We start from the raw sequence: 56,885 nt of genomic DNA, 5'->3' as shown, positions 1-56,885 counted from the left end.
CTGCCGCCGTTCCGTGCGGGCTACCATGCGTGGGCCGCGCACTACGACGTTGCCGACGTCCAGCAAAAAATACGCAAGCCCTCGCAGCTGATTGACGGCAAGGATGCGCCCATCTTTATCGTCGGGGAATGCTACTCAAACGATCAGGCTTGGGTGGAGGGCGCCTATTGCACGGCGGAATCGGTGCTCAACGATTTCTTCGACATCGAGCCGTTGATTGATGATTCGGAATACCCGTTCATCTGCCAGCCACGCTGATTGTTCGGCGCATACGGTCGCAGTTGAACGTGGCGCGGATCTCTACGGAGAGCTGGAGCCGGGAAAAGCGAGCGGGACGGGCGGTGACGCGCCCGCTCAAACGACCGCGCGGCCAGTCGAAAGACTGGTTGGCGCGCATCAATACTGAAATACCAGCCATTCCCTGCAGTTCTGCACGACCCTCTTTTTCAGACGTAGTCAATAAGGAGCGGCAATGCAATCTCTCAGACTGTGGCGGCATCTCGCGCCCGGCGGTTCAACCGTGGAGCGGCTTGCGCTTGGTGAGCCGGCCGCCGAAGACACTTCCATCAAGCATCTGCTCAAGCATGAGCTCTCGACGCGCGACTACGTCACCTATCTGCTGTCCATCGACGCGGAAATCGAGCATTGCCTGATGGTGCAGTATCTGTACGCCGGCTATTCGCTGGGCGGGCCGCAGGTGCCGGAGGCGTTTCGCGACACGGTCCGCAGTTGGCAGGAAACCATCCTCGGCATCGCCAAGGAGGAGATGGGCCACCTGATCACGGTGCAGAACGTGCTGCGCCTGATCGGCTCGCCCTTGCATTTCGAGCGTGACGATTACCCGTGGGATACACCGTTCTATCCGTTCCCTTTCATGCTCGAACCGCTGACGCTCGATTCGCTCGCGAAATACGTCTATACGGAGGCGCCGCTCGATTGGGACGGCGGCGAGCTGGGCAAGGATATCCGCCGGCGCGTCGGCGAGCAGGCATCCCAGCCTCATAAGGTCGCCGAGCTGTTTCATACGCTGATTCCGCTCGTCAGGGACCACCTGCCCGATGATGTCTTCCAGGCCGACACCTACCGCTGCCAGGCGGATTTCGCCGAATGGGGACGCGGGTATAAGGGCGGCCACAGGGGCAGCGGCGGCGGTCGCTCTCTAGGCGGAACGCCGGACGTGCTCGTGATGCCCGCCACCTCGCGCGACGACGCGGTGAACGCGCTGGATAAAATCTCCAAGCAAGGGGAGGCGCCCCACGGCAAGGATCCCTCGCATTTCGTGCGCTTCTTGCGGATCTATGTCGAGATGCTGGCGGTCCTCGAAGGCGAGCTGTGCGGCGCCGACATCTGGCTTGCCGCACGCCCCGACGACTTTCTCGAAGAAGCCTGGACGGAAGCCTATCCGGCAGCGGCGGCCGAGCTGCACGCGGCGAAGGTAGACGACACTTGGCGGCCTTCGCGGCCCGTCGCAGTCAATCCCTACGTGGCGCTCGACCCCGAACTCGAGCCGGAGCAGGGCGGCGCACCCGTGACGCCCATCACCGAGCCGGTGACCCAGCTGTGGGCGTCGCTGTTCAACCTGCGCTACCGCATGCTGCTGCAGTACCTGATCCACAGCTTCACGCTCTACGGCGGGCTCAATGCGGCCGGGCAGTTCACGCCGCGCGGCACGATCGTCAATGCGGCGTTCGGCGAGATGTACAACCTGCGCGCGCTCTCGGAGATCCTGATGCAGTCGCGCGTGTCGATGGAGCCGGACGCGTCGCTCGCGGGGCCGCCGTTCCAGATGCCCTATACGCTCGACAGCCCGTTCGGTGAGGCAAACCGCTGGCGCGGGCACCTCGATCTGCTCGAGGCCTCGGAGAACCTCGTGGCGGCCTTGCTGGCCATGACCGATGCCGCGCGCCATCCGTATTTGCTCAGTCTGCGCGAAGCCGACAGGAACCTGGCCGCCGTCGTCAGGCGCATCCTGTCCGGCGATGTCGACCTGGCGCTACTCTAGGAGCCGCACATGCCAATACTGGAACTCCGGATTTTGCCGCCCATCGCGGTCGGCAGGCTGGGCGCCGCGGCGACGCCGCTGGAAGCGTTCGACCTCGTCGTTGATCCCGACAACCCGCTCGACTTTCGACGCATCGTGCCGCGCACCACGCTGGAGGTGGATCCCGAAAGCGGCGAGATCGTGAAGGCCTATGTGCCCGACACGATTCGCTTCAAGGACGAGAACAAGAAGGTGCGGCCTGTTGCGCCTTTTCTCGAAGTGTTTGCGCGCACGAGCGAGGCGCCCGATACGCTGCAGCCGCTCACGCTGCAATTGCTCGCGGCGGAACAACTCGATCTCGACGCGCTGCATTGGGATATCCATCTGGGCAACATCAAGATCTACCGCCGCACCAACGACACGAACGACAAGATCCATGCGAACCTGACCGGCCTCAAGGATCACAAGCGGCACGCGATGCACGGCCATTGCGAGCACTTTCGCCCGGGGCGGCCTCTTCCGCTCGGCCACGTCCAGTTCATCAAGCCGACGGCGCAGTTCCCCGAGATCCGCCTGCGCTACACTCCTGCCGCCGGTCTCGTGTACGGGACGCGGCTGGTGCGCCGCACCTCGGACGACGAACGCGAAGACGAACTGAAGCCCGATCCCGTCATCGATCGCGACCATCTCCTGCTCTACGCCGAGACGCCGGGCAAGTGGCTCGGCTTCAGGGAGGCGGGCGGCCCCACGAAGGCGCATCCTGCGCCGACCAACCCCGCGCAGATTTTTGCCGGATACGCCGACAAGGATGGCAATCAAGTCAGTTGGGGCTATCTCGACGACGAATGCGATGGCCATGTGCAAGTCGTGCTGACGAGGAAGGACGGCTCCACGCTGCGCGCGCACGGCTATATCGGCGCCGGGCCGCCGGCCTATGCGCCCGATACCATGCCGGTGCGCGTGGTGTCTGACGAGATGGAGCAGATTCTTTACGGCATCCACGTCCCGGAAGAGAGCGTATCGATCGACGAAGCCACGCAGATCGTCCTGCGTGCGCTCGAGACGATCCGCCTCATGAACACCGCCGTCATGAACGGCAACCCGATCAACGGAAGGCTCAACGTCGCGAGCACGATGGTGCGGCAGAACACGGCCGACTTCGAGCGCTATTACGAGCCGATCGCCGCCGAATCGATCGTCGACAATCTCGCGCTGCGTGCGCTGCACGAGCGCGTGTTCAGCACGCTGGCGGCGGGTGGCGCGCCGTGGTTCGCCAAGCTGCTGCGCCAGCCCGAGGACATCGGCGACCTGACCGCCGAGGGCTTGCGCAAGATGCCGGCCCTGATGCGCGGGGCGGATGGCCGTAGCCTGACGCTCACGCGCCGCCACATCAACCTGGTGATCAAGGCGGCGCGAGACGCGATGTTCGGCCAACCTGATCCGGAGGGAGACAAGCATGTCGGCTAACGATCCGAACGTTCCGAAAGACCTCGAGCAGCCCGGCAACGGGGAGATCCGCGCGTCCAACCTGACCGCGCAGATTCACCATCGCGGCGTGGGCAACCCGGCCTCGGCGCTGCCGCGCACGGCGATTTCGAATTGCTTCCCGGGCCTGGAGTTCGATTTCCGCAATCTCTGGCGGCGCGCATTCGTGGGCATTACCCTGGTCGAGAACAACAACTACGTCGTCGATGCGGAGCCGGGCTACGAGCATCTCAAGACGCGCCGCCTGCTGAGCTTCGACGGCCACAAGGTCGGCACGATGGTCCTCACGAAAGGGCCGGTGCTGCCAGACGGGGATCCTGTCACGCTGGCGAGCAAGCCCAATCCCCATGCGGTGTCGTTCATGGAGTGGTCCAACTCCATCGCCCGCATCGTGCATTTGCAGGGCCAGTCGGTCGAATGCGAATTCACGGCTCACGAGAACGCCCTGGAAGAGGTGTACTACCACCAAGGCAAAACCGAGACCCTGAAGGCGACGCTCACGCTGAGGCGCTTTTTCGAGGGCGACACCGCCAGCTTCAACCTCGAGATGCTGAAGCCGGGCGAGCTGACGCAAGGCCTCTGCGCGCCCTGGCAGAACGACTATCGCGAATGCGCGTGCTACTACTGGGCCGCGTCGCGACCCGACTTCGTCAATGTCGAGCCGGGCGACGACGGGCTGGCGCGCGGCGACATGTGGCTCTCCAAGCGCCGCACGGGCACGTACGTGCCGGACAATCGCGTCGACACGCGGTTGTGGTCCTACGACGATCTGTTCCGGTCCTGGCAGGAGGATCTGCAGTTCGTGATCCGCGGCAAGGATGCCGATGAAACCTGACCCCGCCGTCGAGCCACTCGCGCCGCTTGCGTCGGCGATGGCGGCGCGCATCGTCGCGGCGTCGCGCCCGCGGCATCCCGGGATCCACGTGGTCGAGGATGCGGAGGGCGCGCAACTGTTGCTCGTGAACGGAAGCCGCCTGTTTCATGTGCCGCACGATCTGCATGACGTGTTTCAGGCGGCGCTCGAGGACGGGGATGCGCAGGCCGTCGCGTCGCTGGTCGCGAGCCGCGGGCTCGACATGCGCCCGGCGATCGACGACGAGCCTTTGACCGAGATGCCGGTGCACGCGTTGTCGCTTGCCGTCGCGCAGAAATGCAATCTGGGCTGCACTTATTGCTACGCCCAGCAAGGGGAATTTGGCGGCAAGGCGAAGAACATGCCGCTCGAAACCGCGCTTACGGCAGTCGACCTGCTGATCGAGCAGGCGAGCGAGGGCGGCAAGATCAATCTTGCATTCATGGGCGGTGAGCCGCTCGCCAATCGCGCGGTGCTGCGCGCGGCGACTGTCCACGCGCGGGAGCGCGCCGATGCCCGCGGAATCCGATGCCAATTTTCAGTGACGACGAACGGCAGTCTGCTGCAGGAAGACGACGGGGCATTCTTCGAAGAGCACGGCTTCGCTGTCACCGTCAGCCTCGACGGCCCCGCGCCCGTGCATGACCGCTTGCGTCCGTTCAAGGGCGGCATGGGCTCGTTCGATCACATCATCGAGCGCGTGACGCCGTTGCTTGCGCGCCAGCGGCGCATGCAGGTCTCGGCGCGCGTGACCGTCACGCCGTTCAATCTCGACTTGCCGAGCACGCTCGATACTTTCGTCGACATGGGGTTCCACAGCGTCGGTTTCTCGCCGCTGCTGCGCGCATCGAACGGCCGCGCGGAAATGGGCCCGGACGATATGGCGGACATGCTGCAAGGGATGATCGCCTGCGGGCTCGCGTTCGAGCAGAAGGTCATGCGCGGCGAGCGCTACCCGTTCTCGAACATGCAGAACGCGCTGCGCGAAATCCAGCGCGGCACGCATCGGCCGTATCCGTGCGGCGCAGGGGCGGGGTATTTCGGCGTCTCCGCCGATGGCGAGCTGTCGGCGTGTCACCGCTTCGTCGGCGACGAGGCCGGCGTCATGGGGCATCTCTCCACCGGCGTCGATCAGGCGCGCCAGACGATCTGGCTCGCCGAGCGTCACGTGCACAAGCAACAGCCCTGCAATGCATGCTGGGCGCGCTATCTTTGCGGCGGCGGGTGCCATCACGAGGTCCTCGAGCGCGGACGCAGTGCCTGCGATTACATCCGCGGCTGGCTGCACTATGCAATCGGCGCGCACGGCAGGCTCGCGCGCTATGCGCCGGCCTGGTTTGCCGGTTCGCCTGGTGCGTCGTCTAGTGGTGCGGGAAGAACGGCGTGAATCGCACGTTCGACATGCTCGTGACTGGCGCCGGTCCCGCTGGCCTGTGCGTGGCGCTTCGCTTGAACCATCTCGGGCATCGCGTGCTGCTCGTCGAGCGAAGCCCGCTATGGCCTCGTCCGCAGATCGGAGAAGCGCTGACGCCGGGTGTCAGAAACATCATCGGCTACCTCGACGCGGACGAGGTGCTCGATTCCGTTCCCATCCTCGCAGGCACGCCCACGAGCGTACGTTGGACGAGCGAATCGATCGAGACGGTGGCGCACGACGGCGCCGTCGTGGAGCGCGCCGCATTCGATGCGGCGCTGCTGCGCTTGGCCGTGGCGCGCGGCGTGGAAGTGCTGCGGCCGGCGAGCCTCGCGCAAGTCGACGGAGCGCCCGGGGCCTGGCGCGTGCAAATCGCTACGCCCGACGGGCTGCGGAACGTCGAGGCGCACGTGCTGCTCGATGCCCAGGGCCGGCAGAGCCGGCGCGAGCCGCAGCGCTTGCACGCGCCTCGGCTGTCCACGGTATGGGCCGAAGCCGCGATGGAAACACCGACTGCGCATGCCGATGCCGCCACGCGCGTGGAAGCGCTCGATGACGGATGGATGTGGGGCGCTGCGCTGCCGGGCGGCCGTTACCGCGTTATGTTCACGTTCGATCCCTCCGCGCGGGACGACGCGCTCGAACGCGAGCCGGAGTCTGTCTTGCGCAACGCCTGCACGCGAAGCGCGTTGTTCAAGGACATGGCAGGTTTGCCTTGGTGCGATTCGCCTCGCATGTGCGTATCGACACCCTACGTCGACGCGCTCTCCTGGCAGGACGGACGCATCAAGCTCGGCGACGCGGCCTTCGCGCTCGACCCGATCTCGTCGTCGGGCGTCGAGAAGGCGATGCGCTTCTCGCTCCAGGCCGCTATCGCGATCAACACGTGGTGCCGGGCAAGCGATGCCTCGGAGCGCGAACTGGCCCAGCGCTTTTACGAATCGCGCCTGATCGAAAGCGCGGCGCGTCACCTCGCATGGACCGCCGGGTACTACCGTCAGGCATGGTGCGCCGAATCGCCTTTCTGGCGCCTGCGCTCGACGCCCGCATTGACGACCGATACGGTTGCGACGTCCTCGCTCGGCGACGAAACCGCGGCGCGCGTAGACCTCATGACGCACGCGCTGCAAGACGAATTGGCGCACGTGCCGTCGAACCAGCCCCAGCCCAGTGAGCCCGCGCCTCCGCTGCCCTTGCACAGTCCGATCCGCTTTGCCCGCAATACCGGCATTGTCGTGGTGCCTTGCGCGACCGGCGACCGCGTCACCGCGCATCCTGCCTTGCAGCATCCGAGTCTTGATCGACCCGTCGCGTTCTGGAATGGCGTGGCGCTGTTTCCGCTCCTCGACATGCTGACGCGGGCAACGCATCCGCTCGAACTGATTGCGTTTCTCGGCAGATCGATGGAAGCGGCCAGGGCGCAACAGCTGCTCGAATGGCTGTGGAGCAAGCAAATGGTCGAGCCCGCTGTCTTCGGCGCGTGACGCCGATTGTAGTCGCCCGTGTTCGAGAGTGTCCGCGATTTTGACAATACTGTACAAACAGTATAGTGATTTTTTGCATGAATTGAATTCGGCTGCGGTCTGTCCGGGGGCAGATCCGCCTTGCGGCAAAGCGTTTCAATTCTGAAACGCATTCGGTTGATTTTGCCGTCATCACTTCCTGATTAACCTCGCCACATCTCCGCAAAGCATTGAAATGCCTAAGCAGGAACGATGCTTGCATGACAAGCGGTGTCGACGACGCGCGATCAAACCTACTAGACCAGTAGAGTGTGTTTCTCCTGCGGCTGAGTTTTCTCCGCCGCAACAACACGCAGTCGGACTCGCGCGTCCTTCCGGGACGTCGGCGCGTCCGAGTGGACGGCGGTACAGAATAAGTTGCAAGTGCAACCAGTCGGCGTCGGGGACCCAGAATCATGACATCCACGTTCACGCTGGTGCTACTCAACTGGGAAATCGTGATGAGCATGCCTGCAACCTTCACGTTCGCTTTGCGATACGGAGGCAACGCGACGTTCTACGCCCGGAGCGCTGGCTATCCAGCAGGTGCCGCTGTATATCTGCTCGCGGCGCATCTGTCGGATGCGCCTGCGTCGTTAGCTGACAGGTTCTATCGAGCAAACAAGGTTTTCGAACTAACCACTCTCGATGCGCACAAGGATCTGTCTTACGGTTATGCCATCGATCTCGGTGGGCATTTGCTCGCGTATCGGATCGACTCTGATACCGACGAGTGGGAAAGAATCTTCTCAGGGCACTATGCCTCATTCATCAATGGACATGCGCCCGCCGATGCTCTTCGCGACGGCACCCTTAAACTGATCAAGACGTCGAGCATGGAAGGTTGTCGCGAATGGGTCACTCGCGGGCAGCTCATTAAGCGTCATGCTGACGCTGTCACCGCACTGGCATCCCATCGCGAGCGATTTCCGGACTGCACGGAAAGCATTGCAAGCTATCAAAGCAAGGTCGCCGCGCTCGATCTTGCGCTGCAGCGATATTACGAAGAAGAGGGCTTCGAGTGAGTCCTTCGTTGGGCGCGTTGCACGCGTCCACTGCAGAACAAGGATCGAGATATCTAACGCCATCTGCATCCATGCCCCGTGCGAGTTGCAGCCAATCGTGAACGATTGACCGGGCGAGAGGAAGGAGGGCGGAACAATTTTCTTATGGTCTCGTGCGTCTGCTCAATCGACGCGACTGGTAACGCTTCCGAACTAGGGCATCTACCTACGGAGCGGCGCACCGGATTCAATACTAAACGGATACAATAAATCCACTAAACGAACATCGTGCTTTCGTGGGAAATAGTTGGGTTGCCGGACTTGCCTTCGAGCCTTCCAGACAGGCAGATGCAAGGTCTGCGTCGAACCACACAAGGGAGCGTACGAATGACGAGTTTCACGCCGGATCAACTGGTTGCGTCAAGCAAAGCCACAGCGGCCGCCATGTTTGCGCTTGCGAATCAGGCGTTCCACGGTTGCGGGCAAATGATCCAATTCAACCTGCAAGCGGCTCGACAGGCGCTTGCCGAAAACGGCTCGTATTGGTCGGAAACACTGTCATACATGGCTCCGGAGCAAGTCATCGCCCACCATACGAAGCTCATGGAGTCGAGCACGAAGCACGCGTTAATGTATGGCGGTCAGCTTGCCGCCAGTGCGTCGAACAGCCATGCGGAATGGTTGAAGATCGTCGGATCGCAAATCGAATTGCATTCCCGCAGCCTTCCGCGCTTCTGAACGTCTTGCGCGAGGCACACACCGGCCTGCACAAACGTTACGACGAGCACGCCGACTGCGTCGTTTCGGTCGCGGTCATGTACGTGCGTCGCGTTGTTGTTGGCACCACGGCGATGTGGCGCCATGCGTCGGCGCATGCATCCATACCCGAATGTTTCGATGCGAGGACCCTATGCTCACGATGCTCAGTCCGCACGAAATCACCACGTTGATGATGGTGGGGGACGCCCAGGACCAGATTGGATCCGACCGCGAAGAGCTTGTCACGTTATTGGAGCGCCAACTGATCGCCTTCGATCCTCTGGCGTCAGATGATCGGCATATTCAGGTGACGGCGAAAGGTCATGCCGTCCTGAAAGCGGTCTCGCGAATTCGCTAAGCGGAGCGGGCAATTCGGCAAGGCCTGTCTGGTCTATTCAAGCAGGCCGGTCAGCGAAATAGTCGCCCATAATTCCCAGCCTAGGTGGGAGTCGCCTGTCGCCCGGACTGGGCGCAATGACGGAGGCAACGATGGACGGATCATGGGTTGGGATTGTGGTCGGGACGTTCGTGCTGGCCCTCGCGGCGATCGCCGTCGCGAGCCATTATCGCCGTGAGCATCGTCGTGCTGAATTGCTCAGGAACCTGGATCACCACGACTGGTGTCGCTGGACACATGCTCATCGAGTCAGCTCACGCGCAGTGAAACGATGAGACGGTGTTTGCATACAAGCGGACTCAAGGTTGCTGTTCATCGGTGCCTCGACATGTTCGGATTGACGTTGCAGCCGGCTCATCCAATCCGGGTGTCCGATGGTGACGTTATTGGCCCGCGGACACATCTTCTGCGGTCACGTGCTCGCGACGGGCGATCCCTTTTGCAGCAGCTTGCCGAATGCCACCGGTTCAAGTGGATGGCCAAGCAGGAATCCCTGTACCTCGTCGCACATCAACGTTTTAAGCTGTTCCAGTTGCGATACGGTTTCGACACCCTCCGCGACCACATCCATTTTCAGCGTGTGCGCCAAGGCAATGATTGCTCGAACGATCGCGCTGCCTTCAGGGTTGTGCCTGTCGAGCTCATGGGTGAAGAAACGGTCGATCTTCAATTGCTTCGCACGAAACCGTTGCAGGTAGCTCAGGCTGGAATAACCGGTGCCGAAATCGTCGATCGCCACTTCAAAGCCGTTTTCCTGGAATTCGTGAATCATCGCAGTCGTGTGCGCGGCGTCCTGCATCGCCACAGTCTCGGTAATCTCGAACATGAGCTGCGCGGGTTTCACGCCCTCATTACTCAGGATTCCGAGAAAATTCGCAACCAGATCCGACTGGGCTAACTGTCGAGGCGACAGGTTGATGGCGACCTGGAGGGGCGGTAATCCGTCTGCTCGCCACCGCTTCAAGTGGCGGCACGTTTCTCGTACGACCCAGTAACCGATTTGCACGATCTGCGCCGTGCGTTCGGCGATGGGGATGAACTCCGCCGGCATCAATGTACCGAGTTCCGGATGGTTCAGCCGCAACAGCGCTTCGGCGCCGCTCAGCGCGCCGCTGCCACCGTGGAATTTTGGCTGGAAATGTAGCTCGAAGTAGCCGGCGACCAGGGCTTCGTGCAACGCGCGCTGGACTTGCAACTTGCGGTTGGCCGCCACGTTCATGTCGCCCTGGAAGAACCGGTATGTGCTGCGTCCGGCGCGCTTTGCCTCATACATCGCAACGTCGGCATGCTTGAGCAGTACTTCCACGGTCTCACCGTCACGTGGGTATAGCGCAATGCCGATACTCGGCGTGACTTGCAGCGGCTGAGCGTCGTTCCAAAGGCCCTCGCGCATCCGGTTCATCACGTTTTCCGCCGCACGCTCGACATCGGCGACGGACGAAACATTTTCCAGTAGAACCACGAATTCGTCGCCGCCCAGGCGCGCCACGGTGTCGCTGGCGCGCACGCATTGCTGTAATCGAAGCGCAAATGCCTTCAACACTTCATCGCCCGCGGTATGTCCAAGCGAATCGTTGATGGTCTTGAAACCGTCGAGATCCATGAACAGCACGGCAAACTCGGCTTGGGATTGACGGTCTGCGTGGATCGCAGACTCGATGCGCTCCATCAATGTGCGGCGGTTCGGGAGGTCGGTCAGTTCGTCGAATTGCGCCATGCGAACGATCTCACCGTTGAGCCGCGTGACAACACTCGCAAGAAATGACGTCCGTGCCCCCGAGCGGCTGAGCACGAGCGTCACGATCAAAATCGCCAGCGTGGAGAGCGTCACCGCCGTGGTGAGCAGGGGCGTCGCGATCTCGTGCGTCGCGCCGCAAATCGACCCCGGCAGGAACGTGGCGGCGGCATTCGCGGTGTAGTGCATGCCCGTTATCGCGATGCCCATGACGCAAGCGCCAGCGACTCTCTTGATGTTCAGCTGGCGTTGATTGGCGGCGTTGAGGGATTGCGAAATCCAGAGTGCGGCGCCGGAGGCGACAATTGCGATGCCAATCGATGCAGCAACCAGCACGGGGTCGTAGGTGATGGCCGGCTGCATTTTCATCGCAGCGTCCCCGGTGTAATGCATGCCGGCAATGCCCAGTCCCATCAGGATGGCGCTGGTGACGAGACGCCCAGGCGATAAAGACGCGCGCGAGACGATGTACAGGGCAAACCACGACACGACGATGGCGATAGCGAGCGAGGCACCCGTAATCGCGAAGTCGTAGCCGAGCGAAATGGGCAGCGCAAATGACAGGACGCCGATGAAGTGCATCGACCAGATACCGATACCCATTGCCATGCCGCCGCCGGCTATCCACGCCTGACGCCGCCGCTCATGGCTGAGCAGGGCAATTCGGCTGGAGAGGTCGAGTGCCGTATAGGCCGCGAGCGTTGCGACTACCAGAGACAATGCAGCAAGCCAAGGGTTATAGGTACCGTGCACAATGAATTTCCCCGTTTTCCGCTACCGATAACGTGCGTGTCAGTCGAGCCAGGACGTGGCTTCGGCGAGCATTATACGGACCGTGGATTGGCGTGATCCGATCGTGACGTGCGCCTTTCGATTGAGCGGGGGCGGGCTTTCGTCAGACGTTTTCGTCAAACACCATCGCCGCCTTTGGGGAAACGTGACGGTGGTTTCCTGACATCCCTTTGTGATCAACGCATTGCGGCCGATCCCCGGATTGCCGACGAGCCAGTGTCCGGAAACCAGGTCGACGTCTTCGCACACTGGGACCCGCAAGCCGCCCCGCTCGCAACTACGGCGAACTGACGCTGTCTACACGCATACCTCCACGCCGAGCGCCTACTATGGTGCCAAGATCAGCTGGGTGAACAACGGTTGGCAACTGAAGATGCGCGATGGCCGAACGATGTTCTTCGCAGAGTGCGCGGGATGCTCGAACTCTCGAATGGCCGCGCTTCGTGAGTTTGACGATCACCTGGGAAACAAGCTGACACTGACACGCGATGCCTACGGGAACCTGACGCTCATCAATAACCCGGATGGCCGTTTCATTAGCTTGACCTATGACAGTTCCAACCGGGTGACGCAGGCGCAGGACAGTATCGGCCAGACCGTCACTTACCAGTATGACTCGAACGGCCGTTTGGCGCAGGTCACCGATCCTGATGGGGGTATCGAGCACTACACGTATGACTCCGCGAACAACATGCTGACGGTTACGAGGCCAGGTGGTCAGGTGATGTTGACCAACCAGTACGACTCGCACAACCGGGTAGCGCAGCAGACACTTGCCGATGGGGGGATTTACCAGTTTGCCTACACGCTTGATGGCAGCGGGAATGTGACGCAAACCAGTATCACGGATCCGAACGGCAACGTGCGTCAGATCGTGTTCAACAGCAGTGGCTACTCGACTAGCGCGACTTGGGCAGTAGGTAAGCCGGAAGCGCAAACTTTTACCTACGGCCGAGGTGCTGGGACCAACTGGCTGACCTCCAACACGGATGCGCTGGGGCGCACCACGAGTTACACGTACGACACTGCGGGTAATCTCGCGACAGTAACCGCGCTATCGGGAACCTCGCAGGCAGTCACCGGCACCTATACCTACGAGTCGGTGTTTAACCGCCCGACCACCTATACGGACGGGCTTGGGCACACCACGACCTACCGGTACGACAGCTCGGGAAATCTCTCCGAAATCGACGATCCGCTGACCAACGCCACTCACTTTACCTACAACAGCCTTGGGCAGATGACCGGGAGCACTGATCCGCTAGGCCATGCGACAACGTTTAGCTATCAGTATGGGGATCTGGCAGGCATCACCGATCCACTCGGTCGCACGGTTACACGCTACACCGATGGCATCGGCCGGCTAATGTCGGTTTCCGACCCGCTGGGAAATCGCACCGTGTTTGACTATAACGGGCGGAGCCTGCCGACTCGCGCGACGGATGCGCGCGGTGGCATCACGAGCTTGGCCTATGACGCCAACGGCAATCTGACGACCTTCACGGACGCTCGAGGTGGAGTAACGAGCTTTGCCTACGACGCTAAGGAGCGGCGAGCGAGCCGCACTGATCCACTGCAGGCGGTTGAGACCTACGTCTACGACGGCAACGACAACCTCACGAAGTTCACTGATCGGAATGGCAAGATCGCGACGTTCAGTTACGACGGGCTCAACCGCGGTGTATCGGCTGCCTACGGGCAGACCAGTTCCGGAGGTAGCCTGACGGCGCCCGATGCGACGGTGGCCACTACCTACGATGCGGGCGACCGCGCTACCCAAATCACCGACAGCCAAGGCGGCACCATCACGCGCACCTATGATGGTCTTGATCGCCTCACGGCCGAGACCACATCGCAGGGTAGCGTCGCGTACGTGTACGATGCCGCGAGCCGGCGGACCAGTTTCCAGGTGTCGGGCCAGAATGTAGTCACGTATGGCTATGACAACGCGAATCGCCTCACAGGTATCACGCAGGGTAGTGCGCAGGTGGCGTTCACCTACGATGCCGCGAGCCGGCGCTCCACGTTGACTTTGCCCAATGGGATCGTTGCCACCTACAACTACGATACGGCAAACCAGTTGACCGGTATCTCCTATGCGAACGGCAGCACTAGCGTTGGCAACTTGACCTATGCGTATGACAACGCCGGCCGGCGTACGCAGATTGGCGGAACGCTCGCCAACATGAACCTGCCGGCAGCGCTCGCGAGTGCAACCTATGACGCGGATAACCGCTTGACCAACTGGTCCGGTAATACGCTGACCTATGACGCAAACGGTAGTCTCACCGGCGATTTGCCTCACGTACGGGTGGGATTCGCGCGGCCGACTCGCTTCGTTGGCTGGGACTGCAACCGCAAGCTTTGGCTATGACGCGATGGGGCGACGATCCGCGAAGACAGTGAATGGCACGGCCACGAATTTCCTCTACGACGGGCCTAACACGGTGCAGGAACTGGCGAGCGGCGCGCCTACCGCGAATCTCCTGACTGGGTTAGGGGTCGACGAGACCTACAGTCGGGCCGACGGGGTCGGCGTGCGCAGCTACCTCAGCGATGCGTTGGGTAGCACGATAGCGCTCACAGACGCCAGCGACACGATCAAGACGAGTTATAAGTATGAACCGTACGGCAATACATCTGTAACCGGCGAAGTCAGCACGAACGCCGCTCAATACACCGGTCGAGAGAACGACGGAACAGGCCTATATTTTTATCGAGCAAGGTACTATCACGCAGGATTCAGTCGATTCGTGACCGAGGATCCGATTGGGTTGTCGGGCGGGGAAAATCTCTACGCCTATGTATATGGTAACCCCATTAATTTGACAGATCCTAGTGGTCGTTTCGGGCTGTGGGGAGCTGGGATCGGTCTCGTTTCCGGAGCTGCGGCCGGTTATGCATCAGGTGGATGGCAGGGTGCAGTGGCAGGCGGAGCTGTTGGCGCTGTTGTAGGCGCTGTCGCTCCACAAGTGGCGGGCGCATTCGGTGGCATGGCTGGAGCTGGAGCCGCCGGAATGTTTGCTGCTGCCGGAAGCACCGCAGCCTTAGGTGCGGCGGGAACAGTAGCCGGAAATGCACTAGCTGGTAAGTGCCTCGCGGACGGACTAGCATACGGAACAACTCTTGGCGCGTTAGCTCCACTCATGAGTGGGGAGGCTGCAGTTGTCGGAGCAGGAGGTGAAGCGGCGGTCGGCGCAGGCATCGCAAATGGATTTTCTGCTCTAACAGGAATATTTGGCGCCATAGGAGCTGCCATGGCCCCCGGGGCCGAGCATGGATTCCGGAGATGAGGCTACCAAGATGTATGAGAATTCCCCGCCGAGTACGCCGGCCGTATTTAAAGCGAAGGGAGCAGCCCTAATGGCTGTGTGGCTGTGCGTGGTTGTTTGTATCTTCGATTTTTTTGGATCATTATTAATAATGCATGGGGCGGTATTAAGCGGCGTGATTTTTATCGCGTCTGCTTTTCTGTTTTTCGGGGCAACCGCCATTGCAATTATCAACAATTGGTCTGACGTAGAAATTGACAATAATGCGATATCGAGAAGAATTTTGGGTTCGACTTGGCAAAAAATCGACTGGGAGAATGTTGGATTAATCACCGCGTTTCCTGTATCCGGTGGCTACGGGTACTCCGCGAGGGCATTCAATATTTTTCCAAAAACTAGGCCGCGATTTAGGGTTTTGCCATCGGGAAAGATGGTTTTTAATGACAAACTAAACAACGCGGAAAAGATGATCGAATTGCTCAACTATTACGCTTCGATATATGGAATTAATATTAAAATCAGCAAGACGATAGGGGGAGAACTCGATTCAGCCACCCATTTGTAGAATGGGCACGGTGCTCGCACACGACCGCGCCGGCTATTACTGGAACAATTGGCGCGCCGAAACGCTCACGATCAGCCACCGATGAAGGGGGCAGCAGTTAATCGAACCCTTGGCGTAGGGATGCATGAACGTGGCAGCTGGAACGAAACGGGCGTTGGCCGCCAGCAGCCGCGGCCGTTGTGTCGTCCGATTTCGCCGCCGAGCCTATCGTCGCTTGCTCCCGCCAACTCTTGGTACTTGTGGCGCTGTGTTGCTTCCATCCAAACCAGGAGCCAAACCATGACCACAGTTCGAAAGCAACTCACCGACCACGGATAATCGTTCAACTCGCGCGAAATCTGGCGGTAAGAGCGAGGTATGTCGAGATGCTGCTGCGACATCTGAACTTAGGACCTACAGCAAAAACTTCGATCATACATATTATGTAAAATGGAATTAGTTTTGCCAATCCATGACATCAGTGGTGTCGAGGTTCACCGCTACCGTCTCGGAGCGTTCGATGACGAATACCATATTCTCCGGTGAAGGACGCGAATGATCGGTCACGCCAACGATAGACACGAAGCTTGGAAAGCGGAGTTCTTGCATCAGGAAAGCGCCTCAACGGTAGGTAGTTTCTGAGGCGTTAGTGGGCACGAGGCCGGGATAGCCGGATTGGAAAGCGTGGAGCGACTATCATACTGGCTACCTCGTTATACAGAACGAATCTAATGCTAAGTACTTTGTGGGCATCGATGAACAGCTCACACTCAACCTGTCTTCAGTGCCTTTCCCCCATCTATGCCCCGTTCCAACTCGATTCAATGCCTGCCGCGCGCATCCCGCCCTCGTCTGAACGCTTTTGACGACTGGCTCATGGCGCCGCCGTTACCCGCCAGGCTGGATGGATTCAGGCGCTTTGTTTGGGAGTTTTTCTTCTTTGGCCTGAAGGAAGCGCGTAGTTGTCTGTTCGCCGGTTTGTTCTTCCTGGCGGTGTTCGCCACGCCGCGCGCCGGGCTCTGGGGCGTGCCACGTTATGATGTACTACTAATCGCTGCGCTGCTTATTCAGGTGGCCATGGTTTGCACGCACCTGGAGACGCTGGACGAACTCAAGGTCATCTCGCTGTTTCATTGCGTGGGCTTTGCGCTGGAGGTGTTCAAAACCTCGGGCAGCATCCAGTCCTGGGCTTATCCCGACCCTGCCTACACAAAACTATGGGGCGTGCCCCTGTTCTCCGGCTTTATGTATGCCGCCGTGGGCAGCTACATCATCCAGGCCTGGAGGCTATTCGATCTGCACATACGTCATCATCCCCCGCACTGGATGGCGGCGCTGATCGCAGTGCTTATCTATGTCAATTTTTTTACCCACCACTATATTGGCGACTACCGCTGGTATCTGGCAGCCTGCGCTCTGGGCCTGTATGCTCGGACCACCGTGGTGTTTCGTCCACTGGATCGAAACTACCAGATGCCCTTGCTGCTGGCCTTCGTGCTCATTGGCGGTTTTATCTGGCTGGCCGAAAACATCAGCACCTTTGCGGGCGTATGGCGCTATCCGAACCAGATCGGAGCATGGTCGGCCGTGCACGTGGGAAAATGGAGTTCATGGTCCATGTTGGTCATCATGACCTTCACTATCGTGGCTAATCTCAAGCATATCAAGCAGCGCATCCACGTGCCGCGCTGAGGTAATCGTCAATGACCGATCCTGGTGGCGCAGGTCGCGGCGGCGGCGATGGGTGGCATTCCTTTCGACGATAGTGTTCACGCGTCCGCTGGTTGCGACATCTCAAATGTGCTCTATCGCTCACCGCCGGCCGGAAAACAACGGGCGAACCTGTTTTTTCGTCTTCCAGAATAACTAAATTCTTCCGATTATCGAGGGTCTATGGATTTTCTGGCGGCCATGCGGATATTCGTGCGGGTTGTCGAGCGTGGCAATTTATCGAGGGCCGCGAAAGATCTCGGCTTGGGCCAACCGACCGTTAGCGACCGCGTCGATCGGCTCGAACGGTTTCTCGGCGTCAAATTGCTGCTCCGGAACACGCGTGCGGTGTCGTGCACCGATGAAGGCGTTCTGTTCTATCAACGAAGCAAGATCGTGCTCGACGCGGCCGACGAGGCGCGGGCCGTCCTCACGCTCGGCAACAACCTCCTGCGTGGGCGCATTCGCATTGCCGCCCCACATGGGTTCGGCGAAGTCGTGCTGCCGGAAATCCTCGCCGTGATCCGCGAACATAATCCGCAGCTCTATATCGATCTCGTCCTGAATGACGAAATCACCGACCCCGTCACCGAGGGCGTCGATATTTCATTGCGGCTCGGCCAGATCAACGATGGCAATTTCGTCGCGCGTCGATTGGGTTACGTACGACGCGTACTGGTCGCGTCGCCGCTTTATATCGAAAAGCACGGGCTGCCAGAGGAACCGACCGACATCGTCGGGCACCCATTCATTCGCGTCACGGGGCGCTTCAACGACGGCCAGCTCCGCCTGATGAGTCCGTCGAAACCGGTGCGGCCGACGCCGATCAACGTCGTCATCAGCACCAGCCACTGGCGGCCGGTCTACGAGCTACTGCTGAACGGCGCGGGTATCGGCGTCCTTCAGGAACCCGTCTGCATCGACGCCCTGGAACCCGGCCGGCTCGTCAGGCTGCTGCCGGATTACACGGTACCGGGATTCGACCTGCATGCGCTGCTGCCGGTCACGCGGCCCGTCCCTTCGAAGACACAGGTCGTCATGAAGATCATCGAGGAGTATCTGCCAAAGGTGATGGCGCGGGCTGCGGACGGCGCGCTCGACATGTAGCGCGCAGCGCCAGCAAGCAGCGCGGCGCCGATGGCCCGGACAGGCCGCCCAAGCCGGCGAAGGTCACACCCGGGCGGCATCGCGACAGCGATGCGCGCACCGGGAGAAGACACATCAGTCGTAGGCGCGCGAGCCGACGGACACGATCGGCACGGACCACTTTCGGCCATACGCCAGCATCATCACGAAGCTGAGGACGAAACTCAGGCCGCCGACCATCAGCAGGCCGAGCTCGCCGAGCACGGGCAACAGGTTGGTGAGGAAGCCCGTCACGACCCAGGCGATCGCCATCACGGAGCCGGCGACGCCGAGCGCCCAGCCCTGGCGGTCCTCGGTCACCGCGTCCGAATACGCGGTGTACATGGTGGTATATGCAACCATGTCGAAGCAGCCGACCACCATGCCGAGCACCCAGAGCGTGTTTTCATGCGGAAACAGCGCCGACAGCACTTGCCCGATGCCCGCGATCAGCAGGCCCGTCTTCGCGATGTCGACCACGCCCCAGATTTTCAGCATCAGCCGCACGATCACCATCAGCCCGAACACGAAGGACATGCCGATCAGGCCGCTGAACAGGCCGAGCTGCGAGCTGGTGTAATGAAATTTCGTCTGCAGCACCAGCATGATCGTCTGCAGATACAGCCCGTAGCCGACCTGCATCAGGAAGAACACGATCGACAGGAACGCGATGCGGCGGTGCGCGCCGGCCTGGTAGATGATCCGCAGCGGCATCAGCAGGTCCACACGCGTGTTGCCGGTCGGCGCGACCGCGTTGCGATATGACCAGAACGTCCAGAGCCCGCAGACGACCGACAGCGCGGCGACCAGCAGGAACGGCGTGCCGTAGTTGAAGAACGGCGCGATCGTGCGATCCGACGTGACGCCGCCGAGCACGGGGCCGACGATGACGCCCGCGCTGAACGCGATCGACATGATGCTCATGTTGTACGCCTTGGTTTCCGGCGTGCTCATGTCCGTGATCGCGGCCTGCGCGATCCCCTGGCAACCGGCCATCAGCCCACTCAGGCCGCGTCCGATCAGCAACAGCGCGATATTCGGCAGCAGCGCGCCGACCGCCATCAGGAAGTAGCTGAGCGCCAGGCCGAACACGCACAGCAGCAGGATCTTCCGCCGGCCGTAGCCATCGGACAGCTCACCCATCAGCGAGGAGCCGAAGAACATGCAGAACGGATAGACGCCGTACCCGAGCCCCAGGTAGAAATTGCGGAGTTGCGGACTCGTATCGGCCCCGATGATGCCCGATTGGGGGTCGGAGAAAATCGCCGCCATGATCGGGTACACGAGCCCGAACCCCATCGCGTCGATCGCAATGGCGAGCAGGCATGGACCCAGTAGTTTGATATGGAGTTTGGACATGAATGGCCTCGTAGTCACGTGACGGCTACGGTAGTCGAAGGCCGGTTTTGCGAGTAGAGACGTATCTGCGATAGAAATTATCGTAGTTACCGATGACCAACGATTTCCTTTCAGATACGTAGAGAACAGCTGATGACAGCGGGTTCGCGGTCCGCCCGGGCATGGGCGCACGAACGGGAATTTAAAACGAGGACCTAATAGGCAGACAGATCGATGAAGACTTTCCCGCGTTCTGTCGCATGAACGTCGTTTGTTGGTGCCACGCTTGTTCTCTACAGCCTTCGAACCAGCGCCGGACCTGAAGCATCGAGCCTACGATGAGCGCTGAGACGAATCCGCATCTGCGCTACCCACCGGGCCAGCCCAAGCCGCCCGGTCAGGCCAACGAGCGCAACGGCGCCAGCGGCAAATCCCCCAATCCCTGATTTCGGTCAACCGTCTCTCGCGCGTTCGGGCTGTAATCGAATTACCGTCCCGTCGACTCCGCTGAGGCGATCCATGAAACTGACTTTTCTCGGCGCGACCGAAACCGTGACCGGCTCGAAGTACCTGCTCGAGCACGGCAGCCGGCGCGTCCTGGTCGATTGCGGCCTGTTCCAGGGTACGAAGAACCTGCGGCTGCGCAATTGGCAGCCGCTGCCGCTCGCGCCCGACACGCTGGACGCGGTCGTGCTCACCCACGCGCATCTCGATCACTCCGGCTATCTTCCGGTGCTGGTGCGTGAAGGCTATCGCGGGCCGGTGTACTGCACGGCGGCCACGGCCGAACTCTGCGACATCATGCTGCGCGACAGCGCGCGGCTACAGGAAGAGGAAGCCGACTTCGCGAACCGGCACGATTATTCGAAGCATCATCCGGCGCAACCGCTTTACACGCTGGACGACGCACAGCGCGCGCTGCGCCTGCTGAAGCCCGTTGCGTTCGACGAATGCACCACGCTGGGCGGCGGCCTGTCGTTCCGCCTGCTGCCGGCCGGGCACATCCTTGGCGCGGCGAGCGTCGTGATGCACTGGGATCACAAGGTGCTCGCGTTCTCCGGCGACCTCGGCCGGTATCACGACCCGATCATGCAGCCGCCGCGGCCGCCCGCGCATGCGGACTACGTCGTCGTCGAATCGACGTACGGCGACCGGCTGCACCCGGCGTCGGATCCCGAGAACGAACTGGCCGCCATGTTCGACAAGACCTTCGCGCGCGGCGGGGTCGTCGTGATGCCCTGCTTCACCGTCGGCCGCACGCAGGAAATCCTGCACTACATCGCGCGGCTGAAGGCGTCCGGCCGCATGGCGCGCGTCCCCGTATTCCTCGACAGCCCGATGGCGACGAACGCGACCGAGATCTATCGCCACCATATCCTCGAACATCGCCTGACCGTTTCCGAAGCGAATACGCTCGGCCACGCGGCGACGATGGTCCGCTCGGTCGACCAGTCGAAGGCGATTGCCGAACACCATGGCCCGATGGTCATCATCGCCGGCAGCGGGATGGCGACCGGCGGACGCGTGCTGCATCACCTGAGCCGCTATGCGCCCGATGCGCGCAACACGATCGCGCTGGTCGGCTACCAGGCCGCCGGCACGCGCGGCGCGGCGTTGGCCGCACACGAGCCAACGCTGAAGATTCACGGCGAGTACGTCCGCGTGCGTGCGCACGTCGAGTCGATCACGGCGCTCTCGGCCCACGCCGACTATGAAGAGATCCTCAAGTGGCTCGGCACGATGCAGTGCGCCCCCGTCCGGACGTTTATCACGCACGGCGAACCCGCTGCCGCGGACGCGTTGCGGCGGCATATTGCAGAGCGCCTGCGTTGGCCGTGCGAGGTGCCGGCTTACGAGCAACGCGTCGATCTGGACGAAGTCGCAACCGGCGGCGCGCAGGGATCCACCATGCTTTCATCGTGACGGGAGGCAATGCCGGCGAATCGCGACCACGCCCCCGGCGCCACGAGCGACGACAACCGAGAGCGCGGCACCCCACTCAACGCGCGTTCGCAAACAACTGAACCACGACGCCGCGCAGCCAGCGATTGCCTGCTTCATGGTGATATCGCGAGTGCCAGTGCTGTCGGACCGCAAAGCCTTCGACCTCGATCGGACAGGCATGCACCGTCAGGTCATTGGCCTGGGCCAGCGTCTCGCCGATATGGCGCGGCAGCGTCGTGATCAGGTCCGTGCTCTGGATGATCGCGCCCAAACCCAGAAACCCCGGCAGCCCCAGCACGACCTGACGCTCGATGCGCTCCCGCATCAGCGCCTGGTCGAGAAGCTGTGCGCCCGTTCCGGCCGTAATGGCCACATGGCCCTCCGACCGATACTGTTTCACGCCGAGGCGACCGCGAATCCTCGGGTGATGGCGATTGGCCAGGCACACCCAGTCCTGGTCGTACAGTTTCTGCTGGTAGATGCCCCCGCCGAGCCACGGCACATAGCCGATCGCGAGATCGGCTTCGCCCGACTCGAGCGCCCGTTCCGTGTTGCCGTCGATCCTCGCCGCCTCCAGCCGGACGCCCGGCGCCTGCGCGCGAACGTGTGCGAGAAGCCGCGGCAGCAGCGTGACATGGCTCGCATCGGTCATGCAGATGCGAAACCGGCGCTGGGCAGTCGCCGGGTCGAACGCGATCTCCCAGGCCGCGAAGCGCCGCAACGATTCGAGGATTTCCCGGCACGGGCCGATGAGCGCGTCGGCCTGCGGCGTCGGCGCCATACCGCCGGGCGTTCGAATGAACAGCGGATCGTGAAGGTGTTCCCGCAAGCGCCCGAGCCAGATGCTGACGGTCGGCTGGCTTTGTCCAAGTTGCTCGGCCACGCGGGTGACGCTGCGCGCGTCGTACAGCAGATCGAAAAGCTGCAGCAGCTTCAGGTCGGGAAGATCGGTCGGAATCATCGCATTATTGTCCATCGCAATAACGTCATTGTAGTCATTGCATTGTCAGCATGACGGGCAACTTCTATCGTGCAGCGATACGTCAACCCTGCATGACATCGGAGAAACCCATGAAGATTGCAATGCTGGGCGCCGGCGCGCTGGGCTGCGCGATTGGCGCCGCCCTGACCGAAGGCGGCCACGAGACCTGGCTGATCGCCCGCTCGCCGTCGCACGTCGGCGCGATGTGCCGCGACGGCCTCCAGGTCGACGATACAAGCGGATCCCGACGCGTCCGCGTCCGTGCGACGACGCAGGCGGATGACGTCGGCGTAGCGGATCTGGTGATCGTGCTGGTCAAGTCATTCCACACCGACGCGGCCATGCGCGGCGCGCAGGGGCTGATCGGGCCCGATACGCTCGTGCTGTCGCTGCAGAACGGCCTCGGGCACGAGGACATCCTCGCCGGCATCGTCGGCCGCGAGCGCGTGCTCGCGGGCAAAACCTACGTCGGCGGCGTGCGGCGCGGCGACGCTCATATCGAATCGGGCGTGGCTGGAAAGCTCACCTTCATCGGCGAACTCGACGGCCGCATCACGCCCCGCCTCCAGGCGATCGCCGATGCATTCAACGCCGCGGGCCTTGCGACAACCGTCAGCGACAACATCGTCGGCACGATGTGGGACAAGCTGCTGGTCAACGTCGCCACGGGCGCGCTCACCGGCATCACCGGCCTGACCTACGGGCAGCTCTACGGCGAGCCGCTGCTGAAGTCCACGTCGCTCGCGGCCGTCGCCGAGGCGATCGGGGTTGCGCAAGCAGCCGGCGTCAGGCTGTCGATGACGGACCCCGAGCAGGCATGGACGCTTGCCGCGGAGGGCCTGTCCGCCACGTTCAAGACATCAATGCTGCAAAGCCTGGAGAGAGGGGCGATGACGGAAATCGACTTCATCAACGGATCGGTCGTGCGCTGGGGGCAGCGGTACGGCGTGCCCACGCCGGTCAACACGACGCTGGTTGCGTGCATCAAGGGAATCGAGCGCGCGATGACCGATCGTCAAGCGAAGGAGGTGGTCGCATGAGCGCCACGAAAGCTTATCTGGAGCACGTCGCCATCTGGGTGAAGGACATCCATTGGCACATCCGCTTCTTCGAGGACGTGCTCGGCATGACGATGCGCGAGGTGGACGGCACCGTCGATGCGCCGCGGCAGTACTGGACGCTCGGCGGCCTGCAGTTCATCCATGCGCCGGGCTGGGACGGCCCCGAGGGCCGGCTCGGTCATCTGGGCGTGATGTGCGAGGACCTGGAAGCCGCGCTGGCCGCGGCGCAAGCGTACGGCGTGACCGACATGCCGCAGGGGCGGAACTGGCTGCGCTTGCCGGACGGCCTGGTCGTCGAGCTCATTCAGGCAACGCCCGCCTCCAGTGTCGCGCAGGCGCTGGCGATCAACCCGCGGACGGAGGCATGACCATGACGATCGTCGAAAAATACTGGGACGATGCCCGCGAGGGCGACGCATGCACGAGTCCGAGTTACACGGTCACCCAAGCGCGCATCCTCGCTTACGCCGATCTCACCGGCGACCACACGCCGGTGCACGTCGACGAGGCGTACGCGAACGCGAGCCACTTCGGCTGCCTCGTCGCGCACGGGCTGTTCGGGCTGTCGATCGCCGACGGCCTCAAGACGCAGAGCGAATATCGTTTCGTGCCGGGCATGTCGCTCGGCTGGACCTGGGACTTCCTGCTGCCGATCAAGGTGAACGACGTGCTGCACGTGACGTTCCGCGTCGGCTCGATGCGGGCGAGCAAGAGCCGCCCGGGCTGGGGCATCGTCGTGCTGCCGTCGGAGCTGATCAACCAGGACGGCCAGGTCGTCCAGCGCGGCGAGCATCGGCTGATGGTGCCGCGTCGGCCGGGAGCGTTCTGATGCAGGCCCGCCCTCTCGAAGGTATTCGCGTCGTCGACTACAGCCATTTCCTGGCCGGCCCCTATGTCGGGCGCTGCCTCGCGGCGCTCGGCGCCGAGGTGATCAAGGTCGAACGCCCCGGCACCGGCGACGCCGGCCGCCAGCACGCGACGGTACTCGACGATCAGCAAAGCGGCTATTTCCTGCAGCTCAACATGGGCAAGCGCGGCGTCAGCGTGAACATGAAGGACGCGCGCGGCAAGGCATTCATGCAGCGGCTGTGCGACTCCGCGGACGTGTTCATCGAGAATTACCGGCCAGGCGCGCTGGACAAGCTGGGGCTGGGTTATGCCGAGTTGTCGGCCCGCAATCCGGCACTCGTCTATTGCTCGATCTCGGCCTACGGACATACCGGTCCCGATGCGCATCGCGCGGGCTTCGGGCTGATCGCCGAGGCCAAGAGCGGCATCATGCAGATGGTCGGCACACCGGGCGAGCGGCCGCCGCTGCTGCGGATATCGCTCGGCGACATGTACACCGGCATTCACGCGGTCGCGGCCATCAACGCCGCGCTGTTGGGGCGCGTGAAGAGCGGCCGCGGGCAGCATATCGACATGGCGCTGTACGACACGCTGGTGTCCATGCACGAATACGCGGTCCAGTGCTACACGCTGCAAGGCGTGCTGCCCGAGCAGACCGGGCACGACATGCCGACTTCGACGCTCTACGGCGTATTTCGCGCGGCGGACGGCGATCTCGTGATCGCCGCGCAGGTCGACGACGCATGGAAGCGCTTCGCCGCCCTGATCGAAGCGCATGGCGGACCGGCCGGCTTCGGCGCCGACACGCGATTTCACGACAGTGTCGGACGCAACGCGCACCGCGTCGAGATCCTGTCGGTCGTCGAGCCGTGGGTGGCCGCCCAGTCCGTCGCGTCGGTGCTCGACCTGCTCGATCGCATCGACGTGCCGTGCGCGAAGGTACAACGCATCGACGAGGTACTGGCGGATCCGCAGATCCAGGCCCGCGGCATGGTCGTCGAGCAGGAGCACCCGCGCTACGGCACGCTGCGCCTGCCGAATCTGCCGTTCCGGTTCTCGGATTGCGATACGACGATTCGCGACGTCGCGCCCGATCTCGGGCAGCACAACGCGGACGTCGCCCGTTCGCTCGGGTTCGAGCCCGCTGAAATCGAGGCAATGCAGGCCGATGGTGTTCTCTATTCAAAAGCGAGCCAACGATGACTGACCAGTACGCGGTGATCGGCAACCCGATCGGACACACGAAATCTCCGCTGATCCACGGCATCTTCGCGGAAGCGACGCGGCAGGACATGCACTACTCGGCCATCGAAGGGCCGCTCGAGCCGGAAGGCGCGTTCGTCGACGTGGTGCGGGCATTCGCCGCGAGCGGCGGCAAAGGCATCAACATCACCGCCCCGTTCAAGCTCCAGGCGTTCGCGATGTCGGACGAACGCAGCGAGCGCGCCTCGCTCGCCGGCGCGGCCAATGCGCTCAAGTTCGAAGGCGGACGCATCCTGGCCGACAACTTCGACGGCATCGGGCTCGTGCGCGATATCGAAATCAATCTCGGCCTGCCGATGGCCGGCAAACGCGTGCTGATGCTCGGCGCGGGGGGCGCGGCGCGCGGTGCCCTGCTGCCCTTCCTCGCGGCCGGGCCGGCCGAGATGGTGATCGCGAATCGCGACGTCGAGAAAGCGCGCGCACTGTCCGGGCAGGTCGCCGGACGCGGGCCGCTGGCGGCGTGCGGCTATGCCGATCTCGTCGCGATGGGACGTTTCGATCTGGTGGTCAACGCCACGTCCGCGAGCCTCGCCGGCGATTTGCCGCCCGTCCCGCCGGGCGTGTTCAGCCCGACCGGGGCTGCGTACGAGCTTGCTTACGGCAAGCGGCTGACGCCCTTTCTCCGGCTGGCACGCAATGCCGGCGTGCGCCGCGTCGCGGACGGCGTCGGCATGCTGGTCGAGCAGGCAGCGGAAGCGTTCGCCTGGTGGCGCGGCGTGCGTCCCGAGACGGCCACCGTGATCGAACGACTCACGGTCCCGCTCGACTGAATGCGTTGCGCGAGCGCAGCGCGTGCGCTCGCGTGCCGATCAATGCGGTCAGTGCTGGATGCCCCAGCGGCGCACCGTCACGCGCTCGAGCGTATCGAACACGAGGTGCTCGACCAGCAGCCCGATCACGATGACGGCCGCGAGGCCGGCGAACACGCGGTCGGTGTACAGCTCGTTGCGGTTCTGGAAGATGTACCAGCCGAGCCCGCCCTGCCCGGCGCTCGCGCCAAACACGAGTTCCGCCGCGATCAGCGTGCGCCACGCGAATGCCCAGCCCACGCGCAGCCCCGACAGGATCGACGGCAGCGCGGCAGGCACCAGGATCAGCGCGATCTGCCGCGGGCCGGTGAGGCCGTAATTGCGCCCGGCCATCTTCAGCGTGGCCGGCACGCCGGCGAAACCCGTGTACATGCTGAGCGCGAGCGGCCACAGCACCGCGTGCACGAGCACGAACAGCAGGCTGCCGGTGCCGAGCCCGAACCACAGCAGCGCGATCGGCAGCAACGCGATCGACGGCAGCGGATTGAACATCGCCGTGAGCATCGTCAGCACGTCACGGCCGATGCGCGTGGACACCGCGAGCGACGTCAGCACGAACGCGAACACCACGCCGAGTGCATAGCCGCGCAGCAGCACCGACATCGAGATACCCGTCTTCACGAGCAGTTCGCCCGACACGATGCCTTGCACGAACGCGGCCAGCGTCGCGCCGACGGTCGGCACGAGCAGATCGTTCGCGACGATGCGCGCGACGATTTCCCACGCGGCGATCAGCACGAGCGCGATGACGCCGCGCCGAAACGCGCTCGCACCGGCGATGCGGCGCACCAGCGGCGCGGGTGCCGCACGTTCGGCGTCGGGCGGCGTGTCGAGCGTGCGCACGTATTCGGCGCGAACGGGCGGCAGCGGCGGCAGCGCCGGATCGATCGTGCTCATGATGCCGTGGCCTCCGTAGTCGATGCGGCATGCGTTTCGTTCGCCACGTCGGTGTCGAACAGCAGATGATGAATCCGCGCGACGCTGTCGCGGAAATCGCCGCTGCCGACGCTGTCGAGCGAATAGTCGTGGCTGTTGAGCTCCGCGCGCACGCGGCCCGGATGCGGCGACAGCAGCAGGATCCGGTTGCCGACGACGAGCGCCTCCTCGATCGAATGCGTGACGAACAGCAGCGTGAAGCGGAATTCGTCCCACAGGCGCAGCAGCTCTTCCTGCATCTTGCGGCGCGTGAGCGCGTCGAGCGCGGCGAACGGTTCGTCCATCAGCAGCACGCGCGGCTGCATCGCCAGCGCACGCGCGATCGCGACGCGCTGCTTCATCCCGCCGGACAGCGTATGCGGATACGCATCGGCGAACGCGCCGAGCCCGACCTTGTCGAGATAGTGCAGCGCACGCTCGCGTGCTTCGGCGCGCGACAGCTTCGCGGCCGCGCGCAACGGAAACGCGACGTTCTCGACGACCGTCTTCCACGGCGGCAACTGATCGAACTCCTGGAACACGACGATGCGGTCGGGGCCTGGCCCGTGCACGGGCCGGCCATCGAGCGCGATCGAACCCGACACGGGTTCGATGAAGCCGGCGATCGCCTTCAGCAACGTGGACTTGCCGCACCCCGACGGGCCCAGCAGCACGAAACGGTCGCTGCCGTACACGTCGAAGCTGACCTGATGGGTCGCGCGGACGATCCGCGCACCGCTCCGGTATTCGAGGCTCACGCGATCGATCGCGAGCAGGCGCTCGCTGTGCGCGCCTGCCGGTGCGGGCTGCAGCGCGGGCCGGCTCGTGGCGCGTGCGTCGGTGGCGGGATGGACGGCCGGCGCAGCCGCGCCGCGCGCCGCATACGGCGGCAAGCCGATTCGGGGAGAAGTGGCGTTCACGATCGAAACTCTTGGCGGGAAAGCATCAACATACGGCGGCGCGGCGCGCGACCCAACCAACGATTGCGCATATCGAAACCGCGTCGACGCATAAGCGTCGATCGCGACGTCGCAACGCCGTCGCTCAACTGCCGCCGGCCGTCGCCGGATCGTCGAAGAAGTAGTCGCGCCACGACTTCGGCTCGTTGCGGATCGCACCCGTGCGATACATGAACTGCGCGAGCTTCAGCGTGTTCTGCGGGGCCGTCTTGAACTGCACCTGCGGATTGCGCAGGATCTTCAGCAGCAATGCGCGATCGATCTTCGACCCGTTCACGCGGATATAGGTGTCGGCCGCGCGCTCGGGATCGGCGGCGATCTGGCGGGCCGCATCAGCGAGCGCGGCGACGAACGCGCGGTACGTCTTCGGGTTGTCGTCGCGGAATTTCCCGGTCGCGTACAGCACCGTCGCGGAACTCGGGCCGCCGAGCACGTCGTAGGAATTCAGCACGATGTGCGCGTTCGGATTGCCCGCGAGTTCCTGCTCCTGGAACGGCGGATTGCCGAAGTGGCCGGTAATCACGTTGCTGTTCGCGAGGATCGCGGCCGTCGCATCGGGATGCGGGATCGCCTGGGTCAGCGGATCGAGCTTGTCGAACTGCTTGTCGCCCCACTGCTTCGCGGCCGCGTACTGCAGCACGCGCGACTGCACCGACACGCCGACGGCCGGCACCGCGATGCGGTCCTTCGCGCCCAGGTCGGCGATCGTCTTCACGTTCGGGTTGCTGCTGACGAGGTAATACGGAAAATTGCCGAGCGACGCGACGCCCTTCACGTTCTGCCGGCCGCGCGTGCGATCCCACACGGTCAGGAGCGGCCCGACGCCTGCGCCGGCGATATCGACCGCGCCCGACAGCAGCGCGTCGTTGACGGCCGCCCCGCCCGAGAGCCGCACCCAGTCGACCTTGATGTCGATGCCGGCCTTGCGCCCTTCCTTCTCGATCAGTTGCTGGTCGCGCGCGACGTTCAGCATCAGATAGACGACGCCGAACTGCTCGGCGATGCGGATTTGGCCTTCCGCGTGCGCGGCTTGCGGCGTGCCGGCGGCGGCGAATGCCAGCGCGGCGGTGAGCGTGGCGGCCAGCGCGCGGCGCGCGGACAGGGTCGTGCGGCGCAGTGCCGGCGAAAGCAGAAACGACATCGGAACTCCAGTCAGGATGGGGACAGCGGGACGAAGACGCGTGACGCTCAGAACGGTGCGTCGCCTTCGATCGTCGTGCGGTACAGCTTGCGGCGCAGATGGTCGGGCGTGCCGGCCGCGAGATGCATCAGCGAGCGGTTGTCCCAGAACACGAGGTCGTGCGCGCGCCAGTGGTGCCGATACAGATGGTCGGCACGCACGCTGTGCGCGAACAGTTCGTCGAGCAGCGCGCGGCTTTCGTCTTCTGGCAGATCGACGATGCGCGTCGTGAAATGTTCGCTGACGAACAACGCCTTGCGGCCCGTTTCCGGATGCGTGCGCACAACCGGATGCACCACCGCCTCGACTTGCGCGATCTGCTCGGCCGACAGGTTCGGCCGCCACGGGCTGCGCGCCTGCAGCTCGGCATAGCGCGCCAGATACGTATGCTCGGCACGCCGTCCTTCGACCGCGCGACGCAGGTGCGCGGGCAGCGTATCCCACGCGAGATGCATGTTCGCGAACAGCGTGTCGCCGCCCTCGGCCGGCAGCTCCTGCGCATGCAGCAGCGAGCCGAGGCTCGGTTTTTCCTTGTACGACAGGTCGGAGTGCCAGAAATGGCCGGCATCGCCGAGCCCGATCGGCCTGCCGTTCTCGACGATGTTCGACACGATCAGCACTTCCGGATGCGCGGCCAGCGCGAACTGGTGCAGCACATGGATCTGCAGCGGGCCGAAGCGGCGGCTGAACGCGACGTGTTCGTCCGGCGTGATGCGTTGGTCGCGAAACACCAGCACGTGACGGTCGAGATGCGCGCGATGGACGCGCGCGAAATCGGCGGCACCGAGCGGTTGCGACAGATCGATGCCGACGACTTCGGCGCCGAGCGGCGCATCGAACGGGACGATGTCGAATCGCTGCGCACCGGCTTCCGTCGGCAAGGCGGCCCGATGGCCGGCGGACGTCGATGCGGCGCGGATGGCGGGAGTCGTCACGGTACAGCCCCTGATTCGGTAAAAATGCGAATCTACGAGCGCGTGCCGGACGGCGTCAACGAAGCGATTCCGATACGTTTATCTGCTGCGGCGATAAGGATCGCTGCTCGGGCGGCGGGGCTGTGGGCAGCACGCCGGATCGCGTACCTCGGTCCGACCGCGGTTGCGCCGATGCAATCTTGCGCGCGTCGTTTCTGCAGAATTTACAAAAGCGGCATCGTCCGGCACCATCTGCGGGCACCGTGGCCCGTGCCGCAAGGCCGCCGGGCCTGTGTTGGGTAAGCGGCACGCAGCTTGCTCACATCCGCCCGAATATGGCAACGGCGACGGCGGTGGGACGCCGGCCGCAACCGGCATCGCCTGGTCGTGAGCTATGACACCTGACTCTCCCCTGCTGGAATCGGCCCTGATGCGGGCCGATCATTTCGTCCAGTTCTACGAATCCGACGAGCAGCTCGTGTCGGAGGTCGCGTCGTTCGCGGCCGACGCGCTGCGCGAGGGCGGCAGCGCGATCGTGATCGCGCGGTCCGACCGGCTCGCCGCGGTGCACGAACACCTGGATGCGCTCGGCGCGGCAATCGGCAACGCGGCCCGCGACCGGCTCTTCATGTCGAGCGCGCAGGCACTGCTCGACAGCTTCATGGACGGCGACCTGCCCGACCCGGTGCGCTTTCGCCGCTCGATCGGCACGATCGTCGAAGCCGCGGTCCGCGCCGGCCGGCCCGTGCATGCGTTCGGAGAAATGGTCTCGCTGCTGTGCGCGCAGGACCGGTACGTCGGGGCCCTGCGACTCGAAGCGTTATGGGACGAACTGATCGCGCGGTACCGCTTCTCGCTTTATTGCGGCTATTCGCATGACGCGTTTCCGAGCGCCGAGCAGTCGGAGATGTTTCGCCACGTGTGCTCGCTCCACCGCCGCATCCTGCCCGCCGCGTCGCTGCGCAACGACGAAAACGAGCTGCACCTGACGCTGGCGCTGTCGCAGCAACGCTCGCGCGCGCTGAGCGACGAGATCCGCCGCCGCGAGGACGCCGAACAGCAACGCAACGGCGTCCTGATGCATGCGCCGTTGCCGATCGCGCTGCTGTCGGGCCCGGCGCACCGGATCGTGCTCGCGAATCACCGTTTCTCCGAGCTGTGCGGCCGGACCGACATCGTCGACCAGCCGCTGACGTCGGTGCTGCCCGGCGGCGATACGCCCGCGATCGTGCAGGCGCTTGAAACCGCCCGCGAGCAAGGCTGCTCGACGACGATCGGCGAGCACCACGACCGCCCCGAACCGGACGGCGGCGCCCGCGTGTACCGACTGCATTTCAATCCGCAGCCGCTCGCGGACGGGCTCGGCGTGATCGTCAGCGCGGTCGAGGTGACCGAGCACGTCGCCGCGCGCGAGAAGCTCGTCGCCGCGAACGCCGAGCGCGACCGGCTGCTGGGCGAACTGCGTGACGCGAACCAGGCGAAGGACCAGTTTCTCGCGGTGCTCGGCCACGAGCTGCGCAATCCGCTGACGCCGATCTCGCTCGCGCTCGAGCTGATCCGCAACCGCGACGGCCAGGCGACGCCGAACGAGATCGCGATCATCCAGCGGCAGCTCGATCACATGGTCCGGCTGATCGACGACCTGCTCGACGTGTCGCGCATCACGCGCGGCAAGATCACGCTGAAGAAGGAAGCCTTGCGGCTCGCGGACATCGTCGACCGCGCGGTCGAGGTCGCGAGCCCGCTGCTCGAGCAGCGCCGTCACCGCCTGCATGTCCACGCCGATCCCGACGCGCGCTGCCATGGCGACCCGGTACGGCTGTCGCAGGTGGTCGCGAACCTGCTGACCAACGCGGCGAAATACACGATGCCGGGCGGCGACATCACCGTGCGCGCCACGCACGGCGCGGACGGCGCCGCGATCATCGAGGTCTGCGACAACGGCGCCGGCATTCCGCCCGACCGTCTCGACAGCATCTTCGAGCCGTTCTACCGGCTCGACGGCGAAACGAAGCAGGCGCACGGCGGCCTCGGCATCGGCCTCGCGCTCGTGCGCAGCCTCGTGAACCTGCATGGCGGCACGGTGCGCGCGGACAGCGCCGGCCCCGGCTGCGGCAGCACGTTTACGATCGCGCTGCCCGAATACCGGCCGAAAGCCGTGGCAGTGGTCGCGCCGCAGCCGCCGCCGGGCATCCGCGAGATGGCGCCGGGCACCACCGGCCGGCGCGTGATGCTGGTCGACGACAACGAGGATGCCGCGTCGACGCTCGCGCAATGGCTGCGCGACGCCGGCCACGAAGTCGCCGTCGTGCACGACCCGGTGACCGCGCTGGCCGCCTACCGCGCGTACCGTCCCGACGTCGCGATCCTCGATATCGGGCTGCCGGTGATGGACGGCTACGAGCTGCTGCGACGGCTGAAGGCGATCAACGAAGTCACGACGTGCATCTTCCTCGCGCTGACTGGTTATGGCCGCAACGCGGATCGCGAACGTTGTCTGGCCACCGGGTTCCTGCAGCATTTCGTGAAGCCGGTCGATCCAGCCGCGCTGCATCTCGCGATGAGCCTGCCCCGGACCAGCGGCGATGCGCACGGCGGCACGGGGACGGCGACGGGCACGGGTACGGGCGCGGAAGCCGGACGCTGAACGCGGCACGGGTACGGGACACGCGCCCCGTCGACGATCGCGCGGCGGCGCGCGGCTCAGTTCTCCGATGAACAGCGGACCGACGTCAAGCCGGCCGACTCCAGCGTCCGGATCAATTGCGGCAGCATCACATCGGTGTTGGCCGGCTCGCGCCACTGCACGAGCAGTTCCTCCTCGCGCATCGCACGCGCGACCGTTTCGTGAAAGCCGCGCGTGCGGCACGTGAATCCCGCGGCGTGCAGCCGGGTCGTCAGCCGATCGCGCGCCGTCGAGCCGAGTTCGTATTCGACGGTGACCCGCGCACTCCTGACGCCGCGCAAGCGTTGCTCGACCAGCCGCAGCGGCCACACGACGAGCAATGCGAGCACGAGCCCGAGCGCGCCGAGCGACAGCTGGCCGCCGCCGATGCACAGTCCGATGACCGTGACGAACCACAGCGTCGCTGCCGTGGTCACGCCGGATACGAGACCCTCGCGATGCAGGATGGCGCCGCCGCCGATGAAACCCATGCCGGTCAGGATGCCGAGCGGCAGCCGCATCGGGTCGATCGTCGCAAACGCGCCCTCCGGCTTGCCGGCCTGCAGCAGCAGCGCATTCACCTCCAGCATCGACAGGCATGCGGCGAGGCAGACGAGGATCGTCGTGCGCAGCCCGGCCGTCTTGCCGGATTCGCTGCGATCGAGGCCGACCAGCCCGCCCGCGACGAGCGCCACCGCGATCCTGACGAGGACCTCGCTCCAGTGAAGTACCACCGGCATCGGCTCCATGCGCGCCTCCATGCACATCGTCATGCGAGATGCGTCGCGGTACGACCGCGGACGACGCTGACGGGACGCAAGGTTCGGACCCATTCGCGCGTGCGGTGCGACGCCGAATCACATCCTCTGCGTATCCGATCGGATACGGACACACCGTCGCGCGACGATTGAACGCCCCGCCGTTTCCGATCGGGTACGAAATGACGTGCCGATTGCCGTAAACGCATCTTCGTTCCTGAACGGATACGAAATGATGCCCGGGCCGGCGAGTTGTGCAATACTGTTCCCGATCAGATACGAAGCATGGAGAACGTCATGTCGGAGTCCCAGCCCGTCGACACGATCGGCGCGCTCGCCCACCTCATTCGCGCGACGCGGCTCCAGCAGGGGTTCACGCGCGACGAACTCGCGAACGCAACCGGGCTGTCGCCGAAATTCATCAGCCAGGTGGAAGCCGGAAAGCCGACCGCGCAAATCGGCAAGGTCATGCTGCTGCTCGGCGAACTCGGCGTGCGCCTGTACGCGGAGTCGTCGGTCGAGATTTCGGAAGCCACCGCGCTGAAGGCCGCGCAACGCCGCAGGAGCAGCCATGGCGGCTAGAACGCTGATCGCCTCCGCCAACGGCGTGCGCATGGGCACGCTGACCGACGACAAAGGTGTCTGGTCGTTCGCGTACGACCCGCAGTGGCTCGCGTCCGCGGCCGCGTACCCGCTGTCGCCGGCGTTCGCGCTGCGCGCGGACACCTTCACCGACACGTCGACCGATCGCCCCGTCCAGTGGTTCTTCGACAACCTGCTGCCCGAGGAAGGCATGCGCACGTCGCTCGCCCGCGAGGCGAAGGTCGATGCCGCCGACGCATGGGGCCTGCTCGCGTACTTCGGGCGCGAATCGGCCGGCGCGCTGACGCTGCTCGCCGACGGCGAGCAGGAAGCGCCCGGCAGCCTGCAGCCGCTGGCGCTCGACGAACTCGAGCGCCGGATCCAGGCGATGCCCGAGCGCGCGCTGACCGCCACCGCGCCCAAGCGCATGTCGGCGGCCGGCGCGCAGCAGAAGCTGCTGCTGGTGCTGCGCGGCGACGCGCCCGACTACACGCTGTACGAGCCGGTCGGCAGCGAGCCGTCGATGCACCTGCTCAAGCCGGATATGCGCGCGGCCGGCTACCCGCACTCGGCGATCAACGAATTCTTCTGCATGAAGCTCGCGAGGAGGATGGGGCTCGACGTGCCCGACGTGCACTTCCTGCGCGCGCCGTCCGCGTGCTACGTGATCGACCGGTTCGACCGCGACGTCGCGTCGGCGCCGGCCGGGCGCGTGCATACGATCGACGCGATGCAGCTGCTCAACTACGACCGCGGCTTCAAGTACCAGCGGGCGAATGCGCAGGAGCTTGCCCGCGCGATCGACCGCACCAGCACGCGCGCGCTGGCGCGCCTGTCGGTGTTCCGCTGGACCGTGTTCAACGTGGTGGTCGGCAATGCCGACGCGCATCTGAAGAACCTGTCGTTCTTCGTCGACGCGCGCGGCTACCGGCTCGCGCCGTTCTACGACATCGTCAGCACGGTCGTGTATCACACGCCGACGCACCGGCCCGACTATCGCGGCGATCATTGGCCGCACTGCGAACTGACGATGCCGCTCGGCAACGCGACGCGGTTTGCCGATATCAATGTGGATGCCTTGATCGCATTTGGTCAGGCGCTCGGGCTCAGGGACAAGGCGGCGGCCAGCGAGCTGCAGCGCTTTCTCGAGCCGCTCGATCGCCACGTCGCGCAGACGCTCGACGAAGTGCGGGAGATCGCGCGGCCGGACGCCGGGGAGATGCGGTTGCTGAATTCGATCGTCGCGATGCCGATCGCGGAGATGGGGCGCGCGCTTCGGCCGAAGCCCGATTGAACCGGGATGGGCGGAAAACCGCGCCGGCGGGCACTGCGCTCCGCCGCGGGCCGCCCGCGCCGGGACACCCGCTCAGCGGCGCACCGCGAAGGCGTCGACTCCCGTCAGCGCAGCGGAGGATGTTCGATCGCCGCGAGTGAGTCGAACGCGTCGGCTTGCGGAAACTCCGCCCACGCTTCCGGTCCCGCCTCGATTTCTTCCACCGTCAGCAGGCACGCATCGAGTTCGCGCCGCAACCGTCCGTGATCGATGGACTGCCCGATGAACACGATTTCCTGCCGGCAATCGCCGACCGGCTCCGCCCATTTTTCCAGCACGCCGGCGCGGCGATAATCGTCGCGTGGCCAGTCCGACTGCGGCACGAATCGCCACCAGCGGCCGACGTAGCCCCACTGGAACCGGCCCCCCGTCTGCACGAGCATGCCGATCTCCTCATGGCGGTGCGCAGCCCACGCATAGCCTTTGCAGCGAAGTAGCCGGCCGTTGGTCCACGGCCGCTGCAGCCATGCGAGCAGGCGCGCCGGATGAAACGGCGCACGTTCGCGATAGACCCACGATCCGATTCCGTATGTGTCGGATTCCGACGGTCGTTCGTCGACCTGCATGCGGCGCATCCATCCCGGGGATTCGACGAGCGCCGGCAAATCAAAGCGCCGGGTATCGAGCACGTCCGACGGATCGATTTCTCCGTCACGCATCGGCAGAATCCGCGCGGATGGATTCAACGACGCGAGCACCGCGCGCAGCCTGTCGAAACCCGCATCGCCGATCCGATCGAATCGGCTGACGAGGACGACGTTCGCATACTCGACCTGTTCGATCAGCAGGTCCGACAGCTTGCGTGGCTGTCCGGTTTCACTTCCGTTCGAGGCCAGTTCTTTCGACGTGATCATGTCCGCGAACGTCTCGCCGTTGACTACCGTGACGAGCGTATCGAGCCGCGCGAGTTCGCTGAGGCTGAAGCCGTCGCGATCGAGGAACGCGAACGTTTCTGCGACCGGCATAGGCTCCGAGATTCCAGTCGACTCGATCAGCAGGTAATCGAAGCGCTGCTGTCGCGCGAGCGTGCTTACCTGATCGAGCAGATCGGCGCGCAGCGTGCAACAGATGCAGCCGTTGCTCATCTCCACCAGCTCGTCCACGCCGCGATGCAGCTCGACGTTACGTCGCACATCGTCGGCGTCGACGTTCACTTCGCTCATGTCGTTGACGATCACGGCCACCTTCAGGCCGGCGCGATTGCGCAGGATGTAATTCAGCAGCGTCGTCTTCCCGGCGCCGAGGAACCCGGACAGTACCGTCACCGGAATCCGCGCCGGTGGGCCGGCCAACGCGGGTTGATTCGCCAACGCATTCATGCGCGCGTCTCCGGCGCGCGATCCAGGTAGCCTTCGAACAGATCGGCCACGACATAACCGTCGTCGGCGGCGTCACCCCAGAGATCCCTCACGCGGAATTCGACGTGATAGGTCGGCTGATGCGCGGCGCCGGTGTCGCCGTGGCCGATCGCGTCCGGGAACGGCCACGATTCGGTCGTCCGGTGCAGCACGACGCCTGCCTTTCCTCGCACGTAGCCCGGTGCCCGGATGTGTCCGCTCACGTATTCGTCGCGCACGACGACGCGATCGCCGACCTCGAACCGCATCGGGCCGACAGGCGCCGCTCGGCCGACGGAATGCGCCGGGTTCGCGAGCCGGAAGTGCGAACCGAGCGCGCGGTCGAGTTCGTCCTGCGTCAGCACGCCGGTTTCGACGAGCAGCGTCGCGGTCGCGATCACGTAGCGCTCGTAGTAGCGCGTGCCGACATGCTGGCGCACGTCGATCCGTTCGACCGCGTGACGCACTTCGTCGACGCTGAACTTTTTCAATTGATCGACACCGACGAACATCAAGCTGTATGCGAGATGTTCCCAGTCTTCCTTGAAGACCGGCTTGTAGCCGAGGCTGTTGATCGTGTGCGGCACCCGGCCGAAGCCCTGGAATCCGCCGAGGTCGTGAAAGCCGTCCATCTGTGATCTCCGAAATGAAGGTCGATAAGGGAATGCGGCGCGGATCAGCTCGCGCGCGGTAGCGCGACGCCGATCAGCACGTCCTTCGTGACAAGCGTTCGCAGTTGTTCCTCGGTCATGTGCTCGGTGCCGACGGGACGCACTGGCAGCACCAGGTAGCGGCTTTCGGCCGTCGTGTCCCAGACCTTCACGACGACGTCGTCGGGCAAGTCGGTACCGAGTTCGCGCAGCACCGTGCGCCCCTCGCGGACGAGCCGCGCGCGGTATTCGAAACCCTTGTACCACTCGGGCGGCAGCCCAAGCACCGGCCAGTTCGTGCACGAGCACAGGCTGCAGACGATCACGTTCTTCAGCGTCGGCGTATCTTCGAGCGCGACGATGTATTCGCCCTGCGGGCCGGTGTAGCCGAACTGCGCACACGCAGCGGTACCGTCCTTCAACAGCAGCTCGCGAAACCCCGGATCGGTCCACGCGCGCGCGACGATCCGCGCGCCGTTGGCCGGGTCCCAGGTCGTCGACATCAGTTCCGTCAGGCCTTCGATATAGCCGTTCGGGATCAGGTTCTTCTCTTTCATCACGCGAAACAGCGCCCAGGCGCGTTCGCCGGGCGTCGATGCTGTTTCTGCAGAGTAGTTCGCGCTCATCGTGGGGCTCCTCGTGGTGGTTCGGGTCGACCGCCGCCACGCCGCTGCTTCCCTGGCGGGGCGCGGACACGTCGTATCGGTCACGCTCGACGACTAGGGTAAGAAGAGAAAAAGCGCGGTTCTTTGCCGGCACGGATCGGAAACTGTGCTGAGACGGATCCGACACCCGCTTTGTTGCGACTGCATGGCATCGGCAGCAGAGGCCCGCCACAGCCAATTTCTTGTTCCGCCGGAAAACAGAATCGCGGATTTTGCCTCCCTATTCTCACCCTCAAGCGACGGCGGTTCGGTGTCGCGAATCGTCGGCGCACCCGATGCGCCGATGGATAACAGCGTGCAGCACACCACGACTCCGGCGTCCGGCAACGGCGCGCGTTCGTCGCACATCGGACGCGATGGTATCTGCGCATCCAGGCAAGGGGCATGATGGACAACGTCAACAGAATGAAACTGAAGCGAATCGCGCACTGGATCGGCGCATCGCTGCTGGTAGTCGCGTCGCATTACGCGGGCGCGGTCGAGGTCGATCCGGGCGACTACGAGCAGTACCCGGCCGGCGCGACGATCGGCGTGCTGTATTACAACTATTCGGCGACGAATGCGTACTACGCGAACGGCAGCAAGACGTCGGATTTCGACCTGCAGTCGAACATCGGCATCGCGCGCCTGTTGCACGTATTCCAGCTTACCGACCGGCTGACGATCGATCCACAGGTGCTGCTGCCGTTCGGCCACGTGAGCGGCTTCGGCAATGCGAGCGCGCTCGGCAGCACGACCGGCGTCGGCGACGTGATTCTGACCGCGCCGCTGAAATTCCGCCTGAACGAAGCGAAGGACGTGATCGCCGCGACCGTCTACCTGTATGCGCCGACCGGAAGCTACGACCAGAACCGCGGCCTGAATCTCGGCGCGAACCGCTGGTCGCTCGACTTCCAGGCCGCGTACGTGAAGCATTTCTCGGCGCAGTGGGCGCTCGACCTCGTCGGCGACGCGATCTGGTACGGCAACAACACGTCGTACGGCGCAAGCGGTGCGACGCTGCATCAGCGGATGAGCTACAGCGCGCAGGCGATGGTTCGCTACATGCCTGATCCAGGCACGTCGCTCGGCTTAGGGATCACGCAATTTTGGGGCGGTGAAACGAGCGTCGACGGTGTCGACGGCCATGACGCGCTGCGCACGACGCGGATGCGGCTGACGGCGTCGAAGTTCGTGACGAAGGCCGACCAGGTACAGATCCAGCTCGGCACCGACCTGAGCGTGCGCAACGGGCCGAAGAACAGCCTGCTCGTCGGCCTGCGTTACGCGCACATCTTCTGACGATGAGCCGGCGCCGGGTTCTGCTTCCGGCGCAAATCGATTCACTTTACCGACGGTTGATTCGTCGACACCCGAATCCCTTTCCAATGAGGCCATGCATGGAATCCGCAATCGATAAACACCTGGTCTGCCCGCGCACGCTGTCACGCCGTGTCGCCGACGATTACCAGCCGCCGTTCCCGATGTACGTCGCCCGTGCGTCCGAAGACCTGAGCCAAGTCGTGATGGGCTATTTCGGCGTGCAGTATCGCGGCGCCGACCAGCGCTCCGCCGCACTGGCCGCGCTGCGCCGGATCGTCGCCGATTTCGATGCACCGGACGGTCCGGGCAATCATGATCTGACGCAGCACACCGACAACGAGGGCTACGACAATCTGATCGCCGTCGGCTATTGGCGCGACCCTGACGCATACGCGCGCTGGATCGTCTCGCCGGCGGTCGCTGAATGGTGGGCATCCGACGCGCGACTGGCGGACGGCATCGGCTACTTCCGCGAGATCGTCGCGCCGCGCGCGGAGCAGTTCGAGACGCTGTACGCGTTCACCGACGATTTTCCCGGTGTCGGTGCGATCATGGACGGCGTCAGTGGCGAGATCGAGGAACATGGTTACTGGGGATCGATGCGCGACCGGTTCCCGATCTCGCAAACGGACTGGATGAATGCGGACGGCGAATTACGGATCGTCGCGGGTGATCCGGCACGCGGCGGCCGCGTGGTCGTGCTGGCGCACGACAACATCGCGCTGATCCGTTCCGGGCAGGACTGGCGTGCGGCCGAAGACGACGAACGCCGACTGTATCTCGACGAGATCGAGCCGACGCTTCGCAGCGGGATGGAGTTCCTGCGCGACAACGGCGTCGACGTCGGCTGCTATAGCAACCGCTACGTGCGGTCGATCGATCTCGACGGCAATCTGCTCGACGAGAGCTACAACATCGGCCACTGGCGCTCGCTCGACCGCCTCGAGCGATGGGCGGAGTCGCATCCGACGCATCTTCGGATCTTCGTCACGTTCTTTCGCGTCGTCACCGGGCTTTCGAAACTGCGGCTGTATCACGAGGTGTCCGTATTCGACGCGAAACATCAGGTCTACGAATACGTGAACTGCCATCCGACAACCGGGATGATGCGCGACGCCGTCGCCCGCTGAATCGTGCCGGCGCCGCGCAGTTCGGGCGGCGCCACCTTACCGAACTGGAGAACGTCGATGGCCATCAAACGCCCGACCCGCGAACAACTTTCCGACATCGCAGCCGGCTTCGGCTTTCATGTCGATGCCCGGCAGCTCGCCGATTACGACGAGGCGCTGCAGGCGAATTTCGACGCGTACGACGCGATCGACGCGCTGCCCGACTACCTGCCGGCCATAGCGTATCCGCGCACGCCCGGCTACCGCCCGGAAGGCGACGAGAACCGTTATGGCGCATGGGCGCGCAAGAGCACGATCCACGGCGCCGCCGACGGCAAGCTGCGCGGCAAGACCGTGGCCGTGAAAGACAACATCTGCGTCGGCGGCGTGCCGATGCGCAACGGCGCGAGCACGTTCGAGGGTTACGTGCCCGACGTCGACGCGACTGTCGTCACGCGGATGCTCGACGCCGGCGCGACGATCGCCGGCAAGTCGACCTGCGAGTACTACTGCTTTTCCGGCGGCTCGCATACGAGCGCGTCCGGGCCCGTGCTTAATCCGCGCAAGGCCGGACATTCGGCCGGCGGTTCGTCGTCCGGCAGCGGTGCGCTGATCGCGAGCGGCGAAGTCGACATGGCGCTCGGCAGCGACCAGGGCGGCTCGGTGCGGATTCCGTCCGCGTATTGTGGTGTCTACGGAATGAAGCCGACGCACGGCTTGGTCCCGTATACCGGCGCAATGCCAATCGAGGCGACCGTCGACCACCTCGGGCCGATGACGAGCAACGTGCTCGACAACGCGCTGTTGCTCGACGTGATCGCCGGTGACGACGGGCTTGATCCGCGCCAGCGGGCGCTGCCGCCGCGCGCCGACTATCTCGGTTCGATCCGGGACGGCATAGCCGGCCTGCGGATCGGAATCCTGCGCGAAGGGTTTGGACTCGCGAATTCGGAGGCGGTCGTCGACGAGGCCGTGCTCGTCGCCGCGCACCGGTTGCGCCAGCTTGGCGCGAACGTCGACGAGGTATCGGTGCCGTTGCATGCGGCCGGAACGGCGATCTGGCTGCCGATTGCCGCCGAAGGCGCGACTCAGCAGATGATGAAGGGCAACAGCCACGGCTTCAACGGGGGTGGTCTGTACGTGACTGGCATGATCGATCATCACGCGGGCTGGCGCGAGCGAGCCGACGAGCTGCCGGATACCGTCAAGGTGACGATGCTGCTCGGAGAGTATTTCACGAGCCGGTATCGCGGCCGTTATTACGCGAAGTGCCAGAACCTCGCACGGCGGCTGCGTGCGGATTACGACACGGCCCTGCAATCGTATGATCTTTTGTTGATGCCGACCGTGCCGATACGCGCGTCGAAACTGCCCGAGCCCGGTTGCGCGATGTCCGAATCACTGACGCGTGCGTTCGAGATGCTCGCGAATACGGCACCGTTCGACGTATCCGGACATCCGGCAATATCGCTTCCATGCGGGATCGCGGAAGATTTACCGATCGGACTGCAACTGGTCGGGCGTCGCTTCGACGAGGCGACGATCTACCGGTGCGCCTATGCGTATGAACAGTCGTCCGACTGGCGCCAGACGACGTTCGCATAATGAGCCTGGCACGTCGGCGCACCCCGTGTCGCGCCGGCGCGCAACGCGGCGCAAGCTTTCGAATGGGTTGGACAACGCGTTTTTGAATGGGCACGCTACTCGCTGCCGTTTGCTCATCCATGTGGGGCACGATCATGACAACACATTCGATCCCTCCCGTCCCCGGTAGCGAGGCCTTTGGCCTCGCGCCAGGCGGTGCGCCGTTCGAATGGACGCGTTCGTCAATCGAGGTCGCGACCGACGGCTCGGTCAGCCAGCGCATCGAATTCTGGCGCGAGATGATCCTGCGCCTGTTTGCGGATGTGCAAATCGCCGCAGTCCAGAAAGACGATTTCTTTGGCAGGGTGCGGCAGCGCAAGTGCGACAAGCTGCGGATCTCGGAGATCCACGCGAGCGAGCAGGCGGTGACCCGGCGCTTTCGTCAGGCGCGTAGCGAGTACGAGGACAAGTATTTCGCGGTACTGATGCTCGAGGGTAGCCAGTCGGTCGAGCAGGACGGCAAGATCGTCACACTGCGTCCGGGTGATTTCGCGGTGTACGACGCGACAAGGCCGCATCACCTGCAGTTCGGCCAGTCATGGCGCGAAATCGTCGTCAGCATTCCGCGCACGACGCTCAACCAGCTCGTCGTCGGGATGGAGCACCGTACTGCTTCCCCGATGCCGACCGGGCAAGGCGTCGGCTACGTGATGCGCGGGTTTCTCGAACAGATGTCGTCGCAGATCCGCCACGTGTCCGAGGACGAGATGCTGCAGTTGTCGGATACCGCAATCTCGCTGATCGCGATGACACTCGGGAGCCTCCAGCGCAACGACGTCGCGCAATCGCGGATGAAGGGGCTGACGCTCATGCGCGTGAAACGGCATCTGCTCGAACATCTGCGCGACCCGGAATTGAACCCAACGATGGTCGAGCAGGCGACCGGGATATCGTCGCGGTACATCAACAAGCTGTTCGAGGCAGAAAACACGTCGCTGATGCGCTACATATGGAACCTGCGGCTCGAACGGTGCGCGGAGGATCTCGCGAATCCGCAATGCGGGGTGCTGCGTGTGTCCGACATCGCGTTGCGCTGGGGATTCAACGACATGTCGCATTTCAGCCGAGCGTTCCGCGAACGGTTCGCGATGGCGCCGCGGGCGTGGCGCCGGCAAGGTGGTGCGGGGGCGGCGAGTTGACGGTGTGGCGGTTCTCCCGCCGATCCAATTGTGGGTATTCGCTACGGAGAGCGCTCCGCGCCTGAGACGCCTCTCATTGATACCGAGGCGTTTTTGTTTCGATCCATCAGGATAAGTATTCTTATCACAACATCTCGATTATCGAGCCAAACTCAAGCGCACCGAACCACGTCAGATGTGGCCGGCACGCACGAGCCTCACCTGCCGATCGGTAGCCCCGTCGGCTCGATCCACCCGAGCCGGTACGCGATCAGCAGCGACAGGAACAGCGTGATCGACAATCCGACGCGCGCCGCGAGCGACCACGCCATCCGCTTGCTCCGGCCGCGGTCGTGATTCATGAAATACAGCGCGAAAATCAGGCTTCCGATAATCAGTGCGAACGCCACCGAAACCAGCGCAATCTTCATCGTTGATGCTCCTCCAGGCCCGAATCGGCCTTCAGCAGTTCAGTCAGTCTTTGCCGCTCGGCAGCGACGTCGGCCACACCCGACGCCGGCCAGTCCAGTGCCACGCCATTGCCCAGCGAATCGCGCACGAGCGTCTGGTAACGCCGGCCGCTGATGCGCCCCTGGTCCAGCGCTTGCGAGATCTCATGTCGAAACGGTAGCGGAAAGCTCGCGTATCCGCGCGAGAGCGCCGCATATTGCCGCGCGTCGATCTCCTTCGACGACGGCACGACGGCCCACACCACGACGGCCACGATCGCTGCGAAAGGAATCGCCGTATAGCGGAGAACGAACTTGATCGGGGTCATGAGGCGGATATCAACGTAACGGCGAAATAGCGGGGAAATAGCGGCGAAACAACGCCGCATGGACGGCGCACGCGGGCCGTGTGGAACCGGCAGCCGCCCGGGCAAGCCGCGGCCGGCAGCGTCCGCCGACATTGTACTTAAAGCCAAATACGGCTAACAGAGTATGATAATGTCATTATCATGTATCGCAGATGATTCGAGCAACCCGGCCCCTTTGCCGGTGGTCCGCGCGGCCGCCTCGCAGCTGTGTCGGCCGTCCTGTCCGTGCCCGCGATCCGGGCGATCGAGCGAACCCCTATGCCAGCGCAGTACCTTCGAAGCCTCACGGGAAAACACCGCAGCGCGACCGCGAACCGTCAGCTCGGCTTTTCGCTGGCCTTCGTCGCGGGCGCGGCCAACGCCGGCGGCTACCTGGCGGTCAAGCAATACACGTCGCACATGAGCGGCATCGTGTCGGCGATCGCCGACCAGACGGCGCTCGGCGACATCCCGCTCGCGCTGGCCGGCATCAGTTCGCTGGGGTCGTTCCTGATCGGCGCCAGTTGCTCGGCGATCCTCGTCAACTGGGGGCGGCGCCGCGGCCTGCAGAGCCAGTTCGTGCTGCCGCTGCTGGTCGAAGCCGCGCTGCTGCTCCTGTTCGGGCTGCTCGGCAGCCATCTCGCGCTGTGGGAAGCGTTCTTCGTGCCGGTCACGGTCACGCTGCTGTGCTTCATCATGGGTCTGCAGAACGCGACGATCACGAAGCTGTCTGGCGCGGAAATCCGCACGACGCACGTGACCGGCATTGTGACCGACCTCGGCATCGAGCTCGGCAAGCTGTTCTACTGGAATCGCTCGGCCGTCGACGTGGACGCGCACGCGGTGATCGCCAACCGTTCGAAACTGAGGATTCACGCGACGATGCTGGCGTCGTTCTTCGTGGGCGGGCTCGCCGGCGCGATCGGCTTCAAGCAGGTCGGTTACGTGGCGACCGTGCCGCTCGCCTGCCTGCTCGTGATGCTCGCGGCGATGCCCCTGATCGACGACCTGCTTGCGTGGCTCGAACGCCGGCGTTGAGCCGACGCACACGCCGCAATGGCGCATTTGGTTCCGGCGCCGAAAGCGGATGCATTATAATTTGATTAACATATCGACCACCCTGCCGCACGATGGAAACGAAAACCGCCCGCCTGACCGTCCTGATCGATCCCGCCAAGAAAGAAGCGTTCGAAATGCTCTGCGCGGAGCAGGATCTCACACCGTCGCAAGTCGTGCGTCAGTTGATCCGCGAGTATCTCGACAAGCACGGCGTCACGTACAAGACGAAGAGCGCGCTCGGCAAGCGGATGAAGTAACGCGCACGAGCCGGCGCGCCGCGCTCAGGTGCAGATTTCCCATCGTGCATGTTCACGCGCGCGCCAGACGAGCCGCTCGGGAGCGATGCACTCCCCTTCCTTCATGCGCCGGGCGGTGGGCGACAGCTTGAGCTCGCCGGCCGACGCGAACCCCAGCGCGCGTTCGAGCAGGGTGCGCAGCGACGGCAGCGGGTTGCCGTTCTTCCACGCGAACGCGATGAAGTTGTTGTCGTCGCCGCACGGCAGCAGCGCATACGAATCGTCGAACACCTCACGCAATTGCTCGAGATACCGCGGCAACGCCGGATCGTCGTCCATGAAGTTGATCGCGAGCACGCCCGTTTCGCTCAGCCGCGCACGGCACGCGTCGAAAAAGGCGGTGCCCGTGCAGCGGCCCGGCATGCCGTCGGCGACGAACGCGTCGTGCAGGATCACGTCCGCCTGCACGTCCGGCCTGTCGATGTAGTCCGCGCCGTCCGCGCAGATCACGGCGAAGCGCGCGTCGTCTTGCGGAATCCTGAACACGTCGCGCAGCGCGATCACGTCCGGGTTGATCTCGACCGCGTCGATCGCCGTATCGGGCAGGTGACGATAGCAATACTTCGCCAGCGACCCGCCGCCGAGCCCGATCATGCAGATGCGCGCGGGCGCCGGCTGCAGCAGCAGGAAGCCCATCATCACGCGCGTATAGCCGAGTTCGAGCCGGACCGGATCCTTCAGCGACATGAAGCTCTGCGTGCCGAAGTGGTCGAAGTGCAGCGACACCGTGTGCTTTGTCTCGAGCACGAACGGACGGCCGTCGTTCAATGGCATCGCCAGAAACCGCAGGAATGCGTCATAGGAAATTCGATCCTCGCTCATGGTCGGCAGCCTGGGTAATCGGAGAGTCGGTCGAACCGCGTGCGGTCAGACCTTCTTCAGGTAGCAGGCCTTCAGCATGAAGCCGCCCATATCGGTCTTGCAATCGACTTCGTGATCGCCGCCGACGAGCCGGATGCTCTTGACCTTGGTGCCCATCTTCAACGTGATCGACGAGCCCTTCACACGCAAATCCTTGATCAGCACGACCGAATCGCCGTCCGACAGCACGTTGCCGTTCGCGTCCTTGACGACGTCGCCCGCGGGTTCGTCGCCCGCGTCGGCGCCGGCACCGGCCGACCATTCATGGCCGCAGTCCGCGCACACGGTCAGCGTGCCGTCCGGGTAGGTGTTTTCCATCGCGCATTGCGGGCAGGCGGGGGCGGCGTTCATTGCAGCTTCCATTCGGTGGGAGTTCGGGTCAATCGAAAAAAATGCCGGGCACGCAAGCGCGTGGCCCGGACCGCGCATCGCAGCGGCCCGTCGACAGAGCGACGGGGCGGCCGTCATGCACACGGCATTATAATGCAATACACATAATCCAGTTGTCGTATTATAATCGTCCACTTTCGATCATTCGCCGGACTTGATGGCGGTTTCGCTGAGGATGTCGACATGTTCGAGATGAATGATGCTCCGGTGTCGGGCGCGCAATGCCCGGCGCCCCATCGGGAAGCCGTGTCCCGTACCTGCCGGCCGGCCGTTGCGCGCCGTTCCGGCGACTTTCTCCGGGGCTGATCCGCATCGTGGCAACCGTCGTCTACGTTGAAATCGGCCCCGCATGGAACCGCGACCGCGCGATTGCGTCCCGCGACGCGATCGTCGCAGCGGCACACCGCTTCAAAAGCGACATCCTGCTGCTCGCCAACGGGCTCAGCGGCAGCGCGAAGGACGCGATGGCCATCGCGGCGCTGCAGATGCATGGCGGCACGTCCGCGCAGGTGCTCGCCACCGGTCCCGACGAGGAAGCGGCGCTCCACGCGCTGCTGCCTTTGCTGCAGGCGGGTTGACACCGCGTCGCCCGACCCCACGGCCTCGTGCCGTTCACCCTGAATCACCACTCTCCGAGGAAGCGATGAACGACAACGTCATGTCCAACACCCCCAACCTGTCGGCCTCCGCAATCTGGGCGCTCGAGCGCCTCGCCGATGTGCGCTACGGCCGCGATGCGCCGGCGCTCGACTGGTCGGTCGAACAGGAGCTCGTCGGCGCGGGCTTCGTGAGCCATGCGACGAACAGCCGCTCCGGCGCGTCGATTACGGCGCACGGCCGCAGCTTCTTGAAGAGCCGCAAGTAGGAAGGGCCGGCGCGGGTGCGATGCCGCTTCGTGCGACGCACACGGGCGTGTCGATGTTCTCCGTGACGCCGTCCGCCGACAACCCGCCGCGCCCGGGTTTCGCAACACGCTGCCGGCGCTCGACCCGCATTCGTCGAGCGCCCTGCGCCACGGTCAGGCCGCGATCTCGTCGTGCGAACTGACCGTGCCGCCACCGACAGACGCCGGCGACGGCCTCCGGTCGATGCGATCGCATTCCCCGAAGCAGGCAGTGATGGGCGGCGCCGCCGCGGTTTCCGCGGTATCGTACGGGACCCTGGCGCGGCGCACGGCCCCGCCTTCCCTGCCCCTTCCCCATGGAACGCCCGAATGACATTCAGCGCCCTGCCGCCCGTCATGTCCCCGCCGGTTCTCGACACCCCCCGCCTGATACTCGAAGGCCATCCGCTCGGCGACTTCGACGCGCTCGCCGCGATGTGGACCGAGCCGACCGTCGTCGCGCACATCTTCAACGGCGAGCCGTCCGCGCCGCGCGACTCGTGGATGCGGATGCTCGCCTATCGCGGGCTGTGGCCGCTGCTCGGCTACGGCTACTGGGCGATTCGCGAAAAGGCATCGGGCCGCTACGTCGGCGATCTCGGCTTCGCCGACTTTCACCGCGCGGTCGAACCATCGATTCGTGGCGTGCCGGAAGCCGGTTGGGCGCTCGCGAGCTGGGCGCACGGCAAAGGCTACGCGACCGAAGCGCTGTCGCACGCGCTCGGCTGGCTCGATGCGCAGAACCGGTTCGAACGCAGCGTATGCCTGATCGCGCCGACCAACGTCGCGTCGATCCGCGTCGCGGAGAAGGCCGGGTATGCCGATCCGGTACGGATCCGCTTCAACGACGCCGATTCGCTGCTGTTTTCGCGCGCGGGCCGGTAATCGCGATGGCGCGCGCCAGCCGCCGCAGTGCGGCCGATGGAGCCGATGCAGCTATTGCGCGCGCGCCGCGTCGACCTGCGTATGTCGGATGCACGGCGCGGGCGTATCCGTGCCTGTTCCGACGAGCAACGGACTCACATGAACAGCGCGCCGCACGAATGCGCCGCCGTCACGCGTCGGTCGGCCGCTCGCTGACCGGCGGCCCCGCCGGATCGTGCGGTTCGCGCGCGAGGCCTTGCGCGAAGACCTTCAACCCTTCGAGCAGCGGCGTCAGCGCGTCCCACAGCGCTTCGTCGTGCAGCAGCCGGTATGCGCCGCGCACGCCGGGCGCGACGTGTTCGTGCTCGGCCGGCTTCCACGCGCCGATGTGATGCATCGCATCGGCGGCCGCGAACACGGCCTTGCCGAACTGCTCCGGCGGAATGCGCGACAGCGCCATCACGAGCGCCGCGAGGTTCTGCACACCGATTTGCGTGCCGGGTTTGTCGAACGCGCCGACGAAAGTCTCGGCCATCTGCGCATTCGCGCTGACGACCTCGTTCGCGAAGCGCAGGAAGCCGTGCCGGTGCAGGCTGCCGAGCAGGCTTTCGAGCGCGTGGTGCGCGTCGGGTTCCGGTGCGGGAGGCGGCGTGCCGGGGGATGGGCGATCGGTCATCAGCTGTTCTCCGGATGAGGCGCCGCGCAGCCGTCGTTGCGGCAGCCACGCGTGCGCCGGATTCGTGTCGTGCTTCGTTCACCGCGTCCGCCGGCGCGAGGCCGATGCCGCCGTCAGTGCACCGGGCCAGCGGGCGGCGCCTTGTATTCGCTGCGCGCACCCATCGCGTCCTCGACGGTCTTCACACCACGTACCGCGGCCACGCCGTCGACGATAGCATGCCGTTCCGCTTCCTCCACCTGCCCGCTCAAGCGCACATGCCCGTGCGCGACGGTCACGTCGACGTCGCGCGTACGCCCGACCAGATGGCCCAGCGCGGCGCGTACGCGTTCGGCGACCACCACGTCGTCCGCATCGCCCGCGAGCCAGTCGGCGCGCAGGCCCGCGATCGCACCGCGCGCGTGGTCGGCCGCACGCTTCGCCTGCGTATTCGCATAGTCGAGCACACCGTGCCGGCTCGCCGCGGCCTTGTCGCGCACGTAGGCGCGCCGCCGCCGGCCCGACGCCGGATCGAAGAAGTACATCGCCGCCGCGCCGCACGCAACGGCCACCGCAAGATTCAACAACGGATTGTTCGAACGCGTTCTGGAAGTCATGGGAGCACCGTAGTCGAGATACCCGGAACCGCCGGGCTTCGTGGTCACGAGCAGCATGTGCCGTTCCTCGTCCGCATGCCGCTGCCGCGCGTCCGGCGGTGCGGCATCCTGGCTCGCCTTGCCCGCCAACCGCGCGATCGAAATGGCGAGCGAAATGACAAGCGCTTGAAAATTCCGCGGCCGGCGGCCGGCCGGCATGGACGGATGGCGCGGCGCAGGAAGGCCCGCGTGCGCGGCGCGCGACGGGGGCGCTAATCGCGCCGTGCGGGATCATCCGCCCACCGCCTACGCGCCGCCCGATGCGCACGTCCCGGCACTGCGCGGCATGCGCGCTGCTGGTCGCGGCCGTTGCCGCGCTGCCGGCGTAGGTGGGAGCAGGTTCATGGATCCGCGTCGAGGCTACACGTGTCACGGCGATACGTGCGCATCCGAGCCGAGGGCGACAATGCGGATGACCGTTAGTTGCGATTTAGACATGCCGTCGCGATCGGGAAAGCGGAAACGCCGCGCCGATCACCGGTCATGCCCGCGCCATCCACGCGGACGCCACAACGTAACCGCTGGTGACACGCAACCGCCCCATAGCCGGCGCTCACGGCGCCGCGCCATGCTCCCTCTGCCAGCGCTCCATCAGCGCGATCTCGTCGCGCTGCGCGGCGATGATGCGGCTCGCGAGCTTGCGCAGCGTAGGGTCCTTACCGTGTTTCAGCTCGACCCGCGCCATGTCGATCGCGCCCTGGTGGTGCGGCGTCATGTGCGCGACGAAATCGCGATCGGCGTCGCCGGTGTACGGTGCGGCGTCCATCGCCTCCATCATCCTGTGGTCCGCGCGCTTGTACGCTTGAGTCGGTGTTTCGGGCACGGCCATGGGGGTGGGCGGGCGCAACTGGCCCCACGCCGGCAGCGCGGCAACGGCCGCGACCAGCAGCGCGCATGCCGCGCAGTGCCGGGACGTGCGCATCGGGCAGCGAGTGAACAGATCCATGTCGTGACTCCTCGAAGGTTGAACGGCAGACGCACGCCGCGCGGCGGACCGAGCTCGCCTACCGCCATCGTGCGCGCGCATGTGCGTCGCACGCGCGATGGATCACGCGCATCCTGCGCGCCGATCTTGATCTTGCACGCGCGGACGTGTTCGCCGCGCCAGCCGTCGAGCGGCGCGGCGCTCGCATCGGTGTACGTATAGCCGAGCCCCGTCACGGGTCCCGCGTCGACCTCGACGACGACGTCGTCACGTGCCATGCGCAGGTGCCGTCGGCGTCGGGCCGATCGGTCGGCAAGCGGAACGCACGGGCGCGCACGTCGTCGATCGCCGGTGCGTCGGGGAGTGCCATCGCCGCACTCCGGATTGCTTGCCTTGTGTTTGCAACCCCAGCGTGCAATGCCCGTGCCCGATGCGACCGCGCGGCACGCGCCTTGCGTGAGCGCCGGGCAGCGCCGCGCACGACGATCGCCTGCGCGCGGCGCTTGTGCTCATCCGGAACCAAGGAGAAACGGCATGGCGACAGTGGCGGATTTCATCGTCGAACGGCTGTACGACTGGGGCGTGCGCCGCGTGTACGGCTACCCGGGCGACGGCATCAACGGCTTTTTCGGCGCGCTCAGCCGGGCCGAGGGCAAGATCGCGTTCATTCAGGCGCGCCACGAGGAGATGGCGGCCTTCATGGCGTCCGCGCACGCAAAATTTACAGGCGAGCTCGGCGTCTGCGTCGCGACCTCGGGCCCCGGCGCCACGCACCTCGTGACCGGCCTGTACGACGCGCGGCTCGACCACATGCCGGTGCTCGCGATCGTCGGCCAGCAGGCGCGCGCGGCGCTCGGCGGCCACTACCAGCAGGAAGTCGATCTGCCGGCGCTGCTCAAGGACGTCGCGGGCGCGTTCGTCCAGCTTGCAGTGGTGCCCGCCCAGGTGCGCCATCTGGTCGACCGCGCGGTGCGCATCGCGCTCGGCGCGCGCACGGTCACCGCGCTGGTGCTGCCCAGCGACCTGCAGGAGCTCGACTACGCGCCGCCGAAGCGCGCGCACGGCACCGTGCATTCGGGGGTCGGCTATACGCCGCCGAAGGTGGTGCCGCACGCCGACGACCTGCAGCGCGCCGCCGACGTGCTCAATGCGGGCAAGAAGGTCGCGATGCTGGTGGGCGCGGGCGCGCTGCACGCGACCGACGAGGTGATCGCGGTGGCCGACCGGCTCGGCGCGGGCGCCGCGAAGGCGCTGCTCGGCAAGGCCGCGCTGCCGGACGACCTGCCGTGGGTGACCGGCTCGATCGGGCTGCTCGGCACCAAGCCGAGCTACGAGCTGATGACCGAATGCGACACGCTGCTCGTCGTCGGCTCCGGCTTCCCGTATTCGGAATTCCTGCCGAAGGAAGGCCAGGCGCGCGGCGTGCAGATCGACCTGAAGGCCGACATGCTGAGCCTGCGCTATCCGATGGAGGTGAACCTCGTCGGCGACAGCGCCGAGACGCTGCGCGCGCTGCTGCCGCTGCTGAAGGAGCGCGGCGACACCGGCTGGCGCGACCGGATCGCGAAATGGAATGCGGACTGGCGCGAAACGTTGGCGGCGCGCGCGGCCGCGAAGGCGAGCGCCGGGCGCGGCGTGAATCCGCAGCGTGCGTTCACCGAGTTGTCGCCGCGGCTGCCCGGCGACGTGATCCTGACGAGCGACTCCGGCTCGTGCGCGAACTGGTATGCGCGGGACCTGATGATGCGGCGCGGGATGATGGGCTCGCTGTCGGGCGGGCTCGCGTCGATGGGCGCGGCGGTGCCCTACGCGATCGCCGCGAAGTTCGCGTACCCGGTGCGCCCGGTGATCGCGATGGTCGGCGACGGCGCGATGCAGATGAACAACATGGCCGAGCTGATCACCGTCGCGAAGTACTGGCGGCAATGGCCCGATCCGCGCTGGATCTGCATGGTGCTGAACAACGAGGACCTGAACCAGGTCACGTGGGAGCAGCGCGTGATGGAAGGCGACCCGAAGTTCGACGCGTCGCAGCAGATTCCCAACGTGCCGTACTCCCGCTTCGCGACGCTGCTCGGGCTGAAGGGCATCTACGTCGACGATCCGGAACAGCTCGGCGCCGCGTGGGACGAGGCGCTCGCGTCAGACCGTCCGGTCGTGCTCGAGGTGAAAAGCGATCCGGAGGTGCCGCCCCTGCCGCCGCACGTGACACTGCAGCAGGCGAAGCACTTCGCCGAAACGCTGGTGAAGGGCGACCCGCGCGAAGCGAACGTGATCATCGAGACCGCGCGGCAGGTGCTGTCGGCCGTGCTGCCGGGCAATGGCGAACGTGGCGGCAAGGCAGGCAAGAAAGAGTCGTAGCGGATGACGGGCGGCACGATGCGGCGCGTTCGCGGTGTCGCCCGTCGCGTGCCGTGCGCGGCAGCGCGGCAGTGCGTCAGCCAATATCGGCATCGTCGCTTCCGTCGCCCTGCAGCGCGAGCGCCACGTTGATCAACCCGACCTGGGCGAGCGTGAACGGGAAATTTCCGCACATGCGCTGCGCCTTCACGTCGTATTCCTCGGCCAGCAGCCCGACGTCGTTGCGCAGGCCCAGCAGCCGCTCGAACAGCGCGCGCGCGTCGTCGTCGCGGCCCTGCATCCGGTAGACCTGCGCGAGCCAGAAACCGGCCGCGACGAACGCACCTTCGTCGCCTTCGCAGCCGTCGTTGAAAGGCTGCGGCCGATAGCGGAACGGCAGCCCGTCCTCCAGCAATTCCCGCTCGATCGCAGCAACCGTGCCGGCCACGCGGGGATCGGACGCGTCGAGCATGCCCGTCAGCGGAATCAGCAGCAGGCTCACGTCAAGCCCTTCGCCGTCGTAGCGCTCGACGAAGCGGCCGAGTTTCTCGTGATAACCGCGTGCGAGCACTTCCGCGCGAATCGCGTCGGCCCAGCGCCGCCACACGTCGAGCGGCGCGTGATAACCGAACGCGCGCGCCGAGCGGTACGCGCTTTCGACCGCCGCCCATATCATCACCTTCGACGACGTGAACAGGTGCCGGCCGCTGCGCACTTCCCAGATCCCTTCGTCGGGTTCGCGCCAGACCGTCGCGAGATGCTCGATCAGCCGCCGCTCGAGCATCCACGCGTCGTCGTCGGGCGGCAACCCGTGCCGGCGCGCATGGTACAGCGCGCCCAGCACCTCGCCGTACACGTCGAGCTGCAGCTGCTCGGCCGCCGCGTTGCCGAAGCGCACCGGTTGCGCGCCTTCGTAGCCGGCCAGATGCGCGGCAGTCCATTCCGCCGCGCGACGGCCGCCGTCGGCCGCATACAGCACCTGCAATTGCGACGGATGGTCGGCGATCGCGCGCACGAGCCAGTCGCGCCAGCGCGCGGCCTCTTCGCGGTACCCGCAGCGCACCAGCGCGCGCAGCGTGAAACTCGCGTCGCGCAGCCAGCAGAACCGGTAATCCCAGTTGCGCTTGCCGCCGAAACGCTCGGGCAGCGAACTGGTCGGCGCCGCGACGATGCCGCCGGTGCGCACGCTCGACAGCAGCTTCACCGTGATCAGCGCGCGCTCGACCGCGTCGCGATACGGACCTTCCGCCGTGTTGCACTTCACCCAGCCGCGCCAGAACGACTGCGTGTCGCGCACCAATGCGTAAGTGTCCGGCACGGCCGGCGGCCGGTCGTACGAGCGCGCGTAGCTGATGCCGAAATCCACGCGCTCGCCCGCCGTGATCCGCTGCGTGCCGACGAGCCGGTCTTCCTGAACGTCGAGTTGCATCTCGGTATCGAGCCACATCGCATCGCCGCCCGTCATCATTCGCCAGCGCCGGCCGAAAGGACGGCACCACGGCAGCGCGTGGCCGTAGTCGAAGCGCACGCCGAGATCGACGTCGATCTCGACCGTGCCGCGCTCGCCGCGCACGCTGCGGACCAGGCACGGATCGGCCGTATTCCAGCTCATCCAGTCGAGGATCACGATGCAACCCGACGACGTTTCGAAAGTCGTCTCGAGAATCGCGGTGCCGGGCAGATAGCGGCGCGTCGCGCGTGGGTCCGGCTCGCGCGGCGCGATGCGGAAACGGCCGTTGTCGGGCGTGCCGACGAGTGCGGCGAAGCATGGCGGCGAGTCGAAGTCCGGCCAGCACAGCCAGTCGATGCTGCCGTCGCGCGCGACGAGCGCGGCACTGCGGCCGTCGCCGATCAACGCGTAGTCCTCGATCCTCATCGCGCTCACCGGTCCAGCTTGCGCGCGGCGACGAAGCCCGCCGCGAGCACCGTGACGACCGCGGCGAACGCAAGCGCGCGCGAAGCGCCGAGCCCGGCCTCGGCTCCGGTGCGGTGCGCTTCGGCGGTGAACGTGCGCACTTCGGATGCGGTGTCGTCCAGCGCGCACGGATCGCGTGCCAGCCGCGCGACGTTCGCGCCGAGCCCCGCAAAGGCATGGGCGGTCGCGCGGCCGACGCCGGCGCTCGCACCGGTGATCGCGACGGTTTTCACGGTCGATTCCTCCCACTTTTTCAGGTGGCCGGCACGCCGACGCCTGCCTCGGCGTTGCGTGCCGGAACACGATCTGCGTAGCAAGCGGCATGCCGCGCACCGTGCGGGCCTCGCGTTTCCCGGCGCGCACGGACCCGGTGAACGGTCACCAAATTTATAAGCCGGCTGGCACGCGCCGGACGTTGCCGACGCAAGCTCCGGGCCATGCGCAAACGCGCGGAGCGCGCACGGGAATTGCTCCGCCGCGAACGGTTTGTCGTCATGCCGTCGAATCCGGCAAGGAGTCGCGTTGCTTGTTCCGCCGTTCGCCCAAGCGCGCCGTATCGCGTGCATCGCTTCCGTCGCAAGCATCGTCGCGCCGGCGGCCGCGCGTGCGGCCGGCGAATTCGGTGAAGCCGCCGCCGGCCCCGCCGGACCGCTGCCGCTCGCGTACGTCGCGCATGCGGCGGGCCCCGCCGCGCGACCGGTGTTCGTGCTCGGCTGGGCGCTGCTCGCGCTGTGCACGTTCGTGTGCATCGCGATCGCGGTGTTGCTGCTGATCGCGATATTTCGCCGCCGCGCGCAGGCAGGCGAAGCCCAGCACAATGGCCTGGCGATCGTGACGGTCGGCTCCGCGATCTCGATCGTGCTGCTGTTCGGCGCGCTCGTGTACATGCTGCGCGTACTCGGCGTGGTCGCGGCACCGCCGCGCCCGCCCGCGCTGACGATCGTCGTGACCGCGCACGACTGGTGGTGGGACGTCCGCTATCCGGACGACGCGGGCGGCGCCGCGTTCGTCACCGCCAACGAGATCCACATCCCGGTGGGCGAGCCCGTCGCGATCGAACTGAAAAGCGCGGACGTGATCCATGCGTTCTGGGTTCCGCAACTGGCCGGTAAAACGCAGACGATTCCCGGCCAGACCAACCATCAATGGCTGCAAGCCGACCGGCCCGGCGTCTATCGCGGACAGTGTTCGCAATACTGCGGCGCGCAGCACGCGCACATGGCGTTCGAGGTCGTGGCCGAGCCGCCCGACGCGTTTCGCGCGTGGCTCGCCGCGCAGCGGCAGCCGGCGAGCGC

The 56,885-nt window shown here is 64.9% G+C and carries 53 protein-coding genes and 2 pseudogenes (1 of these 55 running past the window's edge); 33 read left to right on the top strand and 22 right to left on the bottom strand.

Annotated elements, in window-relative coordinates; all coding sequences use genetic code 11:
- From F3J14_RS09015 to F3J14_RS08975, 9 genes are all read left to right on the top strand, one after another.
- Positions 1–258, top strand: the final stretch of a protein-coding gene (locus F3J14_RS09015; RefSeq protein WP_166722678.1) for a hypothetical protein. It extends 1,734 nt beyond the left edge of the window; 258 of the gene's 1,992 nt are visible here — the last part of the coding sequence; the start codon falls outside the window, past its left edge; it ends in the stop codon at positions 256–258.
- Positions 259–472: 214 nt separating this feature from the next.
- Positions 473–2,002, top strand: coding sequence for a ferritin-like domain-containing protein (locus F3J14_RS09010; RefSeq protein ID WP_166722677.1), 1,530 nt, complete (start codon positions 473–475; stop codon positions 2,000–2,002).
- A gap of 33 nt (positions 2,003–2,035) precedes the next feature.
- Positions 2,036–3,448 (top strand): hypothetical protein, encoded by a 1,413-nt coding sequence (locus F3J14_RS09005; RefSeq protein WP_247682168.1) that lies wholly within the window; start codon positions 2,036–2,038, stop codon positions 3,446–3,448.
- A complete protein-coding gene (locus F3J14_RS09000) occupies positions 3,438–4,301 on the top strand; it encodes a hypothetical protein (protein ID WP_166722675.1) in 864 nt (287 codons plus the stop codon). The genes F3J14_RS09005 and F3J14_RS09000 overlap by 11 nt, the downstream gene beginning before the upstream one ends.
- On the top strand, positions 4,291–5,706 hold the full coding sequence (locus F3J14_RS08995) for a radical SAM protein (RefSeq protein WP_166722674.1): 1,416 nt from the start codon (positions 4,291–4,293) through the stop codon (positions 5,704–5,706). Before F3J14_RS09000 ends, F3J14_RS08995 begins: the two co-directional genes overlap by 11 nt.
- Positions 5,703–7,217, top strand: coding sequence for a tryptophan 7-halogenase (locus F3J14_RS08990; RefSeq protein ID WP_166722673.1), 1,515 nt, complete (start codon positions 5,703–5,705; stop codon positions 7,215–7,217). Before F3J14_RS08995 ends, F3J14_RS08990 begins: the two co-directional genes overlap by 4 nt.
- 434 nt (positions 7,218–7,651) lie before the next feature.
- The gene (locus tag F3J14_RS08985; RefSeq protein WP_166722672.1) at positions 7,652–8,260 is read left to right on the top strand and encodes a hypothetical protein; all 609 of its coding nucleotides are present in this window, start codon (positions 7,652–7,654) and stop codon (positions 8,258–8,260) included.
- A gap of 366 nt (positions 8,261–8,626) precedes the next feature.
- Complete coding sequence (gene phaP / locus F3J14_RS08980; protein WP_166722671.1) at positions 8,627–8,977, top strand: TIGR01841 family phasin; 351 nt, start codon at positions 8,627–8,629, stop codon at positions 8,975–8,977.
- 181 nt (positions 8,978–9,158) lie between these two features.
- Positions 9,159–9,356, top strand: a complete 198-nt coding sequence (locus F3J14_RS08975) for a hypothetical protein (RefSeq protein WP_166722687.1) — start codon at positions 9,159–9,161, stop codon at positions 9,354–9,356.
- Positions 9,357–9,807: 451 nt separating this feature from the next.
- Here F3J14_RS08975 and F3J14_RS08970 read toward each other — a convergent pair whose 3' ends face one another.
- Positions 9,808–11,883, bottom strand: coding sequence for a bifunctional diguanylate cyclase/phosphodiesterase (locus F3J14_RS08970; RefSeq protein ID WP_166722670.1), 2,076 nt, complete (start codon positions 11,881–11,883; stop codon positions 9,808–9,810).
- Between the two features lie 388 nt (positions 11,884–12,271).
- Between F3J14_RS08970 and F3J14_RS08965 the strand changes: the two genes are divergently transcribed.
- Together F3J14_RS08965 and F3J14_RS08955 are read left to right on the top strand one after the other, a co-directional pair.
- Positions 12,272–14,296, top strand: a complete 2,025-nt coding sequence (locus F3J14_RS08965) for an RHS repeat protein (RefSeq protein WP_166722669.1) — start codon at positions 12,272–12,274, stop codon at positions 14,294–14,296.
- 902 nt (positions 14,297–15,198) lie between these two features.
- Positions 15,199–15,759, top strand: a complete 561-nt coding sequence (locus F3J14_RS08955) for a hypothetical protein (protein ID WP_166722667.1) — start codon at positions 15,199–15,201, stop codon at positions 15,757–15,759.
- A 435-nt stretch (positions 15,760–16,194) separates the two neighbouring features.
- Here F3J14_RS08955 and F3J14_RS08950 read toward each other — a convergent pair whose 3' ends face one another.
- The gene (locus F3J14_RS08950; protein WP_166722666.1) at positions 16,195–16,347 is read right to left on the bottom strand and encodes a hypothetical protein; all 153 of its coding nucleotides are present in this window, start codon (positions 16,345–16,347) and stop codon (positions 16,195–16,197) included.
- A 267-nt stretch (positions 16,348–16,614) separates the two neighbouring features.
- Between F3J14_RS08950 and F3J14_RS08945 the strand changes: the two genes are divergently transcribed.
- Positions 16,615–17,430, top strand: a complete 816-nt coding sequence (locus F3J14_RS08945) for a DUF817 domain-containing protein (RefSeq protein WP_166722665.1) — start codon at positions 16,615–16,617, stop codon at positions 17,428–17,430.
- 201 nt (positions 17,431–17,631) lie between these two features.
- Positions 17,632–18,555: a LysR family transcriptional regulator gene (locus tag F3J14_RS08940; protein ID WP_166722664.1), complete on the top strand. Its 924-nt coding sequence runs from the start codon at positions 17,632–17,634 to the stop codon at positions 18,553–18,555.
- Between the two features lie 114 nt (positions 18,556–18,669).
- Here F3J14_RS08940 and F3J14_RS08935 read toward each other — a convergent pair whose 3' ends face one another.
- Positions 18,670–19,932, bottom strand: coding sequence for an MFS transporter (locus F3J14_RS08935; protein WP_166722663.1), 1,263 nt, complete (start codon positions 19,930–19,932; stop codon positions 18,670–18,672).
- A 498-nt stretch (positions 19,933–20,430) separates the two neighbouring features.
- On the opposite strand from F3J14_RS08935, the gene F3J14_RS08930 reads away from it, so the two are divergent.
- Positions 20,431–21,834, top strand: a complete 1,404-nt coding sequence (locus tag F3J14_RS08930; RefSeq protein ID WP_166722662.1) for an MBL fold metallo-hydrolase — start codon at positions 20,431–20,433, stop codon at positions 21,832–21,834.
- A gap of 76 nt (positions 21,835–21,910) precedes the next feature.
- On the opposite strand, the gene F3J14_RS08925 is transcribed toward F3J14_RS08930, so the two are convergent.
- The gene (locus F3J14_RS08925) at positions 21,911–22,831 is read right to left on the bottom strand and encodes a LysR family transcriptional regulator (RefSeq protein WP_034177017.1); all 921 of its coding nucleotides are present in this window, start codon (positions 22,829–22,831) and stop codon (positions 21,911–21,913) included.
- Between the two features lie 95 nt (positions 22,832–22,926).
- Here F3J14_RS08925 and F3J14_RS08920 point away from each other — a divergent pair, with 95 nt between their 5' ends.
- The 5 genes from F3J14_RS08920 to aroE are packed head-to-tail and all read left to right on the top strand — an operon-like array spanning position 22,927 to position 26,780.
- On the top strand, positions 22,927–23,877 hold the full coding sequence (locus F3J14_RS08920; protein WP_166722661.1) for a 2-dehydropantoate 2-reductase: 951 nt from the start codon (positions 22,927–22,929) through the stop codon (positions 23,875–23,877).
- Positions 23,874–24,266: a VOC family protein gene (locus tag F3J14_RS08915; RefSeq protein ID WP_166722660.1), complete on the top strand. Its 393-nt coding sequence runs from the start codon at positions 23,874–23,876 to the stop codon at positions 24,264–24,266. Before F3J14_RS08920 ends, F3J14_RS08915 begins: the two co-directional genes overlap by 4 nt.
- 2 nt (positions 24,267–24,268) lie before the next feature.
- On the top strand, positions 24,269–24,727 hold the full coding sequence (locus F3J14_RS08910) for a MaoC family dehydratase (RefSeq protein WP_166722659.1): 459 nt from the start codon (positions 24,269–24,271) through the stop codon (positions 24,725–24,727).
- Complete coding sequence (locus F3J14_RS08905; protein WP_166722658.1) at positions 24,727–25,950, top strand: CoA transferase; 1,224 nt, start codon at positions 24,727–24,729, stop codon at positions 25,948–25,950. The genes F3J14_RS08910 and F3J14_RS08905 overlap by 1 nt, the downstream gene beginning before the upstream one ends.
- Positions 25,947–26,780, top strand: a complete 834-nt coding sequence (aroE, locus tag F3J14_RS08900) for a shikimate dehydrogenase (RefSeq protein WP_166722657.1) — start codon at positions 25,947–25,949, stop codon at positions 26,778–26,780. The genes F3J14_RS08905 and aroE overlap by 4 nt, the downstream gene beginning before the upstream one ends.
- Before the next feature lie 48 nt (positions 26,781–26,828).
- Here the strand turns inward: aroE and F3J14_RS08895 are convergent, their stop codons facing one another.
- From F3J14_RS08895 to F3J14_RS08880, 4 genes are all read right to left on the bottom strand, one after another.
- Positions 26,829–27,716 carry an ABC transporter permease gene (locus F3J14_RS08895; protein ID WP_166722656.1) on the bottom strand — a complete coding sequence of 296 codons (888 nt, stop codon included), beginning with the start codon at positions 27,714–27,716 and terminating at the stop codon, positions 26,829–26,831.
- Positions 27,713–28,654, bottom strand: a complete 942-nt coding sequence (locus tag F3J14_RS08890; protein ID WP_348771971.1) for an ABC transporter ATP-binding protein — start codon at positions 28,652–28,654, stop codon at positions 27,713–27,715. Before F3J14_RS08890 ends, F3J14_RS08895 begins: the two co-directional genes overlap by 4 nt.
- A gap of 124 nt (positions 28,655–28,778) precedes the next feature.
- Positions 28,779–29,834 carry an ABC transporter substrate-binding protein gene (locus F3J14_RS08885; protein ID WP_166722654.1) on the bottom strand — a complete coding sequence of 352 codons (1,056 nt, stop codon included), beginning with the start codon at positions 29,832–29,834 and terminating at the stop codon, positions 28,779–28,781.
- 47 nt (positions 29,835–29,881) lie between these two features.
- Positions 29,882–30,808, bottom strand: a complete 927-nt coding sequence (locus tag F3J14_RS08880) for a TauD/TfdA family dioxygenase (protein WP_166722653.1) — start codon at positions 30,806–30,808, stop codon at positions 29,882–29,884.
- A gap of 409 nt (positions 30,809–31,217) precedes the next feature.
- On the opposite strand from F3J14_RS08880, the gene F3J14_RS08875 reads away from it, so the two are divergent.
- The gene (locus F3J14_RS08875; protein WP_166722652.1) at positions 31,218–33,434 is read left to right on the top strand and encodes an ATP-binding protein; all 2,217 of its coding nucleotides are present in this window, start codon (positions 31,218–31,220) and stop codon (positions 33,432–33,434) included.
- Positions 33,435–33,490: 56 nt separating this feature from the next.
- Here the strand turns inward: F3J14_RS08875 and F3J14_RS08870 are convergent, their stop codons facing one another.
- Positions 33,491–34,201 (bottom strand): MgtC/SapB family protein, encoded by a 711-nt coding sequence (locus F3J14_RS08870; protein ID WP_166722651.1) that lies wholly within the window; start codon positions 34,199–34,201, stop codon positions 33,491–33,493.
- A 306-nt stretch (positions 34,202–34,507) separates the two neighbouring features.
- Here F3J14_RS08870 and F3J14_RS08865 point away from each other — a divergent pair, with 306 nt between their 5' ends.
- Positions 34,508–34,792, top strand: a complete 285-nt coding sequence (locus F3J14_RS08865; RefSeq protein ID WP_166722650.1) for a helix-turn-helix transcriptional regulator — start codon at positions 34,508–34,510, stop codon at positions 34,790–34,792.
- Positions 34,782–36,086, top strand: a complete 1,305-nt coding sequence (locus F3J14_RS08860; protein ID WP_166722649.1) for a HipA domain-containing protein — start codon at positions 34,782–34,784, stop codon at positions 36,084–36,086. Before F3J14_RS08865 ends, F3J14_RS08860 begins: the two co-directional genes overlap by 11 nt.
- 104 nt (positions 36,087–36,190) lie before the next feature.
- On the opposite strand, the gene F3J14_RS08855 is transcribed toward F3J14_RS08860, so the two are convergent.
- Genes F3J14_RS08855 through nthA form a run of 3 tightly spaced genes read right to left on the bottom strand, consistent with a single transcriptional unit; the run spans position 36,191 to position 38,738 of the window.
- Positions 36,191–37,444 carry a GTP-binding protein gene (locus F3J14_RS08855; RefSeq protein WP_166722648.1) on the bottom strand — a complete coding sequence of 418 codons (1,254 nt, stop codon included), beginning with the start codon at positions 37,442–37,444 and terminating at the stop codon, positions 36,191–36,193.
- Positions 37,441–38,094, bottom strand: a complete 654-nt coding sequence (nthB, locus tag F3J14_RS08850) for a nitrile hydratase subunit beta (protein ID WP_166722647.1) — start codon at positions 38,092–38,094, stop codon at positions 37,441–37,443. Before nthB ends, F3J14_RS08855 begins: the two co-directional genes overlap by 4 nt.
- Positions 38,095–38,138: 44 nt before the next feature.
- Entirely contained in the window at positions 38,139–38,738 is a 600-nt protein-coding gene (nthA, locus tag F3J14_RS08845; protein WP_166722646.1) for a nitrile hydratase subunit alpha, read from the bottom strand.
- A 423-nt stretch (positions 38,739–39,161) separates the two neighbouring features.
- On the opposite strand from nthA, the gene F3J14_RS08840 reads away from it, so the two are divergent.
- The 4 genes from F3J14_RS08840 to F3J14_RS08825 all read left to right on the top strand — a co-directional run bounded on the left by F3J14_RS08840 (position 39,162) and on the right by F3J14_RS08825 (position 43,971).
- A complete protein-coding gene (locus F3J14_RS08840; protein ID WP_166722645.1) occupies positions 39,162–40,058 on the top strand; it encodes a transporter in 897 nt (298 codons plus the stop codon).
- Between the two features lie 98 nt (positions 40,059–40,156).
- The gene (locus tag F3J14_RS08835) at positions 40,157–41,209 is read left to right on the top strand and encodes a phenylacetaldoxime dehydratase family protein (RefSeq protein WP_166722644.1); all 1,053 of its coding nucleotides are present in this window, start codon (positions 40,157–40,159) and stop codon (positions 41,207–41,209) included.
- A gap of 57 nt (positions 41,210–41,266) precedes the next feature.
- Positions 41,267–42,793: an amidase gene (locus F3J14_RS08830; protein WP_166722643.1), complete on the top strand. Its 1,527-nt coding sequence runs from the start codon at positions 41,267–41,269 to the stop codon at positions 42,791–42,793.
- Positions 42,794–42,927: 134 nt separating this feature from the next.
- Positions 42,928–43,971: a helix-turn-helix domain-containing protein gene (locus tag F3J14_RS08825; RefSeq protein WP_247682166.1), complete on the top strand. Its 1,044-nt coding sequence runs from the start codon at positions 42,928–42,930 to the stop codon at positions 43,969–43,971.
- A 197-nt stretch (positions 43,972–44,168) separates the two neighbouring features.
- On the opposite strand, the gene F3J14_RS08820 is transcribed toward F3J14_RS08825, so the two are convergent.
- Positions 44,169–44,381: a twin transmembrane helix small protein gene (locus F3J14_RS08820; protein ID WP_006752898.1), complete on the bottom strand. Its 213-nt coding sequence runs from the start codon at positions 44,379–44,381 to the stop codon at positions 44,169–44,171.
- Positions 44,378–44,728, bottom strand: coding sequence for a hypothetical protein (locus tag F3J14_RS08815; RefSeq protein WP_166722642.1), 351 nt, complete (start codon positions 44,726–44,728; stop codon positions 44,378–44,380). Before F3J14_RS08815 ends, F3J14_RS08820 begins: the two co-directional genes overlap by 4 nt.
- A gap of 297 nt (positions 44,729–45,025) precedes the next feature.
- Between F3J14_RS08815 and F3J14_RS08810 the strand changes: the two genes are divergently transcribed.
- Entirely contained in the window at positions 45,026–45,784 is a 759-nt protein-coding gene (locus F3J14_RS08810) for a YoaK family protein (RefSeq protein WP_166722641.1), read from the top strand.
- Between the two features lie 92 nt (positions 45,785–45,876).
- Positions 45,877–46,062 (top strand): ribbon-helix-helix protein, CopG family, encoded by a 186-nt coding sequence (locus F3J14_RS08805; RefSeq protein WP_006752901.1) that lies wholly within the window; start codon positions 45,877–45,879, stop codon positions 46,060–46,062.
- A 24-nt stretch (positions 46,063–46,086) separates the two neighbouring features.
- Here the strand turns inward: F3J14_RS08805 and F3J14_RS08800 are convergent, their stop codons facing one another.
- Positions 46,087–46,923 carry a spermidine synthase gene (locus F3J14_RS08800; protein WP_166722640.1) on the bottom strand — a complete coding sequence of 279 codons (837 nt, stop codon included), beginning with the start codon at positions 46,921–46,923 and terminating at the stop codon, positions 46,087–46,089.
- A gap of 45 nt (positions 46,924–46,968) precedes the next feature.
- Positions 46,969–47,313, bottom strand: a complete 345-nt coding sequence (locus F3J14_RS08795) for a zinc ribbon domain-containing protein YjdM (RefSeq protein ID WP_006752903.1) — start codon at positions 47,311–47,313, stop codon at positions 46,969–46,971.
- A gap of 353 nt (positions 47,314–47,666) precedes the next feature.
- On the opposite strand from F3J14_RS08795, the gene F3J14_RS08790 reads away from it, so the two are divergent.
- The 3 genes from F3J14_RS08790 to F3J14_RS08780 all read left to right on the top strand — a co-directional run bounded on the left by F3J14_RS08790 (position 47,667) and on the right by F3J14_RS08780 (position 49,120).
- Positions 47,667–47,930 (top strand): HPr family phosphocarrier protein, encoded by a 264-nt coding sequence (locus F3J14_RS08790; RefSeq protein ID WP_166722639.1) that lies wholly within the window; start codon positions 47,667–47,669, stop codon positions 47,928–47,930.
- Between the two features lie 65 nt (positions 47,931–47,995).
- Positions 47,996–48,217 carry a hypothetical protein gene (locus F3J14_RS08785; protein ID WP_166722638.1) on the top strand — a complete coding sequence of 74 codons (222 nt, stop codon included), beginning with the start codon at positions 47,996–47,998 and terminating at the stop codon, positions 48,215–48,217.
- A 348-nt stretch (positions 48,218–48,565) separates the two neighbouring features.
- A complete protein-coding gene (locus tag F3J14_RS08780) occupies positions 48,566–49,120 on the top strand; it encodes a GNAT family N-acetyltransferase (RefSeq protein ID WP_166722637.1) in 555 nt (184 codons plus the stop codon).
- 169 nt (positions 49,121–49,289) lie between these two features.
- Here the strand turns inward: F3J14_RS08780 and F3J14_RS08775 are convergent, their stop codons facing one another.
- From F3J14_RS08775 to F3J14_RS08760, 4 genes and pseudogenes are all read right to left on the bottom strand, one after another.
- Positions 49,290–49,775, bottom strand: a complete 486-nt coding sequence (locus tag F3J14_RS08775; protein WP_166722636.1) for a DUF1641 domain-containing protein — start codon at positions 49,773–49,775, stop codon at positions 49,290–49,292.
- A 113-nt stretch (positions 49,776–49,888) separates the two neighbouring features.
- Positions 49,889–50,371, bottom strand: a complete 483-nt coding sequence (locus F3J14_RS08770) for a BON domain-containing protein (protein ID WP_166722685.1) — start codon at positions 50,369–50,371, stop codon at positions 49,889–49,891.
- A gap of 592 nt (positions 50,372–50,963) precedes the next feature.
- The gene (locus F3J14_RS08765) at positions 50,964–51,356 is read right to left on the bottom strand and encodes a DUF305 domain-containing protein (protein ID WP_166722635.1); all 393 of its coding nucleotides are present in this window, start codon (positions 51,354–51,356) and stop codon (positions 50,964–50,966) included.
- 167 nt (positions 51,357–51,523) lie between these two features.
- Positions 51,524–51,705, bottom strand: a pseudogene (locus tag F3J14_RS08760) (mandelate racemase); the annotation flags it as partial.
- Between the two features lie 164 nt (positions 51,706–51,869).
- On the opposite strand from F3J14_RS08760, the gene F3J14_RS08755 reads away from it, so the two are divergent.
- Entirely contained in the window at positions 51,870–53,696 is a 1,827-nt protein-coding gene (locus F3J14_RS08755) for a thiamine pyrophosphate-requiring protein (protein WP_166722634.1), read from the top strand.
- 76 nt (positions 53,697–53,772) lie between these two features.
- On the opposite strand, the gene F3J14_RS08750 is transcribed toward F3J14_RS08755, so the two are convergent.
- Together F3J14_RS08750 and F3J14_RS08745 are read right to left on the bottom strand one after the other, a co-directional pair.
- Positions 53,773–55,551: a glycoside hydrolase family 15 protein gene (locus F3J14_RS08750; RefSeq protein ID WP_166722633.1), complete on the bottom strand. Its 1,779-nt coding sequence runs from the start codon at positions 55,549–55,551 to the stop codon at positions 53,773–53,775.
- A 128-nt stretch (positions 55,552–55,679) separates the two neighbouring features.
- Positions 55,680–55,823: pseudogene (locus F3J14_RS08745) on the bottom strand (SDR family NAD(P)-dependent oxidoreductase); the annotation flags it as partial.
- Between the two features lie 289 nt (positions 55,824–56,112).
- On the opposite strand from F3J14_RS08745, the gene coxB reads away from it, so the two are divergent.
- Positions 56,113–56,885: cytochrome c oxidase subunit II (gene coxB / locus F3J14_RS08740; RefSeq protein ID WP_166722632.1), on the top strand; the 773-nt coding region annotated here is incomplete at its 3' end.

Origin of the sequence: Burkholderia sp. Tr-862, from assembly GCF_011753085.1 — a bacterium.
In the GTDB taxonomy this organism is placed as follows: Bacteria; Pseudomonadota; Gammaproteobacteria; order Burkholderiales; family Burkholderiaceae; genus Burkholderia; species Burkholderia ambifaria.
This window is presented reverse-complemented; position numbering and strand designations above follow the sequence as displayed.

What these genes read in the sequence shown, in the direction of transcription:
- F3J14_RS09010 (WP_166722677.1), top strand. Translation starts at nt 473, where the DNA reads ATGCAATCTCTCAGACTGTGGCGGCATCTCGCGCCCGGCGGTTCAACC.
- F3J14_RS09000 (WP_166722675.1), top strand. Translation starts at nt 3,438, where the DNA reads ATGTCGGCTAACGATCCGAACGTTCCGAAAGACCTCGAGCAGCCCGGC.
- F3J14_RS08995 (WP_166722674.1), top strand. Translation starts at nt 4,291, where the DNA reads ATGAAACCTGACCCCGCCGTCGAGCCACTCGCGCCGCTTGCGTCGGCG.
- F3J14_RS08985 (WP_166722672.1), top strand. Translation starts at nt 7,652, where the DNA reads ATGACATCCACGTTCACGCTGGTGCTACTCAACTGGGAAATCGTGATG.
- phaP (WP_166722671.1), top strand. Translation starts at nt 8,627, where the DNA reads ATGACGAGTTTCACGCCGGATCAACTGGTTGCGTCAAGCAAAGCCACA.
- F3J14_RS08975 (WP_166722687.1), top strand. Translation starts at nt 9,159, where the DNA reads ATGCTCAGTCCGCACGAAATCACCACGTTGATGATGGTGGGGGACGCC.
- F3J14_RS08955 (WP_166722667.1), top strand. Translation starts at nt 15,199, where the DNA reads ATGGATTCCGGAGATGAGGCTACCAAGATGTATGAGAATTCCCCGCCG.
- F3J14_RS08950 (WP_166722666.1), bottom strand. Translation starts at nt 16,347, where the DNA reads ATGCAAGAACTCCGCTTTCCAAGCTTCGTGTCTATCGTTGGCGTGACC.
- F3J14_RS08945 (WP_166722665.1), top strand. Translation starts at nt 16,615, where the DNA reads ATGGCGCCGCCGTTACCCGCCAGGCTGGATGGATTCAGGCGCTTTGTT.
- F3J14_RS08940 (WP_166722664.1), top strand. Translation starts at nt 17,632, where the DNA reads ATGGATTTTCTGGCGGCCATGCGGATATTCGTGCGGGTTGTCGAGCGT.
- F3J14_RS08935 (WP_166722663.1), bottom strand. Translation starts at nt 19,932, where the DNA reads ATGTCCAAACTCCATATCAAACTACTGGGTCCATGCCTGCTCGCCATT.
- F3J14_RS08930 (WP_166722662.1), top strand. Translation starts at nt 20,431, where the DNA reads ATGAAACTGACTTTTCTCGGCGCGACCGAAACCGTGACCGGCTCGAAG.
- F3J14_RS08925 (WP_034177017.1), bottom strand. Translation starts at nt 22,831, where the DNA reads ATGGACAATAATGCGATGATTCCGACCGATCTTCCCGACCTGAAGCTG.
- F3J14_RS08920 (WP_166722661.1), top strand. Translation starts at nt 22,927, where the DNA reads ATGAAGATTGCAATGCTGGGCGCCGGCGCGCTGGGCTGCGCGATTGGC.
- F3J14_RS08915 (WP_166722660.1), top strand. Translation starts at nt 23,874, where the DNA reads ATGAGCGCCACGAAAGCTTATCTGGAGCACGTCGCCATCTGGGTGAAG.
- F3J14_RS08910 (WP_166722659.1), top strand. Translation starts at nt 24,269, where the DNA reads ATGACGATCGTCGAAAAATACTGGGACGATGCCCGCGAGGGCGACGCA.
- F3J14_RS08905 (WP_166722658.1), top strand. Translation starts at nt 24,727, where the DNA reads ATGCAGGCCCGCCCTCTCGAAGGTATTCGCGTCGTCGACTACAGCCAT.
- aroE (WP_166722657.1), top strand. Translation starts at nt 25,947, where the DNA reads ATGACTGACCAGTACGCGGTGATCGGCAACCCGATCGGACACACGAAA.
- F3J14_RS08895 (WP_166722656.1), bottom strand. Translation starts at nt 27,716, where the DNA reads ATGAGCACGATCGATCCGGCGCTGCCGCCGCTGCCGCCCGTTCGCGCC.
- F3J14_RS08885 (WP_166722654.1), bottom strand. Translation starts at nt 29,834, where the DNA reads ATGTCGTTTCTGCTTTCGCCGGCACTGCGCCGCACGACCCTGTCCGCG.
- F3J14_RS08875 (WP_166722652.1), top strand. Translation starts at nt 31,218, where the DNA reads ATGCGGGCCGATCATTTCGTCCAGTTCTACGAATCCGACGAGCAGCTC.
- F3J14_RS08870 (WP_166722651.1), bottom strand. Translation starts at nt 34,201, where the DNA reads ATGGAGCCGATGCCGGTGGTACTTCACTGGAGCGAGGTCCTCGTCAGG.
- F3J14_RS08865 (WP_166722650.1), top strand. Translation starts at nt 34,508, where the DNA reads ATGTCGGAGTCCCAGCCCGTCGACACGATCGGCGCGCTCGCCCACCTC.
- F3J14_RS08860 (WP_166722649.1), top strand. Translation starts at nt 34,782, where the DNA reads ATGGCGGCTAGAACGCTGATCGCCTCCGCCAACGGCGTGCGCATGGGC.
- F3J14_RS08855 (WP_166722648.1), bottom strand. Translation starts at nt 37,444, where the DNA reads ATGAATGCGTTGGCGAATCAACCCGCGTTGGCCGGCCCACCGGCGCGG.
- nthB (WP_166722647.1), bottom strand. Translation starts at nt 38,094, where the DNA reads ATGGACGGCTTTCACGACCTCGGCGGATTCCAGGGCTTCGGCCGGGTG.
- nthA (WP_166722646.1), bottom strand. Translation starts at nt 38,738, where the DNA reads ATGAGCGCGAACTACTCTGCAGAAACAGCATCGACGCCCGGCGAACGC.
- F3J14_RS08840 (WP_166722645.1), top strand. Translation starts at nt 39,162, where the DNA reads ATGATGGACAACGTCAACAGAATGAAACTGAAGCGAATCGCGCACTGG.
- F3J14_RS08835 (WP_166722644.1), top strand. Translation starts at nt 40,157, where the DNA reads ATGGAATCCGCAATCGATAAACACCTGGTCTGCCCGCGCACGCTGTCA.
- F3J14_RS08830 (WP_166722643.1), top strand. Translation starts at nt 41,267, where the DNA reads ATGGCCATCAAACGCCCGACCCGCGAACAACTTTCCGACATCGCAGCC.
- F3J14_RS08825 (WP_247682166.1), top strand. Translation starts at nt 42,928, where the DNA reads ATGACAACACATTCGATCCCTCCCGTCCCCGGTAGCGAGGCCTTTGGC.
- F3J14_RS08820 (WP_006752898.1), bottom strand. Translation starts at nt 44,381, where the DNA reads ATGAAGATTGCGCTGGTTTCGGTGGCGTTCGCACTGATTATCGGAAGC.
- F3J14_RS08815 (WP_166722642.1), bottom strand. Translation starts at nt 44,728, where the DNA reads ATGACCCCGATCAAGTTCGTTCTCCGCTATACGGCGATTCCTTTCGCA.
- F3J14_RS08810 (WP_166722641.1), top strand. Translation starts at nt 45,026, where the DNA reads ATGCCAGCGCAGTACCTTCGAAGCCTCACGGGAAAACACCGCAGCGCG.
- F3J14_RS08805 (WP_006752901.1), top strand. Translation starts at nt 45,877, where the DNA reads ATGGAAACGAAAACCGCCCGCCTGACCGTCCTGATCGATCCCGCCAAG.
- F3J14_RS08800 (WP_166722640.1), bottom strand. Translation starts at nt 46,923, where the DNA reads ATGAGCGAGGATCGAATTTCCTATGACGCATTCCTGCGGTTTCTGGCG.
- F3J14_RS08795 (WP_006752903.1), bottom strand. Translation starts at nt 47,313, where the DNA reads ATGAACGCCGCCCCCGCCTGCCCGCAATGCGCGATGGAAAACACCTAC.
- F3J14_RS08785 (WP_166722638.1), top strand. Translation starts at nt 47,996, where the DNA reads ATGAACGACAACGTCATGTCCAACACCCCCAACCTGTCGGCCTCCGCA.
- F3J14_RS08780 (WP_166722637.1), top strand. Translation starts at nt 48,566, where the DNA reads ATGACATTCAGCGCCCTGCCGCCCGTCATGTCCCCGCCGGTTCTCGAC.
- F3J14_RS08775 (WP_166722636.1), bottom strand. Translation starts at nt 49,775, where the DNA reads ATGACCGATCGCCCATCCCCCGGCACGCCGCCTCCCGCACCGGAACCC.
- F3J14_RS08770 (WP_166722685.1), bottom strand. Translation starts at nt 50,371, where the DNA reads ATGACTTCCAGAACGCGTTCGAACAATCCGTTGTTGAATCTTGCGGTG.
- F3J14_RS08765 (WP_166722635.1), bottom strand. Translation starts at nt 51,356, where the DNA reads ATGGATCTGTTCACTCGCTGCCCGATGCGCACGTCCCGGCACTGCGCG.
- F3J14_RS08755 (WP_166722634.1), top strand. Translation starts at nt 51,870, where the DNA reads ATGGCGACAGTGGCGGATTTCATCGTCGAACGGCTGTACGACTGGGGC.
- F3J14_RS08750 (WP_166722633.1), bottom strand. Translation starts at nt 55,551, where the DNA reads ATGAGGATCGAGGACTACGCGTTGATCGGCGACGGCCGCAGTGCCGCG.